Source organism: Halobacteriovorax sp. JY17, from assembly GCF_002753895.1.
GTDB lineage: Bacteria > Bdellovibrionota > Bacteriovoracia > Bacteriovoracales > Bacteriovoracaceae > Halobacteriovorax.
On the sequence record NZ_NJER01000002.1, the window covers coordinates 57,672 to 115,342 of the forward strand.

Genomic DNA, 57,671 nt, shown 5'->3' on the forward strand with positions numbered 1-57,671 from the left:
TTGAGGCATAATATTGGTTTCAACAATATTTTCAATGGATTTAAATGTATCAACATCAGATCTAAAGTTAGAAGACTCAACTGTTTCATCAAGATATTCATGAGTGTTTTCACATATTTGATCCCACAGGTCATTCCAATCTGATGGTTCACAAGATCTGTATGGATAAATATATTGTCCATTTTGAATGAAGAAATATTCTTGTCCTAGCTTAGTATGTTGCCTTATATAACCATACTTTTTACGACAAAATACTTTAAACTGATCTAAGATTCTTTTAACTCCTGTCGTAAGACATTCTTTTCGATCCATTCTGAACTTCACATATTTTCCAATAAACTGAGGATTCATTAGTAACGATAAAGATAGTTTTTCAACTGGGATTCCTAGTCCTCGTTGAAGGGGATTTTTATTATTTGGTGACAAAGAAAGAAAACCAAGAAATTGCTCAAGATCCTTAATAACCATCTTTGCTTTCCCGCTTTCATTTTTATGTGCTTTGGTTTTCCAAAATTGTTTCTTTGCTCTTTTGAATTTAGGGTGTACCAGTTGTGGAAAATCAGATGTAAAAAAAGCAATCATGGTTGCGATATCATCTTGTAACTTTTGTGGCATTTCATTTAATGAAATTTTGTATGGAATGGTACTTAATTCTTGGTTTTTAACACCATGAGGAGTTCTCTCCCTTTCAGCAATTAGCTTTCCTTTTTGCCCATGTACGACTCGACCAAGTTTACTTTTGAGAATGCCTCTAGGAACTTCAAGAATATCTTCAATTTTGCCAATAACCCGAAGATGTTTATAAGAAGGTAGGTTTTTACCAGACATCCACTCTGTAACAGTTTGTGGCCTTAGGTTTAGTTGTTGAGCTAGTTTTCTTCCACTAATTTTTTTGATCTTCATGATATGTGAAAGAGAATCTCCAAATTGCAGTTTTACAATATCATGATTACAACTGAGCTTAATGCCAAAATCTCTAATCTTTCTTAGTTTGGACTTTATTCCTGGAGTTGTAGAACCACTGTACTTTCCTTCTAGAGATTCAAAGTACATACCAAGTTTTTCAATGTCATAGAGTTCTTCACCCACTGGTGATGCTTGAGATAGCCCATAATAATCCAGATACTGATTAAGAATCGAAGAGTATACAGGGCCCAAAGCATCTCTTTTGTCTTCTGTGATCTCTTTTGAAACAAACTCGTTTAAAAGTGTTGAGTAATAAATTCTAAGCATAATAATCTCCTTTGATACTAATTCCCTCGTATTAGTAGATTATCAATCCATGATGAACTTCAGTGATTGCTTCCTAAAGTCATAAATGCTTAAAACATTGTCGTAGACGCAGATTACGTGGTATTTGAGCACTTTTACGATGTTTGGATTATCTAGCTTAGTTTGAAACTTATAGCTCTCCTTTGTATCATAATTAACCATTTTAAGTTGAGTTGGGTTAAGAAAAGCAATCCAGCTACCTCTTTTAGCAATCGCCCCATGAGTTGCTTCTTCATTTCTAAAAAAGCAAAGTTTCTCCATGTACCTAGAAGGTTCAAGATCAGCTTTTACTCTTCCTGTCATGTTATCGATTAAAAACCTCTTTGACTCAGCCAGTAATTGAGAATAGTTTAACTCCCTACCTTCACTTTCTTCAGAATAGTTCTGAATATTAATTAATTCCTGCCCCTCAACTTTTAAAAGAGAAAGTCCTGATTTTGAGCAACAGGCTAGAAATACATGGCCATCATGTTTAAATGCAACTGAGCTAATAATTGGGGTCTTTGGCCCATAGAAACCAGTTGCTAGAATATTTAACTCTGGCAGTGAACGATACTCAAAGAAAGATTGATTCGTTTGCTGATCAAAGTAAGAAATAACCAAAGCAGACCTATCCTCTAGTGGGGCAACGGAGGTGGCCACATGATCTAGTGAGAATGATTGTGCAATTTGAAGCTGTGGATTGATAACATAGATATGCTTATCAGTTGTTGTAAACCAGAACTCTTCTTCATACTCTACAAAGCTTAAGATTTCAGTGCTTGGGAGAAGCAAGACAGAATTAAGAATATTTCCATCAAGGTCTATAGTAATGGCCATAGCATTATTTGATATTAATATAGTATTACCATTAGGGCTTTCTATAATTCCCTTGATTTGCTTAACAGGTACATCGATATTTTTAATAGTTGGGTCTTGGCATTGATCAAACATAATATTCTCCTATTTATTAATAAATTATTTTAGATTTTCACAAAACTCTTGGATTTTATTTAAAAACTCATTAACGTTCTCAACATTAAAGAGTTCGGTGTTACCGATTCTTTTGCAGAACTTTCCATTGATGTATTTTAAAAGGACTTGTTCTTCAGAAATACCAAGCTCCATTGTCATGACGATGGCAGCCTCAGGGTTACTCACTCTATAATCTTTTTCTCTTTTTTTTGGAGACCTTGAAGTGTAACCAATCTTGAAGCGTTTCTGTTTTTGACCATTGATTACAGTAAAGCCATTTGGACAAAGGTCGACGACATAGACACAATCTTTGCCATCCATTGGATCATCATTATTTTCAAAATTAGGGTCACTTTCAATTTTCTCCTTCAAGTAATCATACTGTTCTTGGCTTAAAACCTTGGCTGGGGAGCCTTTTGAAACGCCGTTTGGAAGCTCAGACATCGTTTTGATTCTAAACTTTTTATAGAAAGCATTATTCCTAATGTATTTATAAATATTTCTTCTCGAAACTCCTGTTTCTCGTTCGAGATCAGAAATAAATAGTTTTTTCATTTTTACCTCGTATGAAAAAAGTTAAAGTTGTCCACTTACTCATAAACAGAGCATTGTGTCGGTCATAAATTGTTAATAAGTGAGAAATTTATCTAGATCTATTCATGGCAAACCTCCCGCAGAGCTTCCACGATTGCATACATCGCATACGTGTCCATTTTGCAGTATTGCAGAAGCGAGTTATAGATTTCTCGTTTCTTCCTTGAGGTTGTTTTATCATCAATCATTTGAAGATAACTTATAAAAGCATCAGCCCCATTTGATATATTAAGATCTTGATAGCTTAATGCTGGAACAAGAACAGGAAGTACTTTTTTAATACTTGTACTGCCATTAAATTTAGATGAAAGGTAGTGGCCCTTTGTAAAAATAGTTTCAAGATCCCATAAGCGACTTATAAGACCATTCATCTTGATTGAATATTCAGGATATCTATCAGAGATTTCTTTTAGTCGCCCTTTTTCATAACTGGCATGATAAACAACAATAGATCCCTGTTCGTTTATCTTTTGATCTAGAAACTGAGCAAGGCCACGGCGAGGATCTGTATCTTGATCGTGCAAAAACTCAATATGCTTAAGTTTAGCTCCTGCTGATTCCTCAATATGAATTGATACTTGAAAAGTTATCTGTTCATAAGGAGAAGAACCCTTATATCTAGGAATTAAGATTGGAGCTGCTTCAAAATCCAAATAATATATGGGATATCTCAAAGTATTCAAAGTAGCATTAATGCTATCCCTGTTAATAATATCACCACTACCAGATGCCTTTACTTGAAGCTCTTGATAGCCTGAAAGCTTAGTAGAAGACGGAATATCTTTTAGATGATTAACACCATCGTTTAAGAGTTCATCAATCTTCTTCCCACCCCTTCTAAGATGGAATATTGAATAATCCAATAGTTCTGGAGAACAGCTTTCAATAAATTGGCATGATAAACAGTGACGGCCAACTTCCCTTTCAGGAGACCTCTTCGCATTAGCTGTCTTTCTAGCAATTTTTATAAGATCTTCAACTTCTGGATGGATTTCATCTACCAAAGCAGTCACGTCCTCAAATCGAACTAAGCGATTAATATCAAGGCTAGAAGCTAATGAATAAGTGTTATCAACAAAGGCCAACTTGTATACACCAGGATCATTGCCCGTCTCTTTTAGAATACATGCTTGTATTGCAATATCTAAAATGTCTTCGTTTCTAACGCTTGTGGATGACTTTACTTCAATTAGTGAATCATCAGTTAATATATCTGTACGAACAAGTACGCCATTACTAGTAAATGTCGCTTGGAGATTCGCATTAGGAAAAAGCGAAATAACAATATCCTCAAATTTATAACCCTCACTAGCTAAATATGACAGAAATGGATCATCCTTAAGATTTTTTAACTCTGGATTATTAAGCTCTAGATATAAACCCTTTTGGCAGTCTATATAAGATTTAATCAATGTTTTGGTTATAAGTTTCTTTGTCATAGAGAGATTATATCACGTAGCGTTATTTTGTGCAATGATTTATTGTTTAACAATAAAAAATTAACAATATTAAATTAGACAATATTTGATATAATAATATATCATTAAATAAGTTATTGAAAACACAAGCTGAGTTTTATGACAATCGAATTAGAAAAAAAGAAAGATTCCAATGATTATCCTCTCGTAGCCTTTAGGGTTAGCCAAGAGGAAAAAGATGAAATCATGCAACAACTAGAGGAACTAGTTGAAATCATTAATATGAATAAAAGTGAAGATGAGAAAGCAATAAGGAAGAACAAGATATTTGTAGAGGCCATGAGGCGTGGAATCGCAGATATCAAAAAAGGTTATTCAAAATTAAAACAAAAGAAAAATAAATAGGAAAAAGAATGACTTTAAATGAAGCTAAAATTGAAGAAGCATTTATTGAGAAGCTTAAAGATCTTAAATATACCTATCGACCTGATATTAGAGATCGTGATGCTCTTGAAAGTAACTTTCGTAAAAAGTTCGAAGCATTAAATCAGGTTAATCTTACAAATTCGGAATTTGAAAGGCTTAAAGATGAAATTGTAAGCAATGATGTCTTTAAAGCAGCCAAAACATTAAGAGAGAGAAATACCTTCATTCGTGAAGATGGAACACCTCTACAATATACTCTTGTAAACATTAAAGACTGGTGTAAAAACGAGTTTGAAGTAATTAACCAGCTAAGAATGAACACAGCTAACAGCCATCATCGATATGATGTTCTTTTGCTCATAAATGGTGTTCCTGTTACCCAGATAGAGTTAAAGACTCTTGAAATTAATCCACGACGAGCTATGGAGCAAATTGTTGATTACAAAAATGATGCTGGGAACGGTTATACGAATACACTTCTTTGCTTTATCCAACTTTTTATTGTTAGTAATAAAAACAATACATATTATTTTGCAAACAATCATAAGCAACACTTCTCTTTTAATGCCGATGAAAGGTTTCTTCCGATTTATCAAATGGCAGATGAAAAAAATAATAAAATTACTCACCTTCATGACTTCTCGGAAAAGTTTTTATCAAAATGTAAGCTTGGAGAACTAATCAGCCGTTATATGGTTCTCGTGGTAAGTGAACAAAAGCTGATGATCATGAGGCCATATCAAATATATGCAGTAAAAGCTATTGTAGAGTGTATTAAAGATAATCGTGGAAATGGATATATCTGGCATACAACGGGGTCAGGAAAGACGTTAACCTCTTTTAAAGCTTCAACGCTTCTAAAAGAAAACAACGATATTCATAAATGTTTATTTGTTGTTGATAGAAAAGATCTAGATCGCCAAACACGTGAAGAGTTTAATAAGTTTCAGGAAGGCTGTGTTGAGCAGAATACAAATACTGGAGCATTAGTTAAAAGACTTTTATCTGATGATCATGCAGATAAAGTTATTGTAACCACTATTCAAAAGCTAGGAATTGCTCTGGGTGAAGGTAAATGGAAAGATAAGCTTGAATCACTTAGCTCAAAGCGTGTTGCGATTATTTTTGATGAGTGTCACAGATCTCAGTTTGGAGATAACCATAAAGCTATAAAAGAGTTTTTTCCTAAGGCCCAGCTATTTGGTTTTACAGGGACTCCAATCTTTGATGACAATGCTACTTATAAGCAAGTTGATGGTAATGAAGCTACATATAAAACAACTACTGATGTTTTTGAGAAAGAGCTTCATTCTTATACGATAACAAATGCGATTGATGATCGAAACGTCCTACGCTTTCATATTGATTATTTTAAATCAGAATTAGATAGCGAGAAGAAGCAAAAAATTAAGCCTGGGGAAGCAGTATCTAAAGAAGCAGTAATTCGTACAATCCTAGATAAGCATGATAAAGCTACAAACGATCGCAGGTTTAATGCAGTCTTGGCTACTTCGTCAATTAGTGATGCTATTGACTATTATTATTTGTTTACTGATTATCAAAATGAAAGATACAAAAGCGATGATTCATTTATTCCCCTAAATATTGCTTGCGTTTTTTCTCCTCCAGCGGAAGGAAACCAAGATGTAAAACAACTTCAAGAAGATCTACATCAAGAAAGATTTGATAATCAATTTGATCCTGATAAGAAAAAAGAAGCTCTGGCCATCATTATGGATGATTACAACGCCTTATATGGAACAAATCATACTGTTAATGAGTTTGATCTTTACTATCAAGATGTACAGAAAAGAATCAAAGATCAGAAATTTTCAAATGCTGATTATGCACATAAAAATAAGATAGATATTGTAATTGTCGTAGATATGCTTCTTACTGGTTTCGATTCAAAATATCTAAACACACTCTATGTTGATAAAAACCTAAAATATCACGGTTTGATTCAGGCCTTCTCAAGAACTAATCGTGTGTTAAATGACACAAAGCCATACGGAAATATTTTAGATTTTAGAAGTCAGCAAGATGCAGTTGATGATGCAATTAAATTGTTTTCTGGAGAGAAAGTAGATCAACCAAAAGAGATATGGCTTGTTGAACCTGCTCCAGTAGTCATTGATAAGTTAGAGGAAGCAGTAAAAGACTTAGAAGGCTTTTTGAAAGAACATGATCTTCCTTGTTCCCCAGATTCTGCCCATAAGCTTAAAGGCGACGAGGCTAGAGCTGGATTCTTAAATAAGTTTAAAGAAGTTCAACGTCTTAAAACTCAGCTTGATCAATATACTGATCTAACAACTGAGCAAAAAGAGCAAATTGATGAAAGTATTCCTGAAGAAGATTTACGAGGCTTCAGGGGAGCCTACTTAGAAATTGCAAAGGTGTTTAAAGAGCAGCAAGTAAAAGCTGATCCAGATAGCGATATTGCTCAACTAGACTTTGAATTTGTTTTATTCTCATCTGCCATAATTGACTATGACTATATCATGAAGCTTATTGCTCAATATACTCAGGGCACATCAAAACGAAAAATGTCTAGAGATCAGCTAATTGGATTACTCGCTGCAAATTCAAACTTTTTGGATGATCGAGATGATATAGTTGCTTATATCAATACTCTCAAGATTGGTGAAGGCTTAACAGAAGATCAAATCAGAGATGGTTATAAAAATTTTAAAGATCAAAAAGTGCAAAAAGATATTTCAAATATTGCTACTAAACATGGTCTTGATTCATCTGTTTTATTTAAATTTGTTGAAAATATAATGGATCGCATGATTTTTGATGGAGAAAAGTTAAGTGATTTAATGGAGCCATTTGATCTTGGATGGAAAGAGCGAACTTCTAAAGAAGAAGAATTAATGGCAGATCTATTGCCTTTATTTAAAAAGTTAGCGAATGGAAGAGAGATATCGGGGTTAGCTGCATATGAATAATAGAAGAAAAAAGATGATTCCAGCTTTACGTTTTTCTGAGTTTGAAAGCAATGGGGAATGGGGAAATACGATAATAGGGAGTTTGGGAAGTTTTTATTATGGAAAAAGTGCCCCAAAGTGGTCTTTGTCAGAAGATGCTAAAACTCCATGTGTTAGATATGGGGAGTTGTATACAAAATTTGGTCCCGTTATAAGGGAGGTATACTCAAGGACTAATATCGAGCCTGAAAAGTTACGCTTTAGTAAAGGTGGAGAAATATTGGTACCAAGGGTTGGAGAAAAACCAGAGGATTTTGGGAAGTGTTGTTGCTATCTTCCTCTGGAAGGTGTTGCAATTGGAGAAATGATTAGTGTATTTGAAACTAAAGAAAATCCACTATTTTATACATATTATTTTAAGAGTATGTATCGTCAGTTTGCAAAAGTCGTAGAGGGACAAAACGTTAAAAATTTATATTACAAAGAGCTTGAGCCTCTGCCTATTGGTATTACCTCACCCAAAGAGCAGAAGAAGATAGCGGACTGCCTCTTGTCTCTTGATGACTTAATTTTAACACAAAATGAAAAAATCAAAAGTTTAAAAAGATATAAAAATGCACTTTTACAACAACTATTTCCACATAATGGTAAGGCTGTACCTAGTATCAGATTTTCCGAATTTGCAAATCGGAAAAAGTGGGATGAGAAACCAATGAAGGACGTATTTTCTCTGGAACAAGGTTATGCATTCTCTAGTAAGGATAGTGTAAGTAATGGTGTAAGGTGGTTAAAAATTGCAGATGTAGGCTTGCAGAAAATGACACCCAAGTCACCTTCCTTTTTGCCTGAAGAACATAAAAATAAATTTGAAAAATCCATTGTAAATAAAGGTGACTATGTAATGGCATTAACTCGTCCAATTTTAAGTGGAGAATTGAAAATAGCTCAAGTAGATGATGAGTATGACGGTGCGTTGTTAAACCAGCGGGTTGCCAAAATAGTTACTTCAAATGACCAATCATTTATATATTTTTTATTACAAAAATCAAATATTGTAGAGAAAATAGAAAAAAACATCGCAGGAGCAGAGCCTCCTAATTTATCATCTAAACATATTGAAAAAATTAATATTTATATCCCAGAGCGAGATGAGCAAGAAAAAATAGCAAAAGTTTTATCATCTCTAGATTTGATCATTACTAATGCTTGTTCGTGGCTTGAAAATCTCACTCAGCATCAAACAGGACTTCTTCAACAATTGTTTCCTCAGCTAGAAGGAGATCATTAATGTCCATAGTAGAAATTGCAGATGAAATATATAAATTGAAAGAAAAAATTGTTTTAATTTATGCCTTTAACACAACTGGGAAAACAAGACTGTCGATAGCATATAAAAATGCAACCAAAAGCGAAAGTAGGCATACAGGTGTTTATTATAACGCCTTTAGTGAAGATTTATTCTCATGGGATAATGATATTGAGAATGATGAGAGCAACATACGATTAATGATTAAAAAAAGTAGTCTTAACAAATTCCATTCTCTTTTCACAGAAGAAGATGTTATGAAAAAATTGGAGTTATATAAACCGAAATATAATTTTTTCTTTGATTATATTGATGATGATATGGAAAAAGGTATAGAGGGAATTAGGTTCATTGTAGGTCAAAGCGAAGAAGATCAAGAGCAAATAAAAATTTCTAGAGGCGAAGAGCGAATCTTTGTCTGGTGTTTATTTCTTGCGATGTTTGAAGTTGAAGGATGGGCCGATGAACAAAATGCTCATTTTTTTATTGATGATCCCGTTTCAAGTCTTGATGATCATAATATATTCATAACTGCTACAACTTTGTATGCGTTAATTGAAAAACATTTTGAGCATAGAAAAATTATTATAACTACCCATCATATTGGAATTTATTCGATATTGTCTAATTGGTTAACAAAGGGTGAAAAAGCTGATAAATACAAAAAAAACACTAAACAATTAATTGTCAATCGAAAAGAAGAAGGCCTGCAACTTGAACCAATTCGGAAAAGTATTTTTCTATATCACCTTCACTTGCTGCAAACTTTAGACAAGGCAAATTCAGAAAATAGCTTGGTTACATTTCATTTTGCTTTGTTAAGACAAGTCTTGGAAAATATCGCTTCATTTTTGGGGGTTGGCCAATTTTCATATGTTTTGAACCAAATAGGCATTGAGAATGAAGACGAGGTGTCGAATATTCTTAACGTTCTTGCACATGAAAAAGTCTATAGATATCAAACAGAAAAGATGAATCCTGATAACGAATTACTATTTAATAATATTCTTGAGAAACTAAAAGATAAATATCAGTTTGTTTTGCGAACGGAGTAAAAATAAATGACAAAAGAACAATTAAATCAATTAGGTAAAACATTATGGGCAATCGCAAATGATCTACGTGGAGCAATGAATGCTGATGATTTTCGTGATTACATGCTTTCATTTTTGTTTCTCCGATATTTGTCTGATAATTATGAATTAGCAGCTAAAAAGGAGCTTGGTAAAGATTACCCTAAGTTAAGTAACGATAACAAAACTGCACCTATATCGATCTGGTACAAGCAGAATGGAAAAGATGTTAACGCATTTGAAAAACAGATGCGTAGGAAGGTTCATTATGTAATTAAGCCTGAATATTTATGGACTAATATCGCTGAATTGGCACGTACTCAAAACGAAGATCTACTTCATGTTTTACAAAAAGGATTTAAGTATATTGAGAACGAATCTTTTGAGAGTACATTTCAAGGTCTGTTTTCAGAAATTAATCTTGATTCTGAAAAGCTAGGAAAAAAGTATACTGATAGAAATAAAAAGCTGTGTAATATTGTTCAGAAAATTGCAGAAGGGATTGCACAGTTCTCTGCGGACAGTGACACACTTGGTGATGCTTACGAGTATTTGATAGGGCAATTTGCTGCGGGATCAGGGAAAAAGGCAGGCGAATTTTATACACCTCAAGCGATGTCTACAATCTTATCTGAAATTGTATCGCTTGACGCACAAGACCCGTCAAAAGGACCAAAGAAAAAACTGGATAAAGTTTTAGACTTTGCTTGTGGGTCAGGATCTCTACTTTTAAATGTACGTAGGCGTGTTGGTGATAATAAGGGAAGTATTGGGAAGATCTACGGTCAAGAAAAGAACATTACAACATATAACTTAGCACGTATGAATATGCTCCTTCATGGTCTTAAAGATACTGAGTTTGAAATTCATCACGGTGATTCTCTGTTTAACGATTGGGATTTATTAAATGAGATGAATCCATCAAAAAAATTGGAATGTGATGCTATTGTGGCCAATCCGCCATTTAGTTTAAGATGGGAGCCAACGGATACACTTGCGGATGATTTTAGGTTTAAAAACTATGGACTAGCCCCGAAGTCAGCAGCTGACTTTGCATTTCTTCTTCATGGATTTCACTTTTTATCTAATGAAGGAACAATGGCAATTATATTACCTCATGGAGTGTTGTTTCGAGGTGGAGCGGAGCAAGAAATTCGAGCAAAACTATTAAGAGATAACAATATCGATACAGTTATTGGACTACCTGCGAATTTGTTTTATTCAACAGGAATTCCTGTATGTATATTAGTTTTAAAAAAATGCAAGAAATTTGATGATGTATTATTTATAAATGCCAGTGAGCATTTCGAGAAAGGTAAAAGACAAAATCATTTATTACCTAAACATATTAAAAAAATTGTAGATACATATACGAATCGTCAGGAAGAGCCTCTATATTCAAAACGAGTAACTCTGGATGAAATAGAAAAAAAACATGATTTTAATTTAAACATTTCTAGATATATAACAACCCAAGAACCAGAAGAAGAAATTGATTTGGAATTAGTTCATAGCGAACTTGTCGAAATTAATAAGCGAAGTGAAGAAGCTAGAGAGAAACACAATACCTTTTTAAAAGAACTAGGCTTAAAGACAATATAGTAAAGCGTTTACAAGGTAATATAGAGGACAATATATGCTGTTTGGAGAAGATTTTTTATTAGATCATGCAAAGAATATGGTTACTAATCCAAAAGTTGCAATGATGGAATTGATTGCAAATTCTTCTGATGCTGGAGCTCTCGTTGTTAAAATTACTTGGCCAGAAAAAGAGAAAGAACTTTTAAAGATTGAGGACAATGGAATTGGATTAACCTTTGAAGAGTTTGAAGAGAGATGGGAAACATTATCTTATAAACGAAGAAAAAATTTGGGAAATGATGTGATCTTTCCAGAAGATATACCGTCTCCTCACCCAATAAGAAAATTATTTGGAAAGTCGGGGAAAGGGAGGCATTCATCATTTTGTTTTGCGGAGAGCTACAAGGTTATTACTAAGAAGAATGGACTTTTAAACGAATTTATAGTCAAGAAAAGTGGGACTTCTGAGAGGCCATTCGATATTCAAAATGTACAAAAGAACATCAAAACAGATGGACATGGTACGACAATAGAGCTTGTTGCTGAAAAGGGAATTATAAGCATAGAAGATCTAAAAGATATTATTGGCTCCAAATTTCTAATGGATCCAAGTTTTGATATTTTTATTAATAATGAAAAGATTATATTTGATGACCTGAGTACATTTCACTCTGATAAGATTGATATTCCTGATCTTGGTACATTGGAAGTCATATTCATTGATTCAACATTATCAGAAAGAAGTTCACGCTTAAGGGGTCTTGTATGGTGGGTACACAACAGAATGGTTTCGGATCCCTCTTGGACAAACCTAATAACTGGAAAAAACCACCTGGATGGACGTAGTAAGTCTGCAAAAAAATATGGATTTGTTATTAAGGCCAACTTTCTTGATGAGCAAGTTGAGTCAGATTGGCAAGGATTTCAGGATACTGAAGCTACACGTATAGTTGGAAAAGCAGTTGATGATTATATTACAAATAAAATCGATGAACTTCTTTTCACGACTAGAGAGGATGCAAGAAAAGAAATAATATCTTCAAATAAAAGTGTAATCACTGAGTTAGGATTAGTATCACAAGTAAGAGTTGTTGATTTTATTAAGCAACTCCAAGCAGATTGTCCTTCAATGAAACAGGATGATTTAATCAATGCCTCAAAGATTTTTGCAAATCTTGAAAAATCACGCCATGGTTACGACCTCTTAAGACAGTTGTCACAGTGTTCTGTTAATGAACTTGATCGATGGAATACAATTATTTCTAAATGGGATTCACGTTGGGCAGAGATTGTATTAGATGAATTAGACTCTAGAATTAAGCTAATTAACGAAATGGAAAAACTAGTACATGATAAAAAAACTGATGAATTGCATGAGCTACAGCCGTTATTTGAAAAAGGACTTTGGATATTTGGGCCTCAATATGAATCTATAGAGTATCAGTCAAATAGAACCTTAAAAAATATTGTTGATAATTTCTTAGCTGGAGACTCAACAAAGCTTCAGGCTGCTAAAAGACGCCCAGATCTTTTAACTAGCCCTGTTGGTGCTTGGGAATCAAGTAGATATGGTGAAGATGGTGAAATCATTGGTGCTGACAAAGTATTGATTGTTGAACTTAAAAAAGGTGGATTTGATATAAAGCAAAAGGAAATTGATCAAGCTAGAGATTATGCATTAGAGCTTAAACGTTCTAGTGCGATTGATGATAGTACATTTGTGGAATGTTTTGTTTTAGGATCAACAAAAGATCGATTTGCTGTTGAAGCTAAACTAGATGATTTAAAAATAAAAATTGTTCCCAAAACATACGAAAATGTTTTGCGTCAGGCAAATGCAAGATTGTTTAATTTAAGAAAGAAAATTGAAAGTATTGCTCAAATATCTATGCCTGATGAAATCAAAGAAGTTGTTTCTCAAGCAGAGTTACCTCTTGGAGTTTAGTTGGGTTTATAAATAGGAATTTTAAAAATGAAGAACAAAACAGAATCAATTAGGAAGATTGTAAATTATCTAAACAACCCAGAAAAAGAAGGTGGATTTTGGTTACCAAATATCCAGCGTCCTTTTGTGTGGAGTGAAGATCAAATTCAAAGATTATTTGATTCAGTTTTACGAGAATACCCTATTAGTACATTTCTGGTTTGGAAGACAAAATCTGAAATCAAGACTAGACGTTTTATTGAGAAGTATAGATCAAACACTAAGCTGTCAGACTATAATGAAATCCCAAATGAGGAACAAAAGCTTTTAGTCTTAGATGGGCAGCAAAGATTACAGAGTTTTTTTATAGGCTTACAGGGTTCATATGAAAAAAAAGAACTTTACTTCAATGTGCTCAGTGGAAAACAGGCTCCACCTGATGACATTCGATATGAATTTAAATTTATAGATAAGAAGAATGTTACATTGCCATGGGTAAGATTTAAAGATGTTGTGTTTTCAAATAAACCAAGACAAATGGCAAAAGATATCTTGTCGAAATTTGATGATATAACAGATGAGCAATCAGAGATAATCGAAGACAATCTAATGAATGCACATACAATTTTTGCGACATCTGAAGTTATTACCTATCAGGAAATTGATTCTGTGGATAACCCTGAGAATTATAATGACGATGATGTTGTAGAAATTTTTATTAGGGCCAACTCTGGTGGAACACGTCTTGGAAAATCAGACTTATTATTTTCATTGTTAACATCATCTTGGGATGACGCAGATGAAAACATGGAAGACCTGCTAGAGAATTTAAATGGATCTGAGTTTAATTTTTCAAGGGACTTTATTTTAAAAACCTGCTTGTCTCTTTTAAATAAAGGAGCAAGCTATAAGGTTGAAAAATTTAGAGATGGTAAAACTAAAGAGCAGATAATCAACGACTGGACGAATATATCCAATTCGATATTGGATGTTAGGGATTTTATTGCAACACAAACATATATAAGAACAGATAAGGCAATGCCATCGTATTTGGGTCTAATTCCTGTAATTTACTTCAGATATCACTATCCTGATAAATGGAAGAAGGCCAAAGGTCTTGATACATATTTCTTAAGAACTTTGATAGCAGGATCTTTTAGTGGAACACCAGATAACTTGATTGATAAATGTACCAAAAAAATAACTGAATTAAGTGACTTTGACACAGACATTATATTTGGCGTGATAAAAGCTGATGGTAGGAATCTAGATATAACCAAAAATACTATCCTAGGTGCAACTTATGGTTCCAAGCAAATCCATATGATTTTCAACTTACTTTATAAAGATTTTAACTATAGACCAGCCTATAAGAATAACTTGCCGCAAGTTGATCACATATTTCCACAAGCTCATCTTAAAAAGGTCAAGGAAGTTAATCCCACAACTGGTAAACGAAACATTAGAAAATATAAGGTTGAATTCAGAGATCAGATAGCAAATTGTATGCTTTTGAGTGCAGGAGAGAATGGTGCTGGTGGTAAATCAGACACGTTACCTGAAGTTTGGTTTGCTGATAAGGATGACAGTTATCTAGATATGCATCTTATCCCTAAAGATAAAGATTTATGGAAAATGGAAAGATTTGAAGACTTTATAGAAGCAAGAAAAGTTCTAATTGAAGAGAAGTTTGGTTACATGATTCAAGAAGAGGTCGGTAATGATTGATTTTGATAAGTTTTTAGGAAAATATGTAAAAGTTAAGGTTCGAAACTTGCATCAGGTAATGGATGACTATGGAGTTCTAACAAAAATAGATGCAGATACTATCGAGTTAGAAGAAGAGGGCCCAAGTGCTGTTAATGAATATGGCGATAACATGGGTGGAACTCATACAATTCAAAAAACTTTTGTGATTTCAATTGAAGAAGTTAATGATGATTTAGAAGTATAAAAAAATTTAAGCCTTAAAAAGATGGTTTAAACAACGTGACCAGAGTCTAGGAAGATGAATGAGAGAGGAAGTTTTCTATAAGTATAGAGGATTAGATAATTTTGAGTTTTTTGCAGACATTATACTTAATAAAAGATTGTATGCAGCTCAATTTCAAACTTTAAATGATCCAATGGAAGGACATTATTATTACTCTATGAATGAAGATAATGAGAAAAATATAGATAAGTGGGTTAAAGACTTTTTTAACCAAAAGCAAAAACATCGCATTTGTTCATTGTCTAAGGATGATAACAATATGCTTATGTGGTCTCACTATGCAAATAGTCACAGAGGTGTTTGTATTGGTGTGACGGTTGAAGATAGTCTCGACATTATTCATTCTGGCCCAGTTACATATTTAGATGACTTACCTACTTTGCAGTATCACTCTACACCTCAAGAAGTTTTGATGAAAAAATTAAAAGCTTGGAATTATGAAAGAGAGCATAGAGTTATTTCGACAGATCAATTTGTTAAGATAAGCGTTAAGGAAATTATATTTGGTTCAAGGTGTACTTCTGTTCATAAAAAAATTGTTAGGGCCATTGTAGAGAAGTATTCTCCAGAAATAATCTTAAAAAATTAATAAGAAAAATTAGGTTTTGAACGAAGCCCAAATAGGAGTTGGAATGACAATATTAAGTGAAATTTTAGATTGGGCTACAGCTCAGGAAGATTGGAAACAAGATATTGTCCGAAGGATACTTTCGTTTGGTGAATATACTAACAAAGATGTTAAAGAAGTCGCAGAGATTGTTCTTGCTCAGAATGGATATTGTAAGAGTTCATCTATAGAAGCCACTCCAATAAATAGATCAGATTTTACTAGTATAGAAAGAGCATCAAGTAGCAAAGTTGTCTTAAGGAAATTAGAAGCACCAACAAATGTAAATGCCCTTACCTCTGATTCAAAACTGCAGTTTGCATTAGACGGCTTAACTATTATTTATGGTGAAAACGGTGTCGGGAAATCAGGATATAGCAGACTGTTGAAGAGTTGTTGTAAAGCTCGAAGTGTGGATAGTGTACTTCCAAATGTATTTGATGAGCAGTCTACAACGCAAGCGTCTGTAAAATTAGAGTTCTCTGAGAATGAGAATGTCATTCAATATGAATGGTCAAACAATGCAGAAGGAAATGAATTTCTTCAACAAATTGTCGTTTATGATAATAAGTGTGGGAAAATTCAGGTTACCGATAAAAATGAATTAATATATTTACCGAGTGGTACTGATATCTTTAAGAAAATTATAGACTGTATTTCGGAAGTGAAAAATATACTATCTAATGAAAAACCTAAAGAAGTTAAAATTAACCTTGATAAAGTTGATCTTAGCTCGTCCATATATAAATATGTATCAAAAATAACAAAAGATACTGATAGTGAAGAATTATTAAAGAAGCTAGAATGGTCAGTGAAAAATGAAAGTGATTTAGTGTCATTGAGTAAAAAAATAGTTGATGCCAATGAGGCTGAAGTAAAGAAAAAGGTAACAGCGTTAGATAAGGAAATTACAAATCTTACTAGTCTGCAGTCTGACTTTGATCTATTGGAGAAGTCGTATTCTGAAGAAAAACTAAAAAACCTCTCAGTAATAATAAACAACAAACTCGATAGTAAAAAAGCTTTAGATGAATTATCACAAAGCATGAGTACTGATGGAATGATTTCTGGGACTGGCAATGAGTTGTGGCGAGTACTTTATGATGCCGCAAAAGAGTTTTCGGAAAAGACCGCATACCCAGATAGTGCATTTCCTGATGAAACAGCTAAATGTGTTTTTTGTCAGCAAGACCTTGAGCCTGATGCAAAAAAACGCTTGGAAACATTCAAGAGCTTTGCAGAGGGCAAGATAAAAAAGAACTTTGATGATATCGTTGTAAAAACAGATAAAGTAAAAGTCTTTTTAGAGGGACATGATTCAAAGATCATAGAAGCAAAGAAAATCTTAGATCAGAATTTTATATGTTTATCAGAAGACAATGTAAAAATATTGAAAGAGAAACTCGACTCACTAAACTCATATCGTCTAGCGTTTATAGATGCTATTAATAAAGAAGATGATAAGTTATTAATCAGTGACACATCAAATGACAGCAAAATATCCATTTTTGAACAAGTAATTGTAAAGACTAAGGCGACTAAAGAAGAAATTCAGAAGAGTATTAATCCAGAAGAACTGAAAAAAACTAAAAACGAAAAGAGTGAATTAGACTCTCTTAAAATAGCAAGTAGTAAGAAAAGTGACTTCGTTGACTACATCAATTATTTAAAAGCTCTGGACCAATATAACACAATGATAAAAGCTCTCGACCATACCAGTATATCAAGAAAGGGAAGCTCGATCATAACAAACTCTTTAAAAGATACATTTTTAAAAGCTTTAACCCTCGAATTATCAAAACTTGGTGGTGAGAAAATACCCCTATTTATTGATTCATCTACAAAGGATGGTAAGCCAACATTTCAATTGAGCCTAAAAGGAGCAAATATGCCTCCAAGGAGTAAAATTGATTTGATATTAAGTGAAGGTGAGCAAAAAATTGCATCTCTTGCTGGTCTACTTGCTGAACTGGATACGGCGAAGCACCAAAATGGACTTATATTAGATGACCCAGTTACTTCTTTAGACCATCAATACAGAAAGAATATCGCCAAGAGATTGGTACAAGAAGCTAAAGAAAGACAAGTCGTCATATTTACCCACGATATTGCTTTCTTGTTTGATCTCGAGTTTTTCGCAAAAGAATTGAATGTACCAACACATCTACAAAATATAAGAAAAGACGGGAAAAAATCAGGAATTATTTTTAATACAAATCCGTGGCACGCTCAGAATGTTAAAGCAAGAATCAAAACCTTAAGTGATGATGTTGATACACTAAAGAGTAAAAACCTTAACGGTGATGATTATAATCATGAAGCAGGCATTATTTATGGTCGAATCAGAGAAACTTGGGAAAGAGCAGTTGAGGAAGTTCTCTTTAATGAAGTTGTTACTCGATTCGGGCAAGGTATTCAAACCCAACGATTAAATGGTGTGACAGTTGATGATGCTGATTTTTCAAAAATTAGCTTTGAAATGTCAAAATGCTCAAAATATATGATTGGCCATGATAAGAGTCTTTCTCTTTCAGATGATCGACCCAAGGTAGATGAAATTAAAACAGACATAAGTACAATTAGTCAGTTTGTTAAAGATATAAATAAGAAAAAAGACGACCTTATTAAGAAGCGTAAAGAGATTGTAGATAAACCTCCTGTGGCAACTGTTGTAGATTAAATATGAAAAAAAATAAATGCATAATAATTGATGTAGATGGAACTTTAGCTAATATAGACCACAGAAGAGGCTATCTTGAGGAGGGTAACGACTGGAAAAGATTTAATTCCAGTATGGAGAACGACTCGCTGAACACTTGGTGTAAGGCGATAGTTGATAAGTTTAAAAATGAATATCAAATTATTCTTCTAACTGGAAGAGAGGAAATTCACAAAGATGTTACCTTAAAGTGGCTAAAGGGTCATGATGTTCACTTTGATTCAATATTTTTTAGAAGCGAAAAAGATTACCGTGATGATGCAATAGTTAAAAAAGAGCTATTTGAGAGGCATATACAGGGAAAGCATTCACCGCTATTTGTGGTAGATGACAGAAAGAAAGTTGTTTCAATGTGGCGAGATCTGGGATTGGTATGCCTACAGTGTGACTGGGGTGATTTTTAAAAAGATTATGAAAATGGAAGATGTTGATTCGAAAAATTTTGAAAATCAAGAATGGCTCACAACAGAAGAAGCAGCTGACTATCTTCGCATTTCTGTAGGTCGCCTTAGAAATATGACAAGCAATGGTTATGTCCCCTTCTATAAATTGGGTAGATCAAATAGATATTTAAAAGAAGAATTGAGAAAAATGTTGCTAGATAATAGACGTGGGCCTTGGTGGGATAATGATTGAAGAAGAATACACAGAAGAAGAAATTAAAAGAGCTGCTGATGTCTTTAAGTTACTTAGTAAGTGGCAACAAGAAGCTGAATTAGAGAAAGCTAATAAAACTTCTTCTCCGTCGTGCACGCAAACCTCTGAAGAAAGAAATTGCACGCAAACTGCACGCACTGAAGGGTGAAAGTTTTGGTAACTATTTGATTTCTTTGGTACCAAAATTCTGTGTGCAGAAAATTTTAAGTGCGTTAACTATTGAAAATATTGGGATTATTAGATTAAAATAACAGCTTGGAAAGCGTGTAAGCGGCAACGCTTCGTGAGTTCGAATCTCATGTTCTCCGCCATTTAGAAATTATACTACCATTAGATTTTATAGTAGCTTCTCGTGAAGTAGTAATTGAAAACGGTAATAATAAAGTATTTATTTGAAAAATAATTACAATATTAGGATCTACCCAGAAGCACCTAGGGTGATCTTGCAGTATTTAATTAGTCTGTCTGTCTTAAATGGTTTATCTAGGTAGAATAGATTCTCTAAAACTATAACTTCATTTTCTATTTCAGGGATGTATCCTGAAATAACAATAATTGGTGTACTTGAATTGAGATTATCTGTTGTTCTAATTTTCTTAATAAAGTCTAGGCCTGTGCAAAATGGCATCTTATGGTCTGTAATTATAAGGTCAAAATTAAAACGGGAAGTGTTTAGATATGCTTCGAGTCCATCGTTTGCAGTAGTTATGTTTACTTGCGTGAAAAACCTTTGAATTGAATCCTCAATTAAGTCTCTAATCAGCGGCTCATCATCTATTATTAGAATATTTTTTTTCATTACTCAATTATACGCAGCTTTAAAGCAAATACACTATAAAAAATCTGCTGATTGACATCATAGATTTAAGAAAATAAGATGACGTCGGTAGTCTGACTCACGGCAATTGTATTCATGGTGAACTCCGCCAGGTCGGGAACGAAGCAACGGTAACTTTTGGTATGATGTGTCGTTGAGTTAGGCTGCCACTTCGATTGTACAATCCCCCCTTTTTCATTGCCTAAATCTATTAATTTCATTACCTTTGAAGTACGAATTAATTAATCGAAGTGGATAGTTTTAATGTCTTATCAAGTTCTAGCAAGAAAATGGAGACCAAAGAGATTTCAAGACGTTATAGGCCAGGGGCATATAACAAAATCTCTTCAGAATGCTTTGTCGAGAGACAAGCTGGGGCACGCCTATATTCTCACCGGAACGCGAGGCATTGGAAAAACTTCTGTAGCAAGAATTTTTGCTAAGGCCATTAGATGCGAGAATAAATTAGAGGACTCAAATTCTTGTGGAGTTTGTGAGAGCTGTCAGGATTTTGATAGCACAAGCTCAATGAATGTCGTTGAAATTGATGGGGCTTCAAATAATAGTGTCGATGACATTAGAGACTTGATTGGAAATATTCAATACCTGCCGACAAGTGGAAAGTATAAAATCTATATAATCGATGAAGTTCATATGCTTTCAACGAGCGCTTTTAATGCGCTTTTGAAAACTCTCGAAGAGCCACCAGCTCACGCTATTTTTATTCTAGCAACAACAGAACCTGAAAAACTTTTGGGAACAGTTCTATCAAGATGCCAAAGATTCGATTTTAGAAATGCCGCTGTTGTTGATCTTGTGGCCCACTTAAAGAAAATATGTGAAGTTGAAAATATTCAATTTGAAGATGAATCAATCATTAAGCAAATCTCTATACAGGGGAAGGGTTCTGTTAGAGATACACTTTCTCTACTTGATCAGGTTTTAAGCTTCTCTGAAAATGGTGTGATTACTGAGCAAAGTGTGAGCTTTGCACTTGGGCTTGCTAAGACATCAGTCATTATTGAACTCGTTTCAAATATTATTAATGGCGATAGAGATGAAGTCGTAACTCTTTATAAGAGTTTATTAAATGAAAATGTATCAGTAAAAAATATCTGCCACTCACTTTTAGATGAGTTCTATCTCTTTATTTCTCAGATAGATAATAGTGAAAACTTAAAGAAGAGATGGCCAAGTGTTGATTCAGCACTGTTGCAGTCCGGAGAAGTTTTTTGGATATATGAAAGTATATCTAAGGACGTGAGTTGGACTTTGTCGTCACTGTCGCCTGAGAATTGTACAGAAATAGCTCTTCAGAAAGTTACACTTAGAAATACCTTCTTCGAAAAAGGTGAAGTGGTTAAAAAAAAAGTAAATAATTCTGAAACTTTAAAACTTAAAGAAGAAGTTAAAGAAGAAGCTCCAATTGTTGAGGAGGAGCAAGCCTCTACTCCTGTGGTGACCGAACCTGAACCAGTTCAGGAAGAAATTGATGCGAGCGAAGAGTTTTCTAAGATGAGTACGGCTCTAGAGGATTCTGAAAAAATTATTACTGAAGCACCTGTTGAAGAAGTTGCTGATAGCTCTAAAAAAGAAGAAATCCTTAAAGAGAAGTCAGTTGAAGAGCTGCCTAGAGATTGGGATGGTTTTCTCGCCTATCTTTTTAAGGTCTCTCCAGCATCAGCGGCAAACCTTGAACAGGGAAATATTCTCTCCCCATTATCCAAATCAGACACATCAGTTTCAATTGAAATAGGCTTTCCAGAATCAAGTCGTGTTTTTTTAGATTATTTAAAAGAGCAAGAATCTTTTGATAAGTTGAAAGAGCTTGTTGCGAACTTCTTTAGTGTTGAATTAAGTAAGGTTAATCTCCAGCTTGAAATGGTGAATCAGGAACAAGTCATTGACTCTGAGTTCAAATCAAAAGCACAGATAAAGCAAATAGAAGAAGAGGAAGTCGAAGAAGCTAAAAAAGAAAAGATTAGAAGTAATCCTTTCATTCGTCAGGCAGAAACAATTTTTAATTCAAAAATAGATAAAATAGTAATCTCAAAAGAGAAAAATAATTAGGAGCTTTTTATGGCAAAGAATTTAAATCATTTAATGAAGCAAGCACAAGTTATGCAACAGAAGATGTCTACTCTTCAAAAAGAGTTAGAGTCGAGAGAGTTGGAGATTTCTGCTGGCGGTGGAATGGTAAAGATTAAAATTAATGGAAAGCAAGAAATACTTGAAATGAAGATTAATCCAGAGTGTGTTGATCCTTCTGATGTAGAAACTCTTGAAGAGTTAGTTCAAACTGCAGTTAATCAAGCGGTTAAAGAATCGCAGGATATGGTTAGTAGTGCTATGAGTAAAGTGACTGGTGGATTAAATATTCCAGGACTTTTCTAGAAGATGGTTGAGCTTCCAGAAACCCTCTTAAATGTCATTGATCAGCTCAGTAAGATTCCTGGAGTTGGTGATAAGACTGCAACAAGGCAGACTCTTATTTTGGCGAAGTGGTCTTCACAGGATCTAAATGCTTTTGGAGATGCCATGAAAAATTTGGCGCATCTAAAGTCATGTGTGGACTGTGGAATGTATTCGGATAATGACCTTTGTGAGATTTGTGCGGACGCTGGAAGAAAAGAGGGGCGCTCTATTTGTGTCGTTGAAAATGTAACAGATTGCTTAGCTATTGAGCGAAGCGGAAACTATGATGGCCTCTATCATATCTTAGGAGGAGTATTGAATCCTCTTATGGGAATTGGCCCAGAAGAACTCAAGATTGATAACTTTGTAAAAAGAGCAAAGAGTTTAGAGGTTGAAAGTGTTATTCTAGCTGTTAATCCTTCTGTAGAGGGGGATGCAACATGCTCTTATATTAAGCAGGTCTTACCTGAGAATATAGAAGTTGATAGAATTGGATTTGGTATTCCAATGGGTGGAAGCTTAGAATACTTGGATACAATGACTATTGCTAAGGCACTTGAAAATAAAAAGAAAATGTAGACCAGGGAGTGGTTTTGTTTAACCTAGGAAATTTACCAAAGTTAGCAGATGAATTCTTTTCAGAAGTTGCTGATCTATCCCAGTTAACGAATAGTAGTTTATTCCTCTGTCGTTCGGATGGAGTTCCTCTCTATGTAAAGAATGAATTAAATTCAGAATTTGACGACGCCTCTGTAGGAGCGTTACTTGGTGGTGTTTGGCAGGCCGCGAGAGCGATGGCCTCCTTTATTCCAAACTCAAGTCTTGAAGAAGAATACAGACTAAGCTTTGATACATCAGATAAGGGAATTTATATTGTTCCAATAAACCTTGGTGGAGAAGAAGTTTACCTTGGTCTAATTTACTTTAAAGAAATTAACCCTGGAATGGTGAAGGCTAAACTTAGAGAAATTAGTTGGAGATTTTCTGAGTTCTGGAGTCTTGTAAACTTTAAAGAAGAAGTTCAGGATTCAACTCTATTTAATAATATTACTGATGAAGAGATGGATAATCTCTTTGCATCAACACTTCAATAGTTGAGGACTCAATATGTCTTTTGTGAATTATCATTCAAAAGAAATTAACTGTAAAATTGTTTACTATGGTCCAGGCCTTGGTGGAAAAACAACAAATATACAACACGTTTATCAAAAAACTTCTGGGGACTCGAAAGGAAAAATCATTTCATTAAATAATGAAAATGAAAGAACTCTCTTCTTCGATTTCCTTCCATTAGATCTTGGTGAAATTCGTGGGTTTAAAACGAGATTTCATCTTTACACTGTTCCGGGACAAGTTTTCTATGAAGCAAGTCGAAAGTTAATTCTTCGAGGTGTTGATGGGGTTGTCTTTGTTGCAGATTCTCAAGTTGAAAGATTAGACGCAAATATTGAAAGTTTAAAAAGTCTTGAAAGTAATCTATTAGAGCAAGGTTATGATATGTCTCAAATTCCAATCATCATGCAGTGGAATAAACGCGACCTTCCAAATGTTATGAGTGCAGAAGACTTGTCAGAGAAATTAAATAAATGGAATCTTCAAGAGTTTGAAGGAGTAGCAACTCAAGGGACAGGCGTCTTTGAATCTTTAAAACATATTAGTAAATTAGTTCTTATGAATTTGAAAAGCGGTGTTGAGTAATTTAGATCTTTCCGCTCTTTTCTAGAAAATCGAGCATTACGAGATGAGACTCAAGAAGAGCTTCTTGATTATAGAAGCTTGATCTTGTTCCAATTAAGTGATGTCCTCTAAGAATTCCAAGATTTATTCCTTTGAAATAGTTAGGAAACTGAGAGTTCTTCGTATCTACAACTCCATCATTACTTTCACTACTTTGAAAAATTAACTTAGTTAGAACCATCCATATATGACTCTCATACCACTCAGCCTCAAGTCCAATCGCAGAAAAGAATTTAAGTTTTGGAAGATCATTGTGATTTCGCTGAAACCAGCTTGACTGGTAATCACTAGAAAGAGATTTTTGAAATTCCTTCATCATAATATCTCTTTTCTTATCGATGAATTGATAAAGCTTTGTGTTTTCAAAGAAGTGAACGCTATTAATCATCTTAAATATTTTCTTCTTCAAATGATCAGAGCCAAGAATTGGTGAGGCAATTGTGCTTACTCCAACAATATTTTCTTCGGCCCATTCTCTCTCATTTTTCAAGAAATGAAGAGTATCAAGACCACCTTTTGAAAAACATAGCAACCACAGTTTTTCGGTAGGATTTTCATCTTTATATCTCTTAAGCTGTTCAGCTAAGAGTTTAGAGTTGTGTTTAGAGGATTTAGATCCGTTAACATTGGCAGCAACGTATTTAATTCCTTTTGTCTTAAAGAGATGTTGGGCACCCCTTTCAAATGCTGGTGTAGAAAATATTTCGTTAAAAACACCGGAAATTAAAACTAAAGTTGAGTCAATCTTAGGAATATTAAATCTAGCTTTGTGCTCTGAAATTTTATGAGTGTAATCTAGCTCTAAGTAAATTGCTTCAAAAACAGCTTCTTCATCGTACTTAGAAAAGATACTCGTATCGTTATTGGCAATGGCCTTAATAATTTCTTGAAAGCCTTCATCGTAGATAAAGTTATTTCTTCTATTAAAGAAATCGATATGTGAATGAAGATGTCTAAGAGTTGAGTGAGAAATCCAAGTTCCAGAGTTTGTTAGTGTTTTAACCAACTGCCCCATTGTGTTTATATTTGGCTCTCTTATAAAAATTTCTACGGCTTCAATAGAATCACGAATTGACGTACGAGTGGCACTTTCCAAGAAGTTCTTGGTGTGCTTTTTGTATGATTGATACTGTTTAAAGTATTTCATACATGTATCTTTCGTAGCTAATGCTGGTGACATAGTTTAAATCCACTTCCAAATTGAATGTGCCTCGAGTAGAATTGTGTCATTAACCAATTTGAGTAGTCAAATATTTTTGACGCGGAGGAATAATGGCCAGTAAAGCAATTGGAATCATTGGTGGAAGTGGAGTTTACAATATTGAAGGTATTGAAATTATACAAGAGCATTATATTGAAACACCTTTCGGAGAGCCTTCGGATAGAATAATTGAAGCTAAAATTGATGGAATATTATTTTATTTTTTACCGCGTCACGGGCGGAATCATCACGTTCTCCCTCATGAAGTTAATTATTGCGCCAATGTCTATGCGCTAAAAACTATGGGCGTTGAGTATTTAATTTCTGTCTCTGCAGTTGGATCGTTGAAAGAGGAGTGCCCTCCGACAATGATGGTTCTTCCTGATCAATTTATTGATTGGACTAAAGGTGGAAGAAGAAGAACGTTCTTTGGGGAAGGCATTGTAGGCCATGTGTCGACAGCCTGCCCGATTGAAACTAACTTACAAAAATTATTAGCAGACTCTTGTAAAGAAGCAGGCGCTGATCATAAAGTTGGAGGAAGCTATATTTGTATCGAGGGACCTCAGTTTTCATCAAAGGCGGAATCTAATATTTATAGAAGCTTTGGAGCAACGGTTATTGGTATGACAAACGTTCCAGAGGCTTACCTGGCTAAAGAAGCTGGTATGGCCTATGCCACATTAGCTATGGTTACGGATTATGATTGCTGGAGAGAAGAGGAGCACTGCTCTGTTGAAGAAATTTTAAAAGTTATGAAAACAAATAATCAGACGGCGCAGAAAATTATCAAATCAGCACTTAAGAGATTAGATGAGAATAGATTTGATTTTGTAAAAGAAAATACTTTTGCAATAATGACCCCTGATGATGCGATGAACTCTAAGCAAAAAGAAATTTGCAAAGTACTTAAGGCGTAATGACGTATAAAAAGCACTACTCAGTATTGAATAAAGAAGTTGTGGATATTCTCAGTGAAAACTGTGAACAACTTGAAAATATAAACTTTGCAGACATGACTTTTGGAGCTGGAGGGCACACGTTCGCACTCGCAACTGAGGTTAATAAGTGTCGTGTCTATAGTGTTGATCAAGATCCCGATGCTCTCAAAAATGGTCTGAAAAATATTGAAGAGTTAAATCTAAAAGAATATGTTTTTTTAAACGATATGAACTTTGAAGAGTTTCCAGAATTTATTAAAGATAAGCACCCAGACTTAAAATTCAATGGAATTATTGCAGACCTTGGAGTTTCTAGTCATCATTTTGATGAAGGTGAAAGAGGATTCTCTTTTAGGTTTGATGCTCCTCTCGATATGCGCATGGACTCTGATAACGATGAAGTAGAGACAGCTGCTTATATAATTAACAATTATTCGAAAGAAGACTTAGAAAATATATTTTTTCGTTATGGAGAAGAGAAATTTACACATCGAATTGTTAAGAGCATTTTAGAGAAAAGAGAAATTGCCCCTATAGAAACCACTAAACAACTAGAGCAGTTGATAATAGATTGCTATCCAAAGAAGTTACAATTTGGAAAAACTAATCCAGCAACAAAATGTTTTCAGGCCTTAAGAATTAAAGTTAATAAAGAATTAGATGTTTTAGAGAGAGTAATTCCCGGTCTTATAAATTTACTTGATGAAAATGGTCGCTTGGCAATAATCACATTTCACTCGTTAGAAGATAGAATTGTAAAAAATCTCTTTAAAGACGCTCTGCAGGGAGATATTCCTTATGAGTTATACAATAAGAAGCCGATCGTCCCATCTCATGGGGAGTTAGAGGAAAATCCTCGCTCTAGAAGTGCAAAGCTAAGAGTGATTTGTAAAATAAAAGAGAAAAAATCAAAGAATAAGTATGCACAATTTTCAAAAATAGGTGAAAATAGATAGAGGGGCATGATGCTCCAGAAATATAATAGTTGTTTTATTAAGCAGGAAGCTTAGGAGACAGCAGATGGCTGCTAAAAAAAGAAAATCTAAATCAAGATCTAAGAACAGTATTAAGAACTCTGTTTCAGATTCTTTCAAAAAAGTATTTCTAAGTTCACAAGGTTTACCTATCATGCTGACATTGTCGGTTCTTGGTGTGCTATTTGTCCTTTTTAGAATGAAAGGTATTGAGCTAAATTATAAAATTACAAATATGAATAAAGATATAGAAAAAGTAGCACTTGAAAGTAAAGAGCTAAGAGCAAAGAAAGCACGTCTTCTCTCTGTTAAAAATTTAAGATCAATTGCACATAAGTATGAACTTAAACAACCGAAACAAAATCAGGTGATAGTAATTCCTTAATTATGGAAAGTAGTAAAACGAAAATTAAAATTTCTTTCTTTGTTTTTCTAGGGTTGTTTTCAGCAATTCTTGTAAAAGCATTTATTGTCCAAGTGGTAGACAAGGATCTGCTACTCTCAAAAGCCAAGAAGCAATTCTTTAGGGAGAGAACCACTTATCCTAAAAGAGGAAATATCTTAGATCGTAATGGAAATCCATTAGCGATCAACGTTCAAACCTATAGTATTTTTACAATACCAAAGAATTTAAAAGGTGATTATTCGACCTATAAGAAAGTCTCAAAAATAGTACCTAGCCTTACCTATGACAAAATTCTTTCAATAATTAAAAAGAGAAAAAAGTTTACATTCTTAGCGAGAAAAATCGAATTATCATCTGATCAAGTTCAAGAGCTAAAAGAACTTAAAGGTGTTCACATTGAGGCCGTTGCCAAAAGATATTATCCAAACCATGAACTTTCGAGTCAGACAATTGGGTTTGTAGGTATTGATAACGTAGGGCTTTCTGGAATTGAATATGCTTTTGATGAGCAATTAAGAGGAAAGCCAAAAATTACAAAATATGTAATCGATAGAAAAGGGCGTCCAATAAAATTTGAAAGTACGCAAGTTGGTAGTGGAGCTAAAGATATAGTTCTTTCAATTGATAAGGACCTTCAATCTATAGCAGAAAAAGCATTAAAAGATGCAGTTGAAGAATTTGGAGCGATTAGGGGTGGTTTTGGAGTTATGAATGCGGAGACTGGTGAAGTTCTTGCAATGGGTAATTACCCAAACTTTGATCCAAATATTCCACATAAATCACCTTCAAAGAATAAGAAACTCGCTTTTATTACTGATCCATTTGAGCCAGGTTCAACATTTAAGGCCTTAACAATTGCTTCTGCTCTAGAACATAAAGTTGCAAGACCAGATACGAATTACTACTGCGAGCAAGGAAAGCTTAGAGTTGAGGGGCATACAATAAGTGAAGCGGAAGCGAAGAAGAAGTTTGAATGGCTTTCTGTGACTGAAATTCTTCAACATTCTTCAAATGTGGGAACAACTAAAATTGCCTTTGACTTAACGTATCCAAAATTAAAAGAAACTTTAAAGAAGTTTAAGATTGGAGAAAAAACGGGAATTGAACTTGCCGGTGAGTCGAGAGGAATTTTCAATGATGAAGAAAATGTATCACCTTTAAGTTTGAGTAATATTAGTTTTGGTCAAGGTGTTGCAACGACAGGTATTCAAATGCTTTCTGCATACTCTGCAATTAGTAACGGTGGTTATTATATAAAACCAACAATCTTAAAAAGAGAGAAATCTGAAATTTCTGAAGAAGATAAGACGCAAATAATAGACTTCCAAACGTCTAGAGAATTAAAAGAAATGCTAGTTCAAGCAGTTGAAGATGGAACAGGCGGAAGAGCTAGAATTCCATACTTTACTATTGCAGGTAAAACATCTACAGCTCAAAGGTCTGATCAACAAGGTGGATATAGTGGTTATATTCCAGGCTTTCTAGGTTTTCCGATTGGGACAAAGGATAAGTTTACAGTTTACGTCTATGTAGATAAGCCGGAGAAGGGAAAGTCTTATTACGGTGGAACAGTTGCTGGACCTGTTTTTAAGAAAATTGCACAGTATATCCTTTATAAAGATAGAAACCTCGGAAACTTAACAGTTAAAAAGAAATTTAATACAACAAGCTCTTTTGATACTGTTCGTATTAAACACTCTTCAACTCGTATCATTAAAGGTGGAGTTCCAAACTTTGAAGGCCTAGATAAGAAGTCAGCAAGTCGATTGGCGAAGAAGTTAGGTCTGAGAATTATTCATAATGGTATTGGAGTGGTATCTTCTCAAATCCCAGATGTAGGTGTAAAAGTTGAAGGTGAAACTTTAGTAAGACTTTATTACAAACCACCGAGCTATGAATAATTTAGATATAAGTAACCTTTTAAAACCTTTCTTAGAAAATGAAATCATTTCTCTTGAATCTACAATCATAGATGCGACAACAAATTTACAGTCGGCCTCAGATGATTCTATATGCTTCTATCATATAGGAGATACTTCTGATGCTAAGACACTCTTTCTCGAAAGATTAAAGAAAACAAAATGTAGAAACTTAATTCTTTCTAAGAATATAGAAGTTGAAGACGCGAATATTTGGGTTATCGGTCATGAAAATTTTTTAAGTGCACAAGAAGAAATTGCAAATCATCTCTTCCCTAATGAGAATAAAATAAAGATTGCCGGTATTACAGGAACTAACGGAAAGACAACGGTTAGCTTTCTCGCGATGCAGATGTCAAGTTTACTGGGAAGTCCCGCTATTTCAATTGGAACAATTGGAATCAGATCTTTAGAAAAAACTTTAGAAGAAGATATACTAAGCACAACTCCAAGTTATCTTGAACTTAGAAAAATTATTCATAAGTATCAAGATACGTACAAGTATATATTTATGGAAGTGAGCTCTCATGCATTAGCACAAAAAAGACTTTCAAGTATAGAGTTGGAGTTTTCAGCGTGGACTAGCTTTTCTCAGGATCATCTTGATTACCATAAGAATTATCAAGATTACTTTAATGCGAAATTGAAGATTCTTGATAGCACAAAGAATAAAGAGATTACTATCCCCTCAACAGAGGTAGACTTGCGAGAGAAGTTAGCAGACGCAGGGGTTGTTGTTGACTTAGTATCACCTCTCTTTGATGAAAGCATTGATATTGGATTTAGGGCCAGCTATAATCAAGCAAATTTAGCGGTTGCAAAGAGACTTGTAGAAAGAATCACGAATAAAAAAGTAAGTGAAAATATTCTTAGAAAGCTGACTCTTCCTGCTGGAAGATTTGAATCCATTTCATATGGAGATCATATTATTATTATTGATTACGCACATACTCCAGATGCCCTAGATAATATTTGCAGTACAATTAAAACTGACTTCTCTGACTTTAACTTAAGAGTTGTCTTTGGTTGTGGTGGGGATAGGGATAGACTTAAACGTCCTCTGATGGGACAAGCGGTTTCAAAGTATGCAGACAGTATCATCGTAACTTCTGATAATCCTCGAAGTGAAGTGCCTAGTGAAATTATTGATAATATTGTCCCAGGAATTAGCGTTGAATTTAAAAGAGAAGATGATAGAAGAAAGGCCATAGGTCTTTCGCTATCGGATTTAGCGAGTAAAACAGTTGTTCTTATTGCAGGTAAAGGGCATGAAGAGTATCAAGACGTGAAGGGTGAGAAACATCATTTTTCAGATAGAGAAGAAGTCTTAAAGTTTATCAGTGAGAGAGAAAATGTTTGATTTAAAGTTATTAAATATATTTGATGATGAAATGTCTCTCTCTTCAAAAAGTGTAAAGTTGTCTACCGACTCAAGAAGTTACTCTGGTGAAGAAGTCTTCTTCTGTTTAAGTGGTGAAAGCTTTGATGGATTTAATTTTGTGGAGCCTATTCTTGGAAAAGGTTGTGAAGTTATAGTCTTTAAAAATTCAGAAGAAAACCTATTCAAAATGGAAGAAATGTCAGAACGTTATGATGATATAGTTTTTATTGGCGTAGACTCCCCTCTCTTATCGTTACAAGAATTGGCGAATGCAAGAATTAAAGAGTTTAAAAGTAATGATGGATTTGTTTTTGGAATTACTGGATCAAATGGAAAAACAACAACTAAAGAAATGCTTACAAACTTACTTACGGCTACCTTTGGAGATGAAGTTCATGCGACAAAAGGAAACTTTAACAATCATATTGGAGTTCCTTTAACGATTTTAGCCGCGCCTGAAAACTGTAAGTATATGGTTGTAGAAATGGGTTCTAATCATTTAGGTGAAATAGGAACTCTATGCAAAATTGCTGAACCTGAGTTTGGAATAATTTCAAGCGTTGGTGCAGCTCATATTGGATTATTTGGTAGTATTGAAAATATTTTTAATGAAAAGAAATCTTTGTATGATTTTGTTTTGAAAAATGAAACTGATAGATCAAAATTTGTAATTAATAGTGATGACCAAAATCTCTCTAGAATTCCTTCAAATCAGAAACTAATTAAATTTGGGACAAATGGAGAAGTTAAAACACAATTTTTAAAAGAAGAAGTAAGAGTAGGAGATTCACTAACTCTTAGAAATAAGAATATACAAGAAAAGTATAATTTGAATAATTTAATAAGTGCGCTTCTTCTTTGTGTGAATATATTTCCAAATCAAACAGAAGACTTTTTAGGTGCGGCAAATGAATATACAATTCCAGCCTTAAATAGATCCGAGTGGATTCAAAAAAATGGTAAATTAATCTTTTTGGATGCCTATAATGCAAATCCTACATCAATGGAAGCTGCGCTAAACTCTTTTATTGAAAACCTTTCTAGGAAGAATATAGCTCTCGAGAAATCTTTATTTATTCTTGGAGATATGAATGAGCTTGGCGACTATACAGAGGTCGAACATAAGAGAATTGGGACAATGTTGAAAAAAGCAGGGGCTAGTCAAGTCGCTTTTGTTGGAAGGTTCTCTGAGTTTTATCAAGAGGGATTCTCAGATGGAGAAGTTTATCCTGAGAAGAGCTTACTTGAAGAATCGTGGCCAAATTTGTCAAAAAAGTGTTACGCAATATTTATTAAGGCCAGTCGGTCTTTACAACTTGAGTCACTAATAGATATAACATAGTTTAGACTCACCTTTTCATGGAAGACTTATGCTCTATCATTTTTTATATCCTCTGAGTCAGGATATTTCAGCTTTTAATATCTTTAGATATATTACGTTTCGTACATTTGCGGCTTTTTTAATTGCGACAATTGTTTCAATTATTTGGGGGCGATTCTTCATTAATTTTATGAAGCGCAAGCAGTTTGGACAAGTTGTTCGAGATGATGGCCCGCAGAGTCATTTAAAGAAAGCTGGAACACCTACAATGGGTGGAGTTCTAATTATTGGAACTATTATGTTGTCGATGGCCTTTTGTGCTAACTTCATGTCGATCCCAGTCTTAACGACTCTTAGCGTAACACTATCCTATTTTGTTCTTGGTTTTTTTGATGATTATTTAAAAGTAATGAAAAAGAACTCTGATGGAATTTCTGCCAAAGGAAAGCTCTTGTGGCAATTTGCAACAGCTTTGATCGCTGGTTACTTCTTAATTTCTAGAGGAGTGATTGATACAAGTCTTTATCTTCCTTTTGTGAAGGGGCCGGTATTAGACCTCGGTTGGTACTATATTCTCTTTATTGGTGTTGTCGTAGTTGGTTCGAGCAACGCCGTGAATCTAACAGATGGATTAGATGGCCTAGCAATTGGTCCAATAATCACCAGTGCTGCTAGTTTGGGGATTATTGCTTATGCGGCAGGTCACAGAGAAATTGCAGGATATCTCTATATTCCCTACGTTGAAGATATTGGCGAATTGATGGTTATTTCTGCGGCCATAATAGGTGCCGGTGTAGGCTTTCTATGGTACAACTCTTATCCAGCGCAAATTTTTATGGGTGATGTTGGTTCGTTGAGTCTTGGGGGAACCCTAGGAATCGTTGCGGTTCTAACGAAGAGTGAAGTCTTATTCGTAATAATTGGTGGAATTTTTGTCATCGAAGCAGTCTCTGTAATCTTACAAGTAGCTTCATACAAAATGAGGAAGAAGAGAATTTTTAAAATGGCTCCAATACATCATCACTTTGAATTAAAGGGATGGCCGGAACCAAAAGTGATAGTAAGATTTTGGATTATTAGTATTTTTCTAGCAATGTTTGCAATAGCAACATTGAAGATGAGGTAAATAGATGGAACGTTTTCAAGGTAAAAAGATCCTCATTGTTGGCATTGGAAAAACAGGCTTTACGCTTATTCATTTTTTCAACAAAGTTGGATGTGACATTAAAGTTACAGACATAAAGCCAATCTTTGATTTAAATAAAGCAGTTAAAAAACTTAAGAAAATTCAACCAGCTCCTCAAATGACTTTTGGAGAGCATAGAGAGGACGACTTCTTAGAAGCGGATGTTATTGTTTATTGTTCAGCAGTAAACCCTGAGCTTCCTCAACTTGAGCTTGCTCGTCAAAACGGAAAAGAAGTTTACTCTGAGTTTGCACTTGGAAATATTCTTTGTAGAAAGCCAATTATTGCAGTCTGTGGAAGCCAAGGTAGAACAACTGTTGCGCATATGATTGGTTATACGCTTAAGCTAGATGGAAAGAATGTCTTTATTGGTGGAACTTCTGAAAGTTCATTCATTGAGTATTCAATGCTTCCAAATAAAGATGAAATTGATTACGTAGTAGTAGAGGTATCTTCTATTCAGATGAGAAAGCTTACAAACTTTCACCCACGACTAGTTGTATTCACTAATATTTCAGAAAACTATCCAGAAAAACATTTTAATTCTGTTGGTGAGTATATTGAGACGAAGCTAAGTATTATTAAAACTCTATCACCAGATGATACTCTTGTTGTTAACTTTGATCAGCTTGCAAATAACACTTTCTTTAGAAATGCGAATTGCCAGACTTATTGGTATTCAAGAAAGTCATTCGTAACGATGGGTGTGATTAATGAGATTCAAGGTACACATTTTCACGATAGAAGAATTCACTCAAATATAAATTATCATTCTGAGTTTAAAGTAAATCAAATGAGAATTGTTGGTCAAAATAATAGAGAGAACTTACTTGCGGCAATCACTGCTTGTAAGGCCCTAGAAGTTTCAGACAAATCTATTCAAACTTGTATTACAAAATTTCCAGGGATCCCTCATAGACTTGAATTCTTAATGGAAAAGAACGGTGTTGATTTTTATAATGATTCAAAAGCTGAAAATATGAAGGACCTTTGTACTTCAATTAAAGCATTTAAGAAGCAGGTTATCCTAATCGCAGGTGGTAAAGATGTCGAAGACTTTGACTTCGAGCCATACGCTTCAGATATTATTGAGCACACTAGAGTTGTTGTTCTAGTTGGTGAGAGTAAAGAAAGAATGAATAGGGCACTTCAAGAGCATACGCAAACTTTTATTGTCGGATCTTTTGAGGAATCAATTCTTCTTGCTTATCAAAAATCAAGAACGGGAGATGTTATACTACTATCTCCTGGGAATGAAGCGTCTGATTTCTTCAGAGACTATGAAGAGCGTGGAAGTTACTTTAAAAAATTAGTATATCAATTATAGAAATTAGGGAGCTTCGGCTCCCTTTTTTTTTATTATCCTTGCACCGAATACAGAACCCCTTTAAAATAAATATATGAACATTGACTTGTCACGGATAGATAAGCTTTCCAAATATTTAAAATTCTCACTTGGTACACTAATTGTTATTGGTGTGATCATGGTCTACTCGGCAAGTTATATGTACGCCAAAGAGAAATTTGGTAACTCAGGTTATTTCTTTATAAAACAATTAATGTTTGTTGCGTTCTCTTTAGGAATTGCTTTTGTTGTTTCAAAAACAAAGTATAAATTCTGGCTAAAGTTTGCCTTACATATAAATTATGCAGCCTGTTTCTTGCTAACATTAACATTTATTCCAGGTTTTAAAACAGTCGTAAAGGGAGCGAATAGATGGCTTCGTGTTGGTGGTTTTACTTTACAGCCTGGTGAATTTGTAAAGTATACAATTATTCTGGTTTCAATTGTGTTCTTTGAAAAATTTCAAGAATTCGATAGAAATAAAAAGATAAATTATAGCGTTTGTATGGGACTTCCCTTTGTTCTTCTCATTTTACAACCAGACTTTGGGACATTCTCAATTTGTTTCTTCGCTATGAGCTTTGTGTGTTTCTTATCTTCTTTCCCTCGTAAATACTTCTATTCAGCCTTTGTTGTAGGTCTTGTTATGGGAGGAGCTGTACTTATCTCTGCCCCATATAGAGTAAAGAGGTTGATGGCCTTTTTAAATCCTTGGGAGAATGCTCAGGGGTCTGGGTTTCAGATTATTCAATCTTGGATTGGTTTTGCAAATGGTGGGTTCTTTGGAACAGGTCCAGGTAATAGTATTGAGAAATTATTCTACTTACCAGAAGCGCACAACGATTTTATTTTTTCAGTTATAGGTGAAGAATTTGGTTTTGTTGGGGTTACAGCACTGGCACTACTTTTTATAAGTATTATCTTCTTTGGTTTTTCTCTCGCAATGAAAGTTAAGTTAAGAGAAGGATCTCTTCTCATGGCCTCTGTAATATTTGTAGTAGGAATTCAAAGTGCTCTAAATATGGGAGTTGTTCTTGGTCTTCTACCAACAAAGGGATTAAATCTTCCATTTATTAGTTATGGTGGCTCGTCTTTGATGAGTAATCTCTTTGGTATAGGTCTATTTTTTGCTGTGTTGCGTTCTTACCGTGAACATACTGGAGGAGTAGCTTCTAGTGCAGGTACAAATTCACATTCAACAAACACATCTAGTTTTCAAAACCTAAGAAATCAGGCATGATCTAACATACCTCGTGAAGAGTTAAAGTTGGAGAAATTATGTTTAATCCTTTAAAGGATATTAAAGTTCATTTTATTGGAATTGGTGGTATCGGCATGAGTGGAATTGCCGAGGTTCTCCTGTCTCTTGGCTATAAAGTTTCTGGTTCTGATATTTCTGAATCTGCAACTGTTGCAAAACTCAGAGGCTTAGGTGCTGAAGTTTTTATTGGTCATAAGTCTGAGAATGTAACAGATGCAACTGTGATGGTTTACTCATCTGCTATTGATGATACTAATCCAGAAGTAATAACGGCAAAAGCGAAACGCTTACCAATAATGAGAAGAGCTGAAATGCTAGCAGAGCTTATGAGGCTTAAGAAAGGTCTCGCAATTGCTGGAACTCATGGAAAAACAACGACAACAAGTTTTCTTGCAACAATTCTACAAGAAAGCAAATATGATCCAACGTATATCATAGGTGGAATTGTAAAAAATCTAGATGGACACGCTAAGGTTGGTAAAGGTGAATTCCTTGTGGCCGAAGCAGATGAATCGGATGGGTCTTTTCTCTTGTTAAACCCAATTATGTCTGTTGTCACAAATATCGATAACGATCACATGGATCACTACGGTGACGAAGCAACACTACTAGAATCTTTTACAGAGTTTATTAATAAAGTTCCATTCTATGGACTAACGGCTCTAAATGCCCATGACGAAAGGTTAATGGCACTTACAAAAGATGTTAAGAAGCCTTGGGTAACTTTTGGTGTTGAAATAAAGGCCGACTTTGAAGCGAGAAATATTTGTTATGACGGAAACTTTGCAACATATGATCTCTTCTATGACGGAAAAAAACAGATAGAAATAAAAATCACAATTCCAGGTAAACATAATATTTTAAATTCTCTAGGAGCAATTGCTCTCGCCTATAATATGGGAGTTCCGTTTAAAGATATTGCCAGTTCAATTATAAAATTTGATGGTGTAGGAAGAAGGTTTCAAACGCTTTTAAAAGAAGATAACTTTGAAATTATAGATGACTATGCCCACCACCCAACAGAGATAGATGTCACTTTGAAAGCGATGAAAGAAACAAGACCTGATAAGAAAATTGTCGTTGTTTTTGAGCCTCATAGATATAGTAGAACTAGAGACTGTTGGGATTCCTTCTTGCATTGTTTTAACTCAGCAGACACAGTTTATATCTCGCCTATATATCCAGCGAGTGAGAAACCAATTACTGGAATTGAAAGTGATCGTCTCATTGCAGATATTAATAAACTTCATCCAGAGTTGGTACAAAAGTTAGATTCTGTTGAGAACATAAGTTCTATAATTGAAAAGTATAGAAAAGAAAATGTAACTTTCGTCACTTTAGGTGCGGGATCAATTGGTCGAATTATTAGAGAGAAAACTAATAACTAATGAATATTGAAGAGAAAATTTCTAATATTGATGGTGCTGAATACGAGTCTAATAAAGATCTGACAAAGTTTAGTACAATGAGGCTCAAGTGTAGAGGTGATCTCATTACTGTGAGAAGTGTTGATGCTCTTAGATCTACCCTAGTGGCATTGACTAGGAATTCGATAAAATATAGAGTTCTCGGAATGGGAGCAAATCAGCTTCTTTCTGAAACGAGTGACATTCCATATATTAAATTGGCGCTACCTTTTGATAAGTCTTATCTTCAAGAAGTTCGCGACCTTTATATACTTCCAGCATCAGTGACATTAAGTGTTCTTTCCTCTCATGCTGTTAAAAATGGCCTAAGAGGATGGGAGTCTTTTACAGGAATTCCTGCCACACTTGGTGGTGCTGTTTTTATGAATGCGGGAACAAACCTAGGTGAAATTGGTCCTTTAATCAAAAGAGTTTTTCTTATTGATAAGAATGGCGAAGAGAGAATTGTCACTATGGATGAGGGGTCATTTAGCTATAGAAAGCAAAATTTTTTAAATGACGGAGATTTTATTTATCAGATTGAAATGAAGCACTTTGGGGTAGATGAAAGTGTTTCTAAACAAATTAAAGAGTACTTAGAACTTCGAAACCGCACTCAGCCCCTTAAAGAGTGGACTTGCGGTTGTGTTTTTAAAAATAACAAAAATAAGAGAACTTGCCTGGCCGGAAAATTTATTGATATAATGGGTCTAAAGGGACTTACTTATAATGGAATGAGGATAAGTCCAAAGCATGCCAACTTTATGGAAAACACAGATTCTTCTTCTCATAAAGATGTCGTAGCTCTAATAAATATAATCAAGGATGAGCTTTTGCTTCAATACGGTGTAGAATTTGAAACAGAAGTAAAACTTTAGGGCAATAAATGATTAAGAGTTCAACTAAATTAAGATTTCTTCTCATCACTCCTGTAATACTACTGCTTGTGTTCATGGTTGAAGAAGGTGTTACGTCTTTAGGGGTTGATAAACGTCAAGAAGTTAAATATAGAACATCCTTTGGCCGTTGTCCTTCTAGAGCGGCGGGAACTTTAACTCTTCAATTAATAAAATCATTTGAAAAAAACAAATCTTTAAAAGATGTTAAAACTAAAATTGTTAAAGATAAGCTAGATGAAAAACATTTCATTTCTTCTTATAAAATTAAGTATGATCCTTTAAAGAAATACCTTCATTTTACCTATGAGTGTCCTGAGCCTTTGATGAAGGTTCAAATCTATAAAGAAGGTGGGCTTGAGTCATACGAAGCGATTCTTGTTGATAATGGAAAATTATTTGATCCAACTTATGAAGTTCTACTCAGAACAGAAGATAAATTAAATTACGATCTTCCTTTCTTGGCCCTCCCGGTTGGAGATATGGATGAGAAAATTCAAAAAGACATTACAACACTTGTTGCAGGCATGCCTCTTAGTTTTAGAAAAAAACTCGCAGAGGTCATTATCAATGATGATAAAGAGCTTACAATAATTCTTTCTCTAAATAATCATCCTTCAAGCGTTTTCATGGGACCTGACGAATGGGCCTTAAAAATGACTAAGTTGGCCAAGATAGTTAACTACATGGAATTAAAGAAGAAAATTCCTGCAATTATAAATCTTACAAATTCAAAAAAAGTTGTTGTCAAGTTTAACGACAAATTCTAAAATTTTCATAACACCCTGTTTTAAAAAACAGGCTTAATCAACGGATTGATTGAAAAACCAGTGAGAAAGGAATCTCATGAACGAAAAAAATATCATAGTCGGCCTAGATGTTGGCACAACAAAAGTTTGCACCATTGTCGGTGTGCAAGGTCCTGATTCAGAATTAGAAATTATTGGAATTGGTACTCATCCTAGTCACGGGTTGAAGAAAGGCTCTGTCGTTAATATTGATAAGACAGTCCGCTCTATTCACAGTTCGCTTGAAGAAGCAAAGCTCATGGCCGGTGTAAATATCAGTAGCGCAACAATTGGAATTGCTGGAAGTCATATTTATAGCTTCAATAGTTCTGGTGTTGTTGCAATTAAGGGAAAAGAAATTACTCCCGCTGATGTTGATAGAGTACTAGAAGCGGCTAAGGCCGTAGTTATTCCTTCTGATAGAGAAGTTCTTCACGTTATTCCTCAAGAGTTTAGAGTTGATAATACTAATGGGATTAAAGATCCTGTTGGGATGTGTGGAGTTCGTCTTGAAGTTCACGTTCATATTGTTACTGGTTCTATTCCGCTTATTCAAAACTTAGTTAAGTGTGTTGAGCAAGCAGGAGTTATTGCCAATAGGGTAACACTTCAACCAATTGCTTCTTCAGAATCTGTTCTCTCTCTTGAAGAAAGAGAGATGGGGGTAATTCTAGTTGATATCGGTGGAGGAACAACTGATATCGCTATTTGGAAAGAGGGAAGTTTAATTCATTCTCAAATTATTCCTGTCGGTGGAAATCATTTTACAAATGACTTGGCAATTGCACTTAAGATTCCTCATGCGGAAGCAGAGAGAATTAAAATAAATCACGGATGTGTTTTAGCGGAGCAATTAAATCAGTCGGCCCATATTACAGCTCAAGGTTTAAGTGGAACCAAACCAAGAGAAGTTCAGTTGAGTTTAATAGCTGATGTTCTTGGAGCAAGAGCAGAAGAGTTATTTCAAATCATAAGAAATATTATTGCTGACAAGAATTTAGGTAATGAGATCACTGGTGGAATTGTTCTAACTGGTGGTGGAGCTCTTATTAAAGGTGTTGCAGAACTTGGTGAGTATATCATTGAGCGTCCAACTAAGATTGGATATCCAGCACCTTTTGGCGGAATGACAAATATAATGCAAAATCCAAAATTTTCTACTGTTCTCGGTCTTTTGATTGAGTCAAATAGAAAGGATCAGGGTGTTGCAGTTGATAATGATAATAACAATCAAATGGATTTGATTGGGAAATTTAGTGATTCCCTAAAGTCCGTTTTTAAAGAAATTTTTTAATTAGGGGGCTCTCATGTTTGAGATGACAGAAGAAAAAACAATCGTAACTGATGGTGCAAAAATTAGAGTAGTTGGTGTTGGTGGCGGCGGATGTAACGCTGTTAATACAATGATTAAGGCCGGTCTTACTGGTGTTGAATACATTGTAGCAAATACTGATCAACAAGCATTAAATGCTAACTTAGCTCCAACAAAAATTCAGCTTGGTGCTGAAATTACTAAAGGTCTTGGAGCAGGTGCGAACCCAGAAGTAGGTCGCAAAGCTGCAATGGATGAGTACGAAAAACTAAGTGAGATTCTTCAAGACTCTGACATGGTTTTCATCACTGCTGGAATGGGTGGTGGAACAGGTACGGGAGCTGCTCCTGTAATTGCAAAATTAGCAAAAGAGCTAGGAGCGCTAACTGTTGGAGTTGTAACGAAGCCATTTCTCTTCGAAGGTAAGAAGAGATTTCGTCAAGCAGACGCAGGTATTCAAGTATTAGAAGAGAATGTAGATTCACTAATAACAATTCCTAATCAAAGACTTCTCTATATGGCAGGAGAGAGTCTATCTCTAGTAGATACTTTTAAGAAGGCCGATGAAGTTCTTTTGAATGCTGTTAGAGGTATTTCAGATCTAATCAATACAACAGGTCATATTAATGCTGACTTTGCCGACGTTAAAACAGTTATGGCAAACAAAGGTCTTGCACTAATGGGTACTGGGCTATGTTCAGGTCCAGATAGAGCGATCAAGGCAGCAACTGAAGCAATTAGTTCTCCTTTACTTGAAGACATCTCAATTAATGGTGCAACTGGAATTATTATCAACATTACTGGTAATGCTTCACTTACAATGCACGAAACAAATGAAGCGGTAACACTTATTATGGAAGCAGCTGATGATGATGCTGAAATCATTTTTGGTACAGTTATCGATGATACTATGGAAGATAATATCAAGATTACTGTTGTTGCAACAGGGCTTGGTGGTCTAGAAAAAGTCGCAGCACTTCCGCAGAATAGAACAGAACAAATGGTCGAAAAGTTAAGGCCAGCTCAAAGACCACAAGAGACACCAAATTCTTGGAGACAAGAAGAGGTAGCTCAAGTGGCGAGAGAAGAAGTTGTTGCAGAAGTTCCGAGACAAACTCAAGAACAAAGCTGGACACAACCCACTCAACATGTTGATACAAGAGAATTTGTAAAATCAACTCCTGTTGAAGAAGTGCAAACTTGGAGAGAGGAAAAATCTTGGAATGAAGAGCCTACACATAGAGCAAGTGAAGAAACTCAACAAGGTACTCTTGCACAGTCAATTAAAGATGCAGCAGCAAGATATGAGACAACAAAGGTTGAACAGCCACAACAAGCGGCTCAACAAAGAAGTCACCAAGAAGCAGCATCAACAAATAGAGCAAAGTCTATTGCTGAAAAACTTGGATTCATTAATTTTGATGAAGATGAGCTAGATACTCCATCATTTCTAAGAAAAGATGAAGGAAACTCACACAAGAACGCAGAATACTAATTGAGTTGCCCCCCAACTCAATAATATTAAGACGTCTATAATTCGTTATAGGCGTCTTTAAAAACTATCCCTTTAAAATTTCAGAAGCTCTAGATGCTAGGTTTTCAATAAAGTCAGGTAGAATAATAATCGTATCTTTTTTAAATTTTTCGGGACACTCAATGAGAAGCTTCGAATTACTATGTTTGATATTTGTAAGTACGAAACGGTGTCCCTTCTCTTGCCAATTCTGCCAACTAAGCGCGTAGTCTGCCCTTGTGAAATCTCCGCTTCCAAAGGGAGTGGATTCCTCTCCGGGGATTAGTTCTGCAATTGATACTACGTGATCAATCTTTACATTCGCACTTAGAAGATCAGCTTCATACTGAAGAATTTTCTTATCATCAAAGGATCTCTTTGGGGCATTGACTTTATTCTTATTCATTATCTCGTCAATGGCATTCTTTAGGTTATCATTTGTCATCTCTTAGATTTCCTTTAAATTCTTCGATTTGTTTGGTGAGAGTGTCACGATCACCTTCTTTTACATGTAGTTGAACGTAAGTTTCAATATGGTCATTTTCAACTTGGATTTTATATTCATTAATAATGTAGCTTGGAACACCTTTGTCCTTCCATAGGTGTTGCTTAAATTTATAAATATAAACACCATGCTCAGGTTCATCGGGAGTAGTTCTTTGATTTGTTATTGGGTGCCAAATATTATCAGCAAAGGTATTGAAATGTTCTGGGCAGAGATTAACCTTATCGATTTGCTTTAAACAATTAACACAAAATTCTTCTTCACAGATAGCGCAAATACCGACGGAGTGTTGATTTTCATGATTTTTACAAATACCAGTCCCTGGAGCACTCACAGGGTCGATAGTTTTTTCTATCGTTTGTTTTTCTGCTTTTGTGTTTTGCCCTTTTAGGTAATTTATAAAAACTAATCCTGCAATTATCGCTAAAACAATAATAAGAACGAGAAGAAGAATGATGATAACCATCAAGGTAATATCTAAGGGTTGATTCATGGATTAATTATAACGGAACTATACGAAGTGGACAATGGTAATAGGTTTGTAGCCAAGAAGGTTTTGCGCGTAACGTCTAACTGCAATCCTTATTTCATCCGCAGTTTTTTCAAGGAGTTTAATTTTTCTTCCAACCAATTCATTACTTAAAAGAGTGTTAAAGTCTTCTCTATTTGAATTAAATGAATTTGGTAGTCCATCAAAACTATATTCAAATTGTACTTTTCTCTTTAGCAAACTATCAGTTTTAATTGAAATAAAAATAGAGCCTGTGGTCGCGAGCTTTCTTCTCCTTGAGATATTCTCTCTTTCAATTTCTATTCCTTTTCCATGAATAAGAATTGGTTGTAGAGGGCTGCATTCTTTAAGAGTTACTTCTAGCTTTGAACTAATACTTAGTTGATCAAAGTTTGAAAGTTGAATCGGATGGGCCTTTGGAAACTCTTTTTTAATAAATTCAATATGCTTCTTAATAAATAGAGATTCGCCATGAATAGGAACTATATAATCTGGCTGAAAATGATTATAAACAGTGAGAAGGTCATTTCTTCCCGGATGTCCTGATACATGAATTAATTCATCTCTGGCAGAAATTATATCTATCCCCTTCTCCGTTATTTCATTTTCTAGAAGAGATATTTTCTTCTCATTTCCAGGAATAGATTTTGAGCTTAAAACAAAGAGGTCTTTCGCCGTTGGTTTAAAATGCGTATCCTCACCTTTTGCAACTCTTCTAAATGTTCCTCTGAAATCACCCTGACACCCACTAAGAAGAACAACAAGCTTTTTCTTGTTGGGGAGAGACGCTTGATCAGTATAAAAATCGGAATCAATCATGAGTCCTCGTTCAACAGCAGACTGAGCGTAACTAATCATTGATCTTCCATAGAGAAGTACTCGTCTCCCCGACTCTTTTGCGGCTTCAATAACAGACATAACTCTATGAACGTTTGAGCTAAAGCATGTAAGATAAATATTATCGTAGTCTTCTTTAAAAATCTTTTTGAAGTTTGGGAGAATCATTCCTTCTGAAGGCGTATTTAAGTTAGTAGAAATAATATTCGTACTATCAGCAAGGATAATTCTTGTTAAACAATCTTTAGAGAGATTGATAAGTTTTTTAAAATCAAATTCCCTTTCGTATGGTGATTGTGAGTCGACCTTAAAATCTGAAACCATAAGTGTACATTGTCTGTTCTTCTTATCTTTAATTAAGAGTCCAAAAGTATCAGGGATGGAGTGATTAACATGTATTGGGTATATATTAAAATCTCTAAACTCTAAAATAGACTCAGACTGATATTCAAATATCTTCTTAGACATTTTTGCATAATCGAGTTTTTTTCTAATAAGTAATGCTGCAAATCTTGGCGCATGAATAGTGATATCGGGAAAACGATCTATCACGTGAATGATCGCACCAATATGATCTTCGTGACCGTGAGTTATAACAAGGTCAGTTGGAGGATCTTGAGCAAGCTCTGATAAATCAGGAATTAGATAATTAATGTCAAAGAAGTCTTCACTAGGAAAGAGAATTCCTGCATCGACTATAATATTAGTATTCTCCCCTATAAATCTCGTCATGTTTGAACCAATTTGGCCAACACCACCGACAGGTTGAATCTCTAATATACTCTTACTCATGATTAATATTTACCTGGTGATTATCAAGGTCAAGCCCTGCCCTGTTAAGTTTTGTTTCAGTTAAACAATACTTTCCAACTTGATAGAGTTCATTAACTTTTGCTGAGAGAATTGAAGCTGCAATATCAGTTTCTTCTCCAATGATGAAGTCAGCATAATCTTTCTGAGGCGCTAGAAACTTGTTATACATTGGTCTTACTGTTTCATAGTATTGGGCAATGACAGATTGTAGAGATCGTCCTCTCTCATTTACGTCTCTATTAATACGTCTTGCAATTCTAATGTCTGCATCAACGTGTAAGAAGCAACGTATGTCTAAGAGTTCTCGGAGTTCTTTATCAAAGATAGAAAAAATTCCTTCAAAAACAATAACATCTGTAGGCTTTAATGTTTTTGTTTTCTCTAAGCGTGATGATGAAACAAAATCATATACTGGAACTTCAATCGAATTACCCTTTTTTAATTCAGTTAGATGAGTTCTTAGTAGTTCCCAGTCAAATGCAGCAGGATGATCATAGTTTGGATTCCCTTTTGCGGTGTAGTGAATTTCTGGTTGCTCATGAAGATAATAAGAGTCCATATGGAGAATAGATATATCTTCAGAGACCATATCGATAAGCTTGTTTGCAAATGTCGTCTTTCCAGAGCCAGAGCCCCCAGAGATACCTATTAGATACACAATTTTTCTCCAATGAAGTTGTAAAAATCGACTTAAGCTAACATAATAATAATATGCACTTATAACAATGATGAGGATAAAATTTACTCGTTGCAAAACAGGGAAAGTTAATGCAATTTAAGCGACTTAGAAGATCTTTACTAATTTTAAGCCTAGGGCTTTTGCCGTCTATTGGGATAATAGAGGCAAAATCAATAAAAATGGCCATTTCATCAGCACCTTCTAACTTAAGTCCCTTTTATGCGACTGATGCTAATTCACAAAATATAAATCGCCTTGTTCATATAACACTTACTGATTTTAGTAAGGAGATGAGTTTTGTTTGTAGATTTTGCGAATCATACAAAGAAAGAATGGAAGGAAAAAAACATATAATAAACTTTAAGCTTAAAAAGAATATTAAGTTTTGGGATGGGGAAGTTGTAAGTGCAAAAGATGTGTATAACTCGTGGAAATATTTTACAGATAAAGAAATTATAAAATCTAAGTTTGAGTATGGCCTTAAACGAATTGTTGATGTGAAAATAATTAACGAGTTTGAGCTGGAGCTTATTTACGATAGTTTTAACCCTGATAATCTTTCAGATTTGGCGCTACTTAAAATTATTAAAATAAAGAAAGAAGATATTAAGCCAAATATTTCTTATAAAAGTATTGTTGGCGCTGGACCATATAAAATAAAGATCGAATCTGAACTAGAAGTTACTCTAGAGCCTTTAGTAAAGGGGAGAGACACGCTTGTGTTTAAAGTTGTTAAGGATGAAACGACTTTGGCACTAAAACTGATTAACAAAGAGATTGATCTTTCTTTAGCAACAATTTCTCCTCGAAAACTCTTCTGGTTAAAAGAAAATGTAGAAGGGATTGATTTCCATAATGTAGAAGGAACAAATCTAATCTATATGGGAATAAATCATAAGAATGAATTTCTAAAAGAGTTAAAGGTAAGAAAAGCAATCTCACTACTTATTCCGAGAAAGAAAATAATTAAATATAAACTAAAAGGGACGGCGAGCCCGGCATCTAGTTTTTTCTCGAAAGCTTTCACGGCTATGTATATTGAGAATGGAGTTGATGACTATAGTGAAAAAGAAAGTGCGAAACTTTTTAAGGAAGCAGGATTTGCTAAGAATGAAAGAGGAATATGGGCCAAGAATGGTAAGGAATTAGCTCTTACTTTTAGAGTTTCAAATAATAAGAATACAATTGAGACTGTTGAAACAATGAAGGATTATCTTAAAAAAGGGGGAGTTTTTGTAACTGTCTCTGTGCAAGAGTGGGGAACATTCTATCGTAACCTGAAGCAAGGAAACTTCGATTTAGTCATTGGCCAATGGGTGGGATTTACAGGTCCAGCAATCATGCGATTCGTATTTCATAGTGGTTCAATACCTCCTGATGGTGCAAATCGTGGATTTTTCGTAAATAAAGAGTTCGATAATTATATAGATAAGGCGACTGTAGAGCAGAATGAAGAGAAGAGAAATAATTACTATAAACAGGCTTTAGAGATTTCAAACCGTGAATATTCTTATATAAACCTCTGGCACCCAAATATTATATGGATAGGAAGAAGTTGTATTAAGAATATTGATATACAACCAAATGGGAGCTTCCTTCCGCTTTTAGATATGGTTAATGATTGTGAATGATAAGAAATTTTATGAAGTAAGAGTGGTATTTCAAAAAGTAACTCCAGAGAAATTAGAAGAGTTAAACTTTCAGGCGATGAATGAGTTCGATTGTGATGGCGTTCAAGAGTTCAGCATTGATGAGCCAACAGTTGATAGAATACTCGGTGAGAGGGCCTATTCTGGGGGAGATATTCCAGAGTCCGTTATTGATGAAGTTGATGGTGTAGCAAGCGATGAATATTTAAGTCTTGTATATTATTTCTATGAGTCAGAAAATATTAAAGAGAATGCTGAGACGTTCTTAAGTTTTGTGAAAGAGAAGGAGATAACTTCTCTAGTTGAGCTTAACGAGAAGCCTTGGGATGACTGGAATCAAGAGTGGAGAAAACACTACGCAGAAATAAATGTTCATGATCAACTTGTCGTTATTCCTGAGTGGGAAAAGGAAAAGACGACAAGAAAAGATAGTGAATGTGTATTTATCTATCCAGGAATGGGGTTTGGAACTGGTGAACACCAGACAACGTATCTTTGCTTGAAGCTTTTTATGGATACTCTTTCAAGTTTAACTAAAGAGGACTCGTGTTTAGATTTTGGCTGTGGTTCTGGAATATTAGGAATAGCAGCTATAAAGAAGCTAAATCTACCTGTTATCTTTTGTGATATCGATCCTCTTGCTTTAAATAATTGTTTGCAAAACTTAGAGCTCAATTTTGAAGGTAGAGATCTAACAGGAACTAGTCTTGTTAGCAGAACAAAGTTTGTAACTGATAGAAAACATAAATTGGTGTTTGCAAATATTTTAGAAAATGTTCTTCTATTAGAAAAAGAAGTTTTATTAGACTCTCTAGAGAGTGGAGGATTTCTTATTATTTCGGGCTTATTAAATCATCAGGTCGAGGGAATTATAAAAGAATACAATGATCTTGAAATGATTTCAGTTCTAAGTAAAGATGATTGGTCAGCAATTCTCTTAAAGAAGTTATGAGAGCAGTACTTTTAGAAAGAAAATTTACAATTGATGATATTGGAAAAGATCTATTGCTTGAAGGGGATAGTGCTCGCCACTTAATTAAAGTTATTAGAATAAAGAAATTTGAAAAAGTTCTAATTTTAAATGGACTTGGTAGTAAGTGTGAAGTCGAGATTAAACACATCGATAGAAAATCATTAACTTTTAATGTAATCACTGTTGAAGAGGTTGTCGATGAGAGGAAGCTTAGTTTATTTCTAGGTCTTCCAAAGAAAGAAGCTTTTGAATCAATTGTTAAGATGGCAGCAGAAATAGGGATTAAGAATCTCTACTTATTTAGAAGTGAGTATTCCCAGCAGACCATTGAAATTGGAGAGAGAGTTGAAAGACTCGAAGAAAGTGCAATCGTACAATCCAATAATCCTTTTAAAATTAACTTTCTTGAGGTTTCTTCATTTGAAGAGGTTTTTGAAAAATATCTAAATATCGTGCATTTTTCAACATTTTCAGCAACTAACTCTAATTCAAAAGTATTTGAAGGAGAGGTCTTGATGATCATTGGACCTGAAGCAGGTTTCTCGGGTGAAGAAGAGAAGACTATTAATGGATATGCAAATGTTACTACGATAAATCTTGATACAAATATAATGAGGGCGCCAACGGCTTTTGCCGTTGCAAGTGGCTATATATTAAAGAGTTTTTGATTGATGCTTTATGTCTTTTATGAGAACCTATAAAAAGACACTTAAACAAAATTCATGGGTGAGTTAATGGGAAATTTAAATTCAAGTGAAAACAAAGAAGTAAAAGAAGTTGTTTTTAATAGTGAGTTTAATTTTGATGATTTCGACTTTAAGCCTTTAAATGAAGGTCTAGGGTTTCACCATGAAGAAAGAAAGAATGGAATTCTTCCACAATCAAATAAGAGAAATCAACATATTTCAGTTTCAAGAGATACTTCATCCGCATCGAGGACTACAAACCTAGGTGTTAGTAATGAGGGAATCACGAGAAATGGTTTAGAGTCTATGAATTCTCTTTCAGCTTTCTATTCTGAGTCTCAAGTTGTTGAAGAGGCTCCAAAGTTGAAAGCTTCTGACTTTGCAACAAAGAAAAAGAAAGTAAAGTCAGCGGCTCCGATATTACAATTTTCTGCTTGGTTAATTGATGTGGTTATTGTCGCAGCAATTAGTGCAGGTCTAATGTCGCTCTTTGTTCTTGTGTCGGGATTATCTTTTTCTAAGTTTTATGAAATTATAGGTGCAAATGATTTAGCTATTTTTGGAAGCGTATCTTTTTCAATTTTCTATCTTAGTTATTTTTCTATTTTAGATTTACAGGCAACACCAGGAAAAGCTTTACTAAAGTTAAAGTTGGCCAGAGAAGATGGTAAATCTACTTTGCTAAAAGACAGTTTTCTTAGAGCATTTATAACAATTCTTTCATTTGTAACTTTAGGATTACCTTGTCTCATTGATTTTCAAGGTAAATTAACAGATACAAAAATTATTGAAAATGTTTAATCTATCCGCAGAAGCAAAGAAATTCCTAGAAGATAATAAAGAGAAGAAAATTGTATTTACCAATGGTTGCTTTGATATTCTTCATTCAGGGCACGTTGTTTATTTAAATGAAGCAAAGAAGCAAGGTGATCTACTTTTTATGGGATTGAATTCAGATGCAAGTATTAAGAGACTTAAAGGTGAATCACGTCCTATAAATAAAGAAAAAGATAGAAAATATATTCTCGAAAATCTTCGTTGTGTCGACTTTGTTGAGGCCTTTGAGGAAGATACTCCTTATGAACTGATAGAAGCAGTTCAGCCAGATGTTCTTGTTAAGGGTGGAGATTGGAAAATTTCAGATATCGTAGGTCATGATATTGTTACAGCAAAGGGAGGAGAAGTTAAAAGCCTTATTTTTGTGGATGGATATTCAACAACGGGAATTATTTCATCTGTTCAGGGTAGGGAGTAATCCTACGTGATTATTTCAAATGGCAGTAAAATAATAAGTGCTAAGTTTAATGATGAATACGATTACATACTACTTAACGAAAGGCCTTCGCATAATTACATTTCTCTTCCCAGTAAATTAACTCAAACTCTCTTCTTAAAAGCTTTAAGTAATTCTTTAAAGAGAAAGCGATCAGTTTTTATTATAAGTTCTATAGAAGGGCTGAATTTGGATTCACTCTATATCAATACCAATAAACACTTCTTCTTTGATCAAAATTATATATTCGTGAATTTATCGATTCGCTCAAAAATATTTAAAATTAAATATTGTGATGAGCTTTTTAGTTTTAGTAGAATGACGAATCTTTTTAGAGACTTGCAAGTAGCCGAGTAAAGCAGTCCACTATAACCCATTGTTTTTACGGCAAATTTTTCCACTTTTTACTCAAGTATATTTCCGAGTAACCGTTTAGGTTATTACCTGGCTCATGTGGGGTGAGCCTTTTAAAGATCAGACACGGCTGTTTGATTCAACTTTTCACGGAGGTAAAATATGTTTCGAGGAGATTAAAATGGGTTTAAGAATTAACACAAATGTACAATCATTAGCAGCACAGAGAAGTTTAGGAATCGTAAAAGAAGAGCAAGGCGCAAATCTTGAAAAGATGGCTTCAGGTAGTAGAATTAATAAAGCAAGTGACGATGCCGCAGGTCTAGCGATTAGTGAGAAACTAAAAGCAAATATCAGAGGGTCGCAACAAGCGAAGAGAAATGCTGGAGACGGTATCTCTATGATTCAAACGGCTGAAGGTGGACTAAACGAAGTATCAAATATTTTGGTAAGACTGAGAGAACTTTCAGTACAAGCAGCTTCTGATACTATTGGTGACCAAGAAAGATCGTTCTCTGATTTAGAATTCCAAAACCTTGTACAAGAGGTTGATAGAATTGCTGGATCAACTAAGTTTAACGGACGTGATCTATTAACTGGTGAAGGTGAGACGGCAGACTTTCAAGTTGGAATTATGAATGATGATTTCAATGATAGAATCTCTTATAGACCACAAGATTCAGCTGCTTCGGCAGATGCAATTGGTATCGCTGGTTTAAGCGTAGGTTCTAAAGAAGGTGCTCAGGAAAACTTAGAGAGTATCGATTCAGCGTTAAATAAAATTAACGGGAATAGAGCAAACTTAGGTGCTTTACAGAATAGACTTCAATCAACGATTTCTAATCTAGATGTAAAGAATGAAAACTTAAGTGCAGCCAATTCTAGAATTAGAGACACAGATATTGCGCAAACATCATCTGAGTTAACTAAAGCGAATATTCTAACTTCTGCTTCAACTTCGGTTCTAGCACAAGCGAATAGCTCACAAAATGCAGCTCTAAAGTTAGTTGGTTAATAGTTAGTACATTAAAAATTCAATTAAAGTCAGAAGGCCCCTCTTATATAGAGGGGCCTTTTTTATTTTCAATACATTTGCCATAATTAAGTGCCATTTTTTTCATGCCAATATTGAGTAATTACATTAATAGCAAATACCGTACCAAAAAAGTTTCTTCATAAGTCACTAATAATATTAAAATTTATCATTTTTTTAGAGATTAACCGAGCGAATGGCTAAAGTATTTTCGTGAGTGGGCGATAAAGTTATTGTCTGACAAAAAAGGTCGGACGGCTTAGGGAAAAAAATAAATATTCTTAGGAGGAATATCATGGGTTTAAGAATTGCAACGAATATGGCATCACAGTCAGTTCAGAAAAATTTAAGTGAAGTGTCAAACAAGAGTCAAGAAAGTTTAGAAAAACTTTCATCTGGTAAAAGAGTTAACAAGGCATCTGACGATGCAGCAGGTTTAGCGATTGCGACTAACCTAAAAGCTCAAACACAAGGCCTTAGACAGGCTACGAGAAATGCGAACGACGGTGTTTCAATGGTTCAGACTGCAGAAGGTGGTTTAAACGAAGTTTCAAACATCTTAGTACGTCTAAGAGAACTAACGATCCAAGCCGCTTCAGATACAGTTGGTGAAGACGAGAGAGGTTTTCTAGACCTAGAGTATCAACAACTATCAACAGAAGTAGATAGAATTGCAGAGTCAACGACATTTAACGGAACTAATCTTTTAAATGGCGAAGGTGGAGGAGTACTTGATATTCAAGTAGGAACTTACTCTGGAGAACAAAATAGAATTGGATTCGATTCCGATGCTGCTAATGCAACTGCAGATGAAATTGGAATTGGTGGAACTTCAATCGCTGATAAAGGTGATGCCTTAGATGCGATCGAAAATATAGATGGTGCAATTAAAGCAGTATCAGGTCATAGAGCAAACTTAGGTTCAATTCAATCGAGACTACAGTCAACGGTTGCAAACCTAGAGACGCAAACGATCAATCAAGAAAGTGCAAGATCGGTTATTGAAGATGTGGATGTGGCAGCAGAAACTGCAAGCATGGCATCAGCTAATGTTGTAAAAAGTGCGGCAGTTGCTTCACTAGCTCAAGCTAACCAAATACCGAACTCAGCATTAAGATTAATTGGATAATTAAAAAATGTGGGTGCTAGTCACCCACACTTCCTAAGCCCTAAGGAACGAAAGTTCCACTTAAGCCCAACCCACTCTTGCTACGGTAAGGGTGGGTCTTAGGGAAGGAAAGGAAATAAGATGAGTAAGCTACTAAAAATTGAAGACCAAGAAATTATAAAGAATGAAATACTTGAAGCCTTTAAGAGCAAGTATTCTGTTTACGCTTGGGGTTCGTTTGGTGGTCACATCGTTAAGGCAGATCTTCAATTCAAATCAATCAAATTCAATCAAAAAAGAATTATTTTATCTCCAACAGCAATGAGTAGATCATACCTAGAAGATCTTCTTGGTGGCAGTGGAAAAATTAATATCGCTGTACCGCAAATGTCACTTTTGTTTGAAACTGAATTTATGGGTTATGATGATGACCTAATAGTTTCTTTTCCAAAGTTTCATAAGTTCTATGATAGACGTAAATCAGAGAGAGTTGACCCATTCATTCCGATGAATATAAATATCAAACATAAAGGACTAACTTTTAAGAAGTCTTGTAATGATATTGGCGTTGGTGGTTTTTCCGTTATTTTGACCAAGAATGAAATGAAGAAGTTTGATATTGGAGAAATGATAGAGGATGTAGACGTCTCATTTCCACTTAAAACATTAACATTAAAGGTAAAAGTGGCAGGACTTGTTAAGCTAAATCCTTATCAAGATGAAAAAAATCCATATGGGGGCTCTCGCTTGTCTCTAACGTTTGAGGGTAATACAACACTCGTCAAAAAAGAAATTCTAAGATTGATAAATGGACAAAAAAAACTAGTCTGTGATATTGATAGTTAATGATCATTACTTCTATTTCTGATGTGCACGTAAAGGAATCCTCAGACACTAATTTTTCATTATTAAAAAAATTCTTCGAACACGAGAGCGTGAAAGCATCCAACTTTATTATCTTAAATGGGGATATCTTCGACATATTAATTGGAGGGAAAACACAATATCTTAAGAAGTACAATGAGTTCTTTCACTTGATAAGGTCCGCAGTAGAAAGAGGGACAAAAGTCGTCTATATCGAGGGGAATCATGACTTTCACATTGAAAGACTTATCCGAAAATCAATAAAGAAACTCAAGCTAGATAAGTCGATGTTTGTTCACGTAAAAACTTTCTATGACATTTCCGTGGATAATAAAGTCGTGAGATTTACACATGGTGATGACGTTGAAATAGAGAATGAAAAGTATAGAAAGTATAAAAGAACAATTAATAATAAAATTATGAAATTTCTTGGAGATTATATTGTCCCTTTTCATTTGATAGAGTGGATAGGTCATAGGGCCTCGAGTAAGTCTCGAAATAATAATCTACATAAATATGAGCTGAGTCCAGAGGGACAAGAGTTTGTCAAAAATAAGTTTAGAAGATCGTCGGAAGTGTATTTGAAAAATCACCAAGAGGTAACGGGTCTTGTCTGTGGACATAGTCATTGCAAAGATTTTTATGAACTAAGTGATGATCGATTTTATATAAATAACGGATTTGCTCCGTCCTCAAAAACGTTTATTTTCGTTAGTGAGAGTGGAGCAAAGTTTGTAGATTTATAATTGCGCCATATCTCTAATATACTGTTCTCTTTCTCTAGTATCGACCTCTGATGTATAAGAGTAAGTTCTATTTTTCTCTTCTTTCTTGGATACATCAATTAAAGTTTTTGAAAATTTAGCAATTTGTGGCAGGTGGGTAATAGCAATTACTTGTGAAGCCGTTGATACTTCTTCAAGAGCTTTTCCTATAGAGATTGCAGTCTCTCCCCCTATTCCAGTGTCAATTTCATCGAATAGAAAAACGGAAACAGTATCAGCTTTAGACAAAATTTGTCTTAGAGAAAGAAGAATTCGGGAAAGTTCACCACCTGAGGCGATCTCTTTCACTTTAAAGAATCCTTCTCCAGAGTTTGTTTCTGCGTTGAAAGAGATTTTAGAAATACCGTTCTTGGAAAGAGTTTTTGTTTCCTCTAATTCAACTTTTATTGTGGCACCACTCATTCGAAGTTTTCTAACCTTCTTTGTTAGTTCAATAGAGAGTTTCTTTGAAAACTCTTTTCTACTTGAATGGAGTGCATTCGCCTTTGTCCAGCAGAGCTCTTTAACTGAATTTATTTTCTCAGTCAGTTTCTTAACTTCAATATCAGAATTTTCAAGCAATAAGTGTTCTTCTTTAAAATTGTTGTAGATAGACTCAAGTTCTTGGGTTTCCACATTAAACTTTCTTTTAAGTTTTTGATAGGAATCAAGTTTTTCAATGATTTCTTGTAGCTCTTCGTCATCATGTTCGAAGTCCAATTTTTTTGAAATCGAAAAAGATAGATCTGATAATAACTCTTTCGCGTCGGCCAATAGTTCAGATTCCTCATTAGATAAGAGATCATAGCGACTAGTTTGGAGATCAAATTTATTTATAAGAGTAAGTATACTATTGTTTGATTCACTTAAAATATAGTTGGCCTCAGTGAATGATTCTGCCTTTTTTTGATGATCTAGTATTTGGCTTTTCTTGGCGATAAGAGATTCTTCTTCTTGAGCACTAGGATTAACTTTTTCAAGTTCTGATATTTGAAATTCAAGGTAGTCTTTTCTTTGTGACTTTGTTTTATTCATTTCAACAAGTTCTATTAGTTGACTCTCAAGTAGTGAAAGATTTTTGTAGAGAGTTTGAAACTCTAAAGTCTCTTGTGATTTTTCGCTGTAGTCATCTAAGAGCGCCATTTGATAGTCCTCACTAAGAAGTTTTTGATTATCAAACTGACCGACAAGATCCACGTATCTCTTAGAGATTGTGGTAAGTGTCTGCAAAGAACATTGTTGAAAGTTTAAGTAGGCCTTTGATGAGCCTTCACTTGTGATGATTCTTTTGATTAGAATTTCGTCTTCAGAAAAAGGATGACCAAGGTCATTGAAGTAAGCTTTGATTTCAGGGTGTGAACACATGAAAACGGCCTCAACAGTTGCGAACTCTTCGTTTTTTCTTATTATCTTCTTATCTGCCCTTGTTCCAAAAATTAATTGAAGGGCGTCTAGAATTAAGCTCTTTCCTGAACCTGTTTCTCCGACAATAACATTAAATCCTTCGGAAAAGTTAATCTCTTGATTAACGAAGGTTGCAAAATTATTCATTGTAAGAGATTTTAGGATTAATTTTTCTTTTCTCATCTACTTTCTCGCTGTCCGTGTGTAAGCTTTTCTTTTAAAGTTTGGAAGTATGTTCTGTCATTGTTTTTAATTATTTTGGCGTAGCTATTTTTCACTTTTGAAATTTTTACGATACATCCTTTTTCTATATCTACAGCTTCCTGACCATCAAGAGTTAGGCTTAAGTGACTTTCTTTAACAGGAAATTTAACTTCGATTTCTTTGGTATCAGGTATAACTAGCGGTCTATGGTTAAGACTATGTGGACAAATAGGGGTTAGAAGTAAGGCATTAACTTCAGGATGAGTGATTGGCCCTCCTGCAGCTAATGAGTAGGCTGTGGACCCTATCGGAGAGCTTATAATAAGTCCGTCTCCAGAAACATTAAATATTAACTCTGAGTCACACTCTACTGTTAATGTGAACATTCTAGAAATATTATTTTTATTAATAACAACATCATTAATAAAATTTCCTTTATAAATATCCTTCCCTCTTCTTGTTACAGTAACTCTATAAAGTTGAAGTTTGGCAATATTGAATGTTCCTTTGAGTGTATTTGCGAGTTCGTCAAAGTATTCAATTTTTGAAAATTCTGTAATGAATCCAAGTCTACCCATATTCACCCCAAAAATTGGAGGTGAATTCTTTGTACACTTTCGGCTTACTCCAATTATTGTACCATCACCACCTAAGGTTATAATGAGATCTAATCCGTTAATTTCTTCTTCTTCAATGAAGTTGACGTTCTTTGGAATTTTTTGAAAAATTGTTTCAATTCGTGATTGTTCTTTTACAAGGAAAGATACATTCTTTTTTCTTCTTATTAGCCATTCAGTTAAGTTTGGTATCGTTGTTGAAAACTCTGATACATTTCTTGGCTTTAGGAGAATACCAATGTTTTTAATTACTTTTGAATTCAAACTTTACTCACTTTTTAAAAATACCATTAGGGCATCTTCAATATCCTCAAATGGTTTTCCAAGAACTTTACATCCATATGAATTAGCTTTCTCTAGTATTTGTGGAGAGCTGTAGGCCGTAATGATTACAAATACCTTACCAATTTCTTCAATATTGTACTTCTTTTTCGACTCTTCGATAATATCAAATCCTGTAATATCTTGAAGCATCAAGTCACAGATGACGCGATCATATTGATTACTTAGAATTTTTTCAATGGCCTCTTTACCTGTTGAGGAAACGTCAACTTCAGCGCCTTTCTTTTCAAGCAGGCGTTTTAATGACTTTTGAATTAATAACTCGTCTTCTATTACTAAAATATTCATTACTTATGTGATTGGTAGTGTGAAAGATACACTAGTACCAATATCGTCCTTTTGAGTGATTTCGATTGTGCCATTTAGTTTTTTAATAAGGTTTGAACAGATACTAAGCCCTAGGCCAGTTCCCTTCTCTTTAGTGGTTATGAAAGGTTTAAAGATTTGCTCTCTTAATTTGGCCGGAATTCCAGGACCAGTGTCCGAAACATTAATTTCTATTCCCTCAAGTTTCTTTATAATTGTGATTTCTATTTTCTGATTTCTAAATTCAGTGTGCGCACTTTTAATGGCTTGAGAACTGTTAATAACTAGATTAAATAAAATCTGAGAAACCCACGTTGAGTTTGAATTTATAATAAAATCTTCTTCACTCTGGAAATTATAGAAATTTAAATCTTTTGGGATTTGTTTGCTTTCACTTTTGGTGAGCAAAATTGTTTCATTTATAACATCTCTTATATTGAATTTATCATAGTGATCTTCCTCTCGGTAGAGCTTTG

55 protein-coding genes, 1 tRNA gene and 1 other RNA gene (2 of these 57 cut by a window edge) are annotated in these 57,671 nt (G+C 34.5%); 43 read left to right on the forward strand and 14 right to left on the reverse strand.

Going from position 1 to position 57,671, the window contains the following annotated elements; translation table 11 throughout:
* The 4 genes from CES88_RS08645 to CES88_RS08660 all read right to left on the reverse strand — a co-directional run.
* Positions 1–1,233 carry the 5' portion of a helix-turn-helix transcriptional regulator gene (locus tag CES88_RS08645; protein WP_290733405.1) on the reverse strand. It extends 798 nt beyond the left edge of the window, so 1,233 of the gene's 2,031 nt are visible here — the first part of the coding sequence; the start codon lies at positions 1,231–1,233; its stop codon lies off the left edge, out of view.
* 42 nt (positions 1,234–1,275) lie between these two features.
* The gene (locus tag CES88_RS08650) at positions 1,276–2,205 is read right to left on the reverse strand and encodes a hypothetical protein (RefSeq protein WP_290733407.1); all 930 of its coding nucleotides are present in this window, start codon (positions 2,203–2,205) and stop codon (positions 1,276–1,278) included.
* Positions 2,206–2,229: 24 nt separating this feature from the next.
* A complete protein-coding gene (locus CES88_RS08655; protein WP_290733409.1) occupies positions 2,230–2,781 on the reverse strand; it encodes a hypothetical protein in 552 nt (183 codons plus the stop codon).
* A 98-nt stretch (positions 2,782–2,879) separates the two neighbouring features.
* Entirely contained in the window at positions 2,880–4,259 is a 1,380-nt protein-coding gene (locus CES88_RS08660; protein ID WP_290733411.1) for a DUF2779 domain-containing protein, read from the reverse strand.
* A gap of 138 nt (positions 4,260–4,397) precedes the next feature.
* Between CES88_RS08660 and CES88_RS08665 the strand changes: the two genes are divergently transcribed.
* The 14 genes from CES88_RS08665 to CES88_RS08730 all read left to right on the forward strand — a co-directional run bounded on the left by CES88_RS08665 (position 4,398) and on the right by CES88_RS08730 (position 19,765).
* Positions 4,398–4,643 carry a hypothetical protein gene (locus CES88_RS08665; protein ID WP_290733413.1) on the forward strand — a complete coding sequence of 82 codons (246 nt, stop codon included), beginning with the start codon at positions 4,398–4,400 and terminating at the stop codon, positions 4,641–4,643.
* An 8-nt stretch (positions 4,644–4,651) separates the two neighbouring features.
* Entirely contained in the window at positions 4,652–7,615 is a 2,964-nt protein-coding gene (locus tag CES88_RS08670; protein WP_290733415.1) for a type I restriction endonuclease subunit R, read from the forward strand.
* Positions 7,608–8,882 carry a restriction endonuclease subunit S gene (locus CES88_RS08675; RefSeq protein ID WP_290733417.1) on the forward strand — a complete coding sequence of 425 codons (1,275 nt, stop codon included), beginning with the start codon at positions 7,608–7,610 and terminating at the stop codon, positions 8,880–8,882. Before CES88_RS08670 ends, CES88_RS08675 begins: the two co-directional genes overlap by 8 nt.
* Positions 8,882–9,955 (forward strand): AAA family ATPase, encoded by a 1,074-nt coding sequence (locus CES88_RS08680; protein WP_290733419.1) that lies wholly within the window; start codon positions 8,882–8,884, stop codon positions 9,953–9,955. The genes CES88_RS08675 and CES88_RS08680 overlap by 1 nt, the downstream gene beginning before the upstream one ends.
* A 6-nt stretch (positions 9,956–9,961) precedes the next feature.
* Positions 9,962–11,575, forward strand: a complete 1,614-nt coding sequence (locus CES88_RS08685) for a type I restriction-modification system subunit M (protein ID WP_290733421.1) — start codon at positions 9,962–9,964, stop codon at positions 11,573–11,575.
* Positions 11,576–11,609: 34 nt separating this feature from the next.
* On the forward strand, positions 11,610–13,499 hold the full coding sequence (locus CES88_RS08690; protein ID WP_290733422.1) for an ATP-binding protein: 1,890 nt from the start codon (positions 11,610–11,612) through the stop codon (positions 13,497–13,499).
* 27 nt (positions 13,500–13,526) lie between these two features.
* Entirely contained in the window at positions 13,527–15,206 is a 1,680-nt protein-coding gene (locus CES88_RS08695) for a DUF262 domain-containing HNH endonuclease family protein (protein WP_290733424.1), read from the forward strand.
* Positions 15,199–15,432, forward strand: coding sequence for a hypothetical protein (locus CES88_RS08700; protein ID WP_290733426.1), 234 nt, complete (start codon positions 15,199–15,201; stop codon positions 15,430–15,432). Before CES88_RS08695 ends, CES88_RS08700 begins: the two co-directional genes overlap by 8 nt.
* A gap of 58 nt (positions 15,433–15,490) precedes the next feature.
* Positions 15,491–16,060, forward strand: a complete 570-nt coding sequence (locus CES88_RS08705) for a DUF2971 domain-containing protein (protein ID WP_290733428.1) — start codon at positions 15,491–15,493, stop codon at positions 16,058–16,060.
* 43 nt (positions 16,061–16,103) lie between these two features.
* Positions 16,104–18,758, forward strand: a complete 2,655-nt coding sequence (locus CES88_RS08710) for a hypothetical protein (protein ID WP_290733430.1) — start codon at positions 16,104–16,106, stop codon at positions 18,756–18,758.
* A 2-nt stretch (positions 18,759–18,760) separates the two neighbouring features.
* Entirely contained in the window at positions 18,761–19,201 is a 441-nt protein-coding gene (locus CES88_RS08715) for an HAD family acid phosphatase (RefSeq protein ID WP_290733432.1), read from the forward strand.
* A 7-nt stretch (positions 19,202–19,208) separates the two neighbouring features.
* Positions 19,209–19,433 carry a helix-turn-helix domain-containing protein gene (locus CES88_RS08720; RefSeq protein WP_290733434.1) on the forward strand — a complete coding sequence of 75 codons (225 nt, stop codon included), beginning with the start codon at positions 19,209–19,211 and terminating at the stop codon, positions 19,431–19,433.
* Positions 19,426–19,602, forward strand: coding sequence for a hypothetical protein (locus tag CES88_RS08725; RefSeq protein ID WP_290733436.1), 177 nt, complete (start codon positions 19,426–19,428; stop codon positions 19,600–19,602). The genes CES88_RS08720 and CES88_RS08725 overlap by 8 nt, the downstream gene beginning before the upstream one ends.
* Before the next feature lie 83 nt (positions 19,603–19,685).
* Positions 19,686–19,765, forward strand: a tRNA-Ser gene (locus CES88_RS08730).
* A 107-nt stretch (positions 19,766–19,872) separates the two neighbouring features.
* Here CES88_RS08730 and CES88_RS08735 read toward each other — a convergent pair.
* Positions 19,873–20,253, reverse strand: coding sequence for a response regulator (locus tag CES88_RS08735; protein ID WP_290733438.1), 381 nt, complete (start codon positions 20,251–20,253; stop codon positions 19,873–19,875).
* 89 nt (positions 20,254–20,342) lie between these two features.
* Between CES88_RS08735 and ffs the strand changes: the two genes are divergently transcribed.
* The 6 genes from ffs (at position 20,343) to CES88_RS08765 (ending at position 24,384) form a co-directional block, all read left to right on the forward strand.
* Positions 20,343–20,440, forward strand: an RNA gene (ffs, locus tag CES88_RS08740) — signal recognition particle sRNA small type.
* Between the two features lie 95 nt (positions 20,441–20,535).
* A complete protein-coding gene (gene dnaX, locus CES88_RS08745) occupies positions 20,536–22,341 on the forward strand; it encodes a DNA polymerase III subunit gamma/tau (protein WP_290733440.1) in 1,806 nt (601 codons plus the stop codon).
* 9 nt (positions 22,342–22,350) lie between these two features.
* Positions 22,351–22,665 carry a YbaB/EbfC family nucleoid-associated protein gene (locus CES88_RS08750; RefSeq protein WP_290733443.1) on the forward strand — a complete coding sequence of 105 codons (315 nt, stop codon included), beginning with the start codon at positions 22,351–22,353 and terminating at the stop codon, positions 22,663–22,665.
* Between the two features lie 3 nt (positions 22,666–22,668).
* Positions 22,669–23,265 carry a recombination mediator RecR gene (gene recR, locus CES88_RS08755; RefSeq protein WP_290733445.1) on the forward strand — a complete coding sequence of 199 codons (597 nt, stop codon included), beginning with the start codon at positions 22,669–22,671 and terminating at the stop codon, positions 23,263–23,265.
* A gap of 14 nt (positions 23,266–23,279) precedes the next feature.
* Positions 23,280–23,780, forward strand: coding sequence for a hypothetical protein (locus CES88_RS08760; RefSeq protein ID WP_290733447.1), 501 nt, complete (start codon positions 23,280–23,282; stop codon positions 23,778–23,780).
* A 13-nt stretch (positions 23,781–23,793) separates the two neighbouring features.
* On the forward strand, positions 23,794–24,384 hold the full coding sequence (locus CES88_RS08765; RefSeq protein ID WP_290733449.1) for an ADP-ribosylation factor-like protein: 591 nt from the start codon (positions 23,794–23,796) through the stop codon (positions 24,382–24,384).
* A gap of 1 nt (position 24,385) precedes the next feature.
* Here the strand turns inward: CES88_RS08765 and CES88_RS08770 are convergent, their stop codons facing one another.
* On the reverse strand, positions 24,386–25,603 hold the full coding sequence (locus CES88_RS08770) for a hypothetical protein (RefSeq protein WP_290733451.1): 1,218 nt from the start codon (positions 25,601–25,603) through the stop codon (positions 24,386–24,388).
* A 92-nt stretch (positions 25,604–25,695) separates the two neighbouring features.
* On the opposite strand from CES88_RS08770, the gene mtnP reads away from it, so the two are divergent.
* The 14 genes from mtnP to ftsZ all read left to right on the forward strand — a co-directional run bounded on the left by mtnP (position 25,696) and on the right by ftsZ (position 42,255).
* A complete protein-coding gene (gene mtnP, locus CES88_RS08775) occupies positions 25,696–26,544 on the forward strand; it encodes an S-methyl-5'-thioadenosine phosphorylase (protein ID WP_290733453.1) in 849 nt (282 codons plus the stop codon).
* Positions 26,544–27,521, forward strand: coding sequence for a 16S rRNA (cytosine(1402)-N(4))-methyltransferase RsmH (gene rsmH / locus CES88_RS08780; protein ID WP_290733455.1), 978 nt, complete (start codon positions 26,544–26,546; stop codon positions 27,519–27,521). Before mtnP ends, rsmH begins: the two co-directional genes overlap by 1 nt.
* Positions 27,522–27,585: 64 nt before the next feature.
* A complete protein-coding gene (locus CES88_RS08785) occupies positions 27,586–27,924 on the forward strand; it encodes a hypothetical protein (protein ID WP_290733457.1) in 339 nt (112 codons plus the stop codon).
* Between the two features lie 2 nt (positions 27,925–27,926).
* Positions 27,927–29,846, forward strand: a complete 1,920-nt coding sequence (locus CES88_RS08790; RefSeq protein WP_290733458.1) for a penicillin-binding transpeptidase domain-containing protein — start codon at positions 27,927–27,929, stop codon at positions 29,844–29,846.
* A complete protein-coding gene (locus tag CES88_RS08795; protein ID WP_290733460.1) occupies positions 29,839–31,224 on the forward strand; it encodes a UDP-N-acetylmuramoyl-L-alanyl-D-glutamate--2,6-diaminopimelate ligase in 1,386 nt (461 codons plus the stop codon). Before CES88_RS08790 ends, CES88_RS08795 begins: the two co-directional genes overlap by 8 nt.
* Entirely contained in the window at positions 31,217–32,587 is a 1,371-nt protein-coding gene (murF, locus tag CES88_RS08800; protein WP_290733462.1) for a UDP-N-acetylmuramoyl-tripeptide--D-alanyl-D-alanine ligase, read from the forward strand. The genes CES88_RS08795 and murF overlap by 8 nt, the downstream gene beginning before the upstream one ends.
* Before the next feature lie 28 nt (positions 32,588–32,615).
* Complete coding sequence (mraY, locus tag CES88_RS08805) at positions 32,616–33,692, forward strand: phospho-N-acetylmuramoyl-pentapeptide-transferase (protein WP_290733464.1); 1,077 nt, start codon at positions 32,616–32,618, stop codon at positions 33,690–33,692.
* Between the two features lie 4 nt (positions 33,693–33,696).
* Positions 33,697–35,079 (forward strand): UDP-N-acetylmuramoyl-L-alanine--D-glutamate ligase, encoded by a 1,383-nt coding sequence (murD, locus tag CES88_RS08810; protein ID WP_290733466.1) that lies wholly within the window; start codon positions 33,697–33,699, stop codon positions 35,077–35,079.
* A 73-nt stretch (positions 35,080–35,152) separates the two neighbouring features.
* The gene (gene ftsW / locus CES88_RS08815) at positions 35,153–36,337 is read left to right on the forward strand and encodes a putative lipid II flippase FtsW (protein WP_290733468.1); all 1,185 of its coding nucleotides are present in this window, start codon (positions 35,153–35,155) and stop codon (positions 36,335–36,337) included.
* A 38-nt stretch (positions 36,338–36,375) separates the two neighbouring features.
* On the forward strand, positions 36,376–37,746 hold the full coding sequence (gene murC / locus CES88_RS08820; protein ID WP_290733470.1) for a UDP-N-acetylmuramate--L-alanine ligase: 1,371 nt from the start codon (positions 36,376–36,378) through the stop codon (positions 37,744–37,746).
* Complete coding sequence (murB, locus tag CES88_RS08825) at positions 37,746–38,642, forward strand: UDP-N-acetylmuramate dehydrogenase (RefSeq protein ID WP_290733472.1); 897 nt, start codon at positions 37,746–37,748, stop codon at positions 38,640–38,642. The genes murC and murB overlap by 1 nt, the downstream gene beginning before the upstream one ends.
* Positions 38,643–38,650: 8 nt before the next feature.
* Positions 38,651–39,430 (forward strand): cell division protein FtsQ/DivIB, encoded by a 780-nt coding sequence (locus tag CES88_RS08830; protein ID WP_290733474.1) that lies wholly within the window; start codon positions 38,651–38,653, stop codon positions 39,428–39,430.
* A 76-nt stretch (positions 39,431–39,506) separates the two neighbouring features.
* Positions 39,507–40,742, forward strand: a complete 1,236-nt coding sequence (ftsA, locus tag CES88_RS08835) for a cell division protein FtsA (protein WP_290733476.1) — start codon at positions 39,507–39,509, stop codon at positions 40,740–40,742.
* A gap of 22 nt (positions 40,743–40,764) precedes the next feature.
* The gene (ftsZ, locus tag CES88_RS08840; protein ID WP_365993069.1) at positions 40,765–42,255 is read left to right on the forward strand and encodes a cell division protein FtsZ; all 1,491 of its coding nucleotides are present in this window, start codon (positions 40,765–40,767) and stop codon (positions 42,253–42,255) included.
* 64 nt (positions 42,256–42,319) lie between these two features.
* Here ftsZ and CES88_RS08845 read toward each other — a convergent pair whose 3' ends face one another.
* From CES88_RS08845 to udk, 4 genes are read right to left on the reverse strand one after another with little or no spacing between them, the layout of a single operon-like run.
* Positions 42,320–42,718 carry a hypothetical protein gene (locus tag CES88_RS08845; protein ID WP_290733480.1) on the reverse strand — a complete coding sequence of 133 codons (399 nt, stop codon included), beginning with the start codon at positions 42,716–42,718 and terminating at the stop codon, positions 42,320–42,322.
* Entirely contained in the window at positions 42,708–43,271 is a 564-nt protein-coding gene (locus CES88_RS08850; RefSeq protein ID WP_290733482.1) for a hypothetical protein, read from the reverse strand. The genes CES88_RS08845 and CES88_RS08850 overlap by 11 nt, the downstream gene beginning before the upstream one ends.
* An 18-nt stretch (positions 43,272–43,289) precedes the next feature.
* Positions 43,290–44,918, reverse strand: coding sequence for a ribonuclease J (locus tag CES88_RS08855; protein ID WP_290733484.1), 1,629 nt, complete (start codon positions 44,916–44,918; stop codon positions 43,290–43,292).
* On the reverse strand, positions 44,911–45,597 hold the full coding sequence (gene udk / locus CES88_RS08860; RefSeq protein ID WP_290733486.1) for a uridine kinase: 687 nt from the start codon (positions 45,595–45,597) through the stop codon (positions 44,911–44,913). Before udk ends, CES88_RS08855 begins: the two co-directional genes overlap by 8 nt.
* 110 nt (positions 45,598–45,707) lie before the next feature.
* On the opposite strand from udk, the gene CES88_RS08865 reads away from it, so the two are divergent.
* From CES88_RS08865 to CES88_RS08905, 9 genes are all read left to right on the forward strand, one after another.
* A complete protein-coding gene (locus tag CES88_RS08865) occupies positions 45,708–47,249 on the forward strand; it encodes an ABC transporter substrate-binding protein (RefSeq protein WP_290733488.1) in 1,542 nt (513 codons plus the stop codon).
* Positions 47,236–48,219, forward strand: coding sequence for a 50S ribosomal protein L11 methyltransferase (locus tag CES88_RS08870; protein WP_290733490.1), 984 nt, complete (start codon positions 47,236–47,238; stop codon positions 48,217–48,219). Before CES88_RS08865 ends, CES88_RS08870 begins: the two co-directional genes overlap by 14 nt.
* Complete coding sequence (locus tag CES88_RS08875; RefSeq protein ID WP_290733492.1) at positions 48,216–48,908, forward strand: RsmE family RNA methyltransferase; 693 nt, start codon at positions 48,216–48,218, stop codon at positions 48,906–48,908. Before CES88_RS08870 ends, CES88_RS08875 begins: the two co-directional genes overlap by 4 nt.
* A gap of 66 nt (positions 48,909–48,974) precedes the next feature.
* Positions 48,975–49,727: an RDD family protein gene (locus CES88_RS08880; RefSeq protein WP_290733494.1), complete on the forward strand. Its 753-nt coding sequence runs from the start codon at positions 48,975–48,977 to the stop codon at positions 49,725–49,727.
* On the forward strand, positions 49,720–50,181 hold the full coding sequence (gene rfaE2 / locus CES88_RS08885) for a D-glycero-beta-D-manno-heptose 1-phosphate adenylyltransferase (protein ID WP_290733496.1): 462 nt from the start codon (positions 49,720–49,722) through the stop codon (positions 50,179–50,181). Before CES88_RS08880 ends, rfaE2 begins: the two co-directional genes overlap by 8 nt.
* Before the next feature lie 553 nt (positions 50,182–50,734).
* Positions 50,735–51,568 (forward strand): flagellin, encoded by an 834-nt coding sequence (locus CES88_RS08890; protein ID WP_290733498.1) that lies wholly within the window; start codon positions 50,735–50,737, stop codon positions 51,566–51,568.
* A gap of 313 nt (positions 51,569–51,881) precedes the next feature.
* Positions 51,882–52,715, forward strand: coding sequence for a flagellin (locus CES88_RS08895; protein ID WP_290733500.1), 834 nt, complete (start codon positions 51,882–51,884; stop codon positions 52,713–52,715).
* A 120-nt stretch (positions 52,716–52,835) separates the two neighbouring features.
* The gene (locus CES88_RS08900) at positions 52,836–53,540 is read left to right on the forward strand and encodes a PilZ domain-containing protein (RefSeq protein ID WP_290733502.1); all 705 of its coding nucleotides are present in this window, start codon (positions 52,836–52,838) and stop codon (positions 53,538–53,540) included.
* Positions 53,540–54,304: a metallophosphoesterase gene (locus CES88_RS08905; RefSeq protein WP_290733503.1), complete on the forward strand. Its 765-nt coding sequence runs from the start codon at positions 53,540–53,542 to the stop codon at positions 54,302–54,304. The genes CES88_RS08900 and CES88_RS08905 overlap by 1 nt, the downstream gene beginning before the upstream one ends.
* Here the strand turns inward: CES88_RS08905 and CES88_RS08910 are convergent.
* The 4 genes in view from CES88_RS08910 to CES88_RS08925 are tightly spaced (at most 3 nt apart) and all read right to left on the reverse strand, a layout consistent with a single transcriptional unit that may run on beyond the window.
* A complete protein-coding gene (locus CES88_RS08910) occupies positions 54,299–55,909 on the reverse strand; it encodes an AAA family ATPase (RefSeq protein WP_290733505.1) in 1,611 nt (536 codons plus the stop codon). The genes CES88_RS08905 and CES88_RS08910 overlap by 6 nt on opposite strands.
* Positions 55,906–56,811: an NAD(+)/NADH kinase gene (locus CES88_RS08915; protein WP_290733507.1), complete on the reverse strand. Its 906-nt coding sequence runs from the start codon at positions 56,809–56,811 to the stop codon at positions 55,906–55,908. The genes CES88_RS08910 and CES88_RS08915 overlap by 4 nt, the downstream gene beginning before the upstream one ends.
* A gap of 3 nt (positions 56,812–56,814) precedes the next feature.
* Positions 56,815–57,177 (reverse strand): response regulator, encoded by a 363-nt coding sequence (locus CES88_RS08920; RefSeq protein WP_290733509.1) that lies wholly within the window; start codon positions 57,175–57,177, stop codon positions 56,815–56,817.
* Between the two features lie 3 nt (positions 57,178–57,180).
* Positions 57,181–57,671: the end of a HAMP domain-containing sensor histidine kinase gene (locus tag CES88_RS08925; protein ID WP_290733511.1), read on the reverse strand. It continues 1,204 nt past the right edge of the window; the window shows 491 of its 1,695 coding nt (coding positions 1,205–1,695); the start codon falls outside the window, past its right edge; the stop codon is at positions 57,181–57,183.

Excerpts from the sequence above, each read along its gene's own strand:
- CES88_RS08650 (WP_290733407.1), bottom strand. The coding sequence starts at position 2,205 with ATGTTTGATCAATGCCAAGACCCAACTATTAAAAATATCGATGTACCT.
- CES88_RS08655 (WP_290733409.1), bottom strand. The coding sequence starts at position 2,781 with ATGAAAAAACTATTTATTTCTGATCTCGAACGAGAAACAGGAGTTTCG.
- CES88_RS08660 (WP_290733411.1), bottom strand. The coding sequence starts at position 4,259 with ATGACAAAGAAACTTATAACCAAAACATTGATTAAATCTTATATAGAC.
- CES88_RS08665 (WP_290733413.1), top strand. The coding sequence starts at position 4,398 with ATGACAATCGAATTAGAAAAAAAGAAAGATTCCAATGATTATCCTCTC.
- CES88_RS08670 (WP_290733415.1), top strand. The coding sequence starts at position 4,652 with ATGACTTTAAATGAAGCTAAAATTGAAGAAGCATTTATTGAGAAGCTT.
- CES88_RS08675 (WP_290733417.1), top strand. The coding sequence starts at position 7,608 with ATGAATAATAGAAGAAAAAAGATGATTCCAGCTTTACGTTTTTCTGAG.
- CES88_RS08680 (WP_290733419.1), top strand. The coding sequence starts at position 8,882 with ATGTCCATAGTAGAAATTGCAGATGAAATATATAAATTGAAAGAAAAA.
- CES88_RS08685 (WP_290733421.1), top strand. The coding sequence starts at position 9,962 with ATGACAAAAGAACAATTAAATCAATTAGGTAAAACATTATGGGCAATC.
- CES88_RS08690 (WP_290733422.1), top strand. The coding sequence starts at position 11,610 with ATGCTGTTTGGAGAAGATTTTTTATTAGATCATGCAAAGAATATGGTT.
- CES88_RS08695 (WP_290733424.1), top strand. The coding sequence starts at position 13,527 with ATGAAGAACAAAACAGAATCAATTAGGAAGATTGTAAATTATCTAAAC.
- CES88_RS08700 (WP_290733426.1), top strand. The coding sequence starts at position 15,199 with ATGATTGATTTTGATAAGTTTTTAGGAAAATATGTAAAAGTTAAGGTT.
- CES88_RS08705 (WP_290733428.1), top strand. The coding sequence starts at position 15,491 with ATGAGAGAGGAAGTTTTCTATAAGTATAGAGGATTAGATAATTTTGAG.
- CES88_RS08710 (WP_290733430.1), top strand. The coding sequence starts at position 16,104 with ATGACAATATTAAGTGAAATTTTAGATTGGGCTACAGCTCAGGAAGAT.
- CES88_RS08715 (WP_290733432.1), top strand. The coding sequence starts at position 18,761 with ATGAAAAAAAATAAATGCATAATAATTGATGTAGATGGAACTTTAGCT.
- CES88_RS08720 (WP_290733434.1), top strand. The coding sequence starts at position 19,209 with ATGAAAATGGAAGATGTTGATTCGAAAAATTTTGAAAATCAAGAATGG.
- CES88_RS08725 (WP_290733436.1), top strand. The coding sequence starts at position 19,426 with ATGATTGAAGAAGAATACACAGAAGAAGAAATTAAAAGAGCTGCTGAT.
- CES88_RS08735 (WP_290733438.1), bottom strand. The coding sequence starts at position 20,253 with ATGAAAAAAAATATTCTAATAATAGATGATGAGCCGCTGATTAGAGAC.
- dnaX (WP_290733440.1), top strand. The coding sequence starts at position 20,536 with ATGTCTTATCAAGTTCTAGCAAGAAAATGGAGACCAAAGAGATTTCAA.
- CES88_RS08750 (WP_290733443.1), top strand. The coding sequence starts at position 22,351 with ATGGCAAAGAATTTAAATCATTTAATGAAGCAAGCACAAGTTATGCAA.
- recR (WP_290733445.1), top strand. The coding sequence starts at position 22,669 with ATGGTTGAGCTTCCAGAAACCCTCTTAAATGTCATTGATCAGCTCAGT.
- CES88_RS08765 (WP_290733449.1), top strand. The coding sequence starts at position 23,794 with ATGTCTTTTGTGAATTATCATTCAAAAGAAATTAACTGTAAAATTGTT.
- CES88_RS08770 (WP_290733451.1), bottom strand. The coding sequence starts at position 25,603 with ATGTCACCAGCATTAGCTACGAAAGATACATGTATGAAATACTTTAAA.
- mtnP (WP_290733453.1), top strand. The coding sequence starts at position 25,696 with ATGGCCAGTAAAGCAATTGGAATCATTGGTGGAAGTGGAGTTTACAAT.
- rsmH (WP_290733455.1), top strand. The coding sequence starts at position 26,544 with ATGACGTATAAAAAGCACTACTCAGTATTGAATAAAGAAGTTGTGGAT.
- CES88_RS08785 (WP_290733457.1), top strand. The coding sequence starts at position 27,586 with ATGGCTGCTAAAAAAAGAAAATCTAAATCAAGATCTAAGAACAGTATT.
- CES88_RS08790 (WP_290733458.1), top strand. The coding sequence starts at position 27,927 with ATGGAAAGTAGTAAAACGAAAATTAAAATTTCTTTCTTTGTTTTTCTA.
- CES88_RS08795 (WP_290733460.1), top strand. The coding sequence starts at position 29,839 with ATGAATAATTTAGATATAAGTAACCTTTTAAAACCTTTCTTAGAAAAT.
- murF (WP_290733462.1), top strand. The coding sequence starts at position 31,217 with ATGTTTGATTTAAAGTTATTAAATATATTTGATGATGAAATGTCTCTC.
- mraY (WP_290733464.1), top strand. The coding sequence starts at position 32,616 with ATGCTCTATCATTTTTTATATCCTCTGAGTCAGGATATTTCAGCTTTT.
- murD (WP_290733466.1), top strand. The coding sequence starts at position 33,697 with ATGGAACGTTTTCAAGGTAAAAAGATCCTCATTGTTGGCATTGGAAAA.
- ftsW (WP_290733468.1), top strand. The coding sequence starts at position 35,153 with ATGAACATTGACTTGTCACGGATAGATAAGCTTTCCAAATATTTAAAA.
- murC (WP_290733470.1), top strand. The coding sequence starts at position 36,376 with ATGTTTAATCCTTTAAAGGATATTAAAGTTCATTTTATTGGAATTGGT.
- murB (WP_290733472.1), top strand. The coding sequence starts at position 37,746 with ATGAATATTGAAGAGAAAATTTCTAATATTGATGGTGCTGAATACGAG.
- CES88_RS08830 (WP_290733474.1), top strand. The coding sequence starts at position 38,651 with ATGATTAAGAGTTCAACTAAATTAAGATTTCTTCTCATCACTCCTGTA.
- ftsA (WP_290733476.1), top strand. The coding sequence starts at position 39,507 with ATGAACGAAAAAAATATCATAGTCGGCCTAGATGTTGGCACAACAAAA.
- ftsZ (WP_365993069.1), top strand. The coding sequence starts at position 40,765 with ATGACAGAAGAAAAAACAATCGTAACTGATGGTGCAAAAATTAGAGTA.
- CES88_RS08845 (WP_290733480.1), bottom strand. The coding sequence starts at position 42,718 with ATGACAAATGATAACCTAAAGAATGCCATTGACGAGATAATGAATAAG.
- CES88_RS08850 (WP_290733482.1), bottom strand. The coding sequence starts at position 43,271 with ATGAATCAACCCTTAGATATTACCTTGATGGTTATCATCATTCTTCTT.
- CES88_RS08855 (WP_290733484.1), bottom strand. The coding sequence starts at position 44,918 with ATGAGTAAGAGTATATTAGAGATTCAACCTGTCGGTGGTGTTGGCCAA.
- CES88_RS08865 (WP_290733488.1), top strand. The coding sequence starts at position 45,708 with ATGCAATTTAAGCGACTTAGAAGATCTTTACTAATTTTAAGCCTAGGG.
- CES88_RS08870 (WP_290733490.1), top strand. The coding sequence starts at position 47,236 with ATGATTGTGAATGATAAGAAATTTTATGAAGTAAGAGTGGTATTTCAA.
- CES88_RS08875 (WP_290733492.1), top strand. The coding sequence starts at position 48,216 with ATGAGAGCAGTACTTTTAGAAAGAAAATTTACAATTGATGATATTGGA.
- CES88_RS08880 (WP_290733494.1), top strand. The coding sequence starts at position 48,975 with ATGGGAAATTTAAATTCAAGTGAAAACAAAGAAGTAAAAGAAGTTGTT.
- rfaE2 (WP_290733496.1), top strand. The coding sequence starts at position 49,720 with ATGTTTAATCTATCCGCAGAAGCAAAGAAATTCCTAGAAGATAATAAA.
- CES88_RS08890 (WP_290733498.1), top strand. The coding sequence starts at position 50,735 with ATGGGTTTAAGAATTAACACAAATGTACAATCATTAGCAGCACAGAGA.
- CES88_RS08895 (WP_290733500.1), top strand. The coding sequence starts at position 51,882 with ATGGGTTTAAGAATTGCAACGAATATGGCATCACAGTCAGTTCAGAAA.
- CES88_RS08900 (WP_290733502.1), top strand. The coding sequence starts at position 52,836 with ATGAGTAAGCTACTAAAAATTGAAGACCAAGAAATTATAAAGAATGAA.
- CES88_RS08905 (WP_290733503.1), top strand. The coding sequence starts at position 53,540 with ATGATCATTACTTCTATTTCTGATGTGCACGTAAAGGAATCCTCAGAC.
- CES88_RS08910 (WP_290733505.1), bottom strand. The coding sequence starts at position 55,909 with ATGAGAAAAGAAAAATTAATCCTAAAATCTCTTACAATGAATAATTTT.
- CES88_RS08920 (WP_290733509.1), bottom strand. The coding sequence starts at position 57,177 with ATGAATATTTTAGTAATAGAAGACGAGTTATTAATTCAAAAGTCATTA.